Source organism: Kribbibacterium absianum (genome assembly GCF_030067705.1).
Classification (GTDB): domain Bacteria; phylum Actinomycetota; class Coriobacteriia; order Coriobacteriales; family Atopobiaceae; genus Kribbibacterium; species Kribbibacterium absianum.
Genome location: NZ_JASJEX010000002.1, coordinates 344072 through 401423, shown reverse-complemented (window position 1 = coordinate 401423; position 57352 = coordinate 344072). Strand labels below are relative to the sequence as shown.

Below are 57352 nucleotides of genomic sequence, written 5' to 3'. Positions count from 1 at the left end.
CCTGGTGCACCTGCGGGTCCTGCTCGCCCAGCACGTGCCAGTCGATGACCACGTACATGCCCAGGTGCTGCGCGTAGGCCACGCCGTTTTTGACCAGCTGTTTGAGCTGGCCTTGATCGCCGCCGGTGCAGTAGCCGCCCTCCTCGTCGGGATAGAGGGAGAGACGCACGCAGTTGGCTGACCAGTCGTCGCGCAGGGTCCGGAAGCCGGCCTCGGACACGAACTGCGGAAACCACGAGAGCCCGTGCGTGGAGACGCCCCGCAGCTGGAACGCCGCACCGAACGCGTCCACCAGCTGGCCGTCACGCACGGAAAGCGCGCCGTGCTGCTCCACAGGGGTCGACTCCCCGCCGACCGTCTCCAGTGCCGTCGCGTTATCCGACGTCACGGCCTCGGCGCTTTGGTCGGAGTCGTCAGCGATGCCCTCGTCGCCCTGGGCCGCGGTGTCGGCGCTCGCGCAACCGCCCAGCGTGAAAAAGAGGGCCGCCCCGAGCGACCCCTGCATGAACGACCGCCTGTTCATCGCGCCCCCTTTCCGTGCGTGTAGGAAAGAGCTTAGTGGTCTCTGAGCCACACAGCCAAAAGGCACGGGACTGTGGCCGACTCACCCCACGAGACGATAACGCGTCGACGGCCCTGCTCCGAGACGCTCCACCACGCCGGCCGCAATCGCGTCGTTGAGCTTGCGCACCGTCTGGGTGCGGCTCAAGCCGAGCGCTTCTTGCACCTGATCGCGCGACGCGTCAGGAACCGTGTCCAAGTAGCCCAGTATGTCGTCGGGCCGCTCAGCCGATGCAGCTCCGGCAAACGGCAATGTGATTCTGAGAGAGGACTCGCCCACCTCAAAGGACGGCTGGGCTCGACGACCGGCGTAGGCTTCCTTGATGCGACGGATTCCCGTGCCATAGAGTTCAATCCACCCCAAGCGAGCGAAAACGCCAGCAATCAAAGGATTGCGCTGGATTGACACGAAGCCGTTCAGGTACGAGTCCACGGAAAGCTCCGGAGGAAGACCGCCCGGCGACACCATCTCGACGCGATCCGGGAAAAACGCGACGGAAAGGGGCGCCGGCACGTCCCACTCGCGGTGCACGAGGCCGTTGGCCACGGCCTCGCGGAATGCCAGCTCCGGCACGTCCTCTACCAGCACACGGTCGCTGCCCCGCAGCTCTTCGTGCTGCCCGTAGCGCCGATAGAAGCCCAGAGCCCGCTCATAGGTCTCAACAGCCGAGACTCCGGCCACGCGCTCCGTGTCGAGAATCTGGTTGAGCTCGCCCCCGAATCGCAGGAGATTGGCGCCTGGCAGAGAGCTTTCGTCCGCCAGGACGGCCGCCGCATTGTTGTAGCACCCGTCCCGGTAAAGCCCAAGCGTCTTGAGCGTGTCCATATCAAAGCGGTTCACCTGGGTACGGCCAAGAAAGCGCTCCCCCAGCTGAGTGAACCTGAGGTCCTGGTTGGCCGCTGGCAGCTCTTCGTAGGCTCGATGCTGCCCGGCCAAGAGCAGTCGACGCAGTTCAAAGTCCGTCACCGGCACCGTTGCCGCGTCCGCGCGCTTGTATGCCTTGGAGTGATAGAGATAGGGCTTCTCGGTTCCAGCCCGCACGGTCAGCCACACGACTGGAACCCCTTGGAGTTCTTTGGTCTCCAGCGAATACTCGGGGCGTGGGCTCAGCGAGTCGTTGATCGCGTTCTCAATATCCAAACGCAGCTGAACCGGGTCCTCGAGACCTACCGGCACGCCGTCGTCAGTCACGCCGAACAACACCCGGCCGCCCTCTTGATTGGCGAAAGCGCTCACGGTCTTGAGGAACGACCGGCTGTACGACTGCTTGCACTCCAAGTCGCGGGATTCTGGCATGGCGCCTCCTCGGTTCTCGAGGCGTTATTGGTACGATAGGAATATCGTACCAAATCGGTTATTCGTTCGTACCACATCGATTGGTACGATTCGCTTTCTTTGAACGTGACCCGCATACCGCCGGGCTCAAAGAACTAAAAGAGCTAAAAGAACTCAATGGAGCAAAAACTCCTCAAGGAACAGACCTGACACACGGTGCAGGCGAAAGCCACAGCGAAAGACCCGGGCGCCGCAACGTCCGGGTCAGCGTGAGACAAGTGCTCCGGAGTACGTGGGCACCGTAGAGTAAGAACGATTGCGCCCTACTCCGCCACGTAGCTCGAGGCTTTGGGCGGCGTCTTGCCCTTGAGAACGCCGTGGTAGTAGGCGTAGGTGAGGGGCTTCTCCTTGGAGAGGTGCTCGGTCTCGGTCACCTCGCCCACAAAGAGCAGGTGCGTCCCCACGTCGACGGTCTGCGCCACCGCGCAGCCGAGCATGCCGCAGGCGTGCTCCGGGGTCCACGGGTCGCCGAACTGGTCGCGCCGGCACTCGATGCCCTCGAACTTCTTGAAGTCGTTGGAGTTGCGGAACCCGAAGCGGCCGATGAAGGGCATGTCGCTGGTCTCGTCGAGCATCGTGAGCGCGAAGTGGCCGCTCTCGACGATGCGCTGGCACGTGACGTTGTCCTTGTTGAGGGCGACCATCACCTGGATGGGGCTGCTCGTCACCTGCGTCGCCGTGTTGATGATGCAGCCGGCGTCGCCGTCCTCGGATGCCGACGACACGATGTACAGGCCGTAACTGAGGGTAAAGAGGACGGTGGGATCGACCATGGGGTTCCTCGATTCCGTAAGGGCCGGCATCCGCGCCGCCGGGCCAGTTTTGCCCCGTTGCCTGCGGTATTGACGTGAGTGCCACGTTGGCAATGGGGTACCTTTAATCCCCGTTTGTACCCGGAACCGCAAGAGGAAGCAAGCACATGTCTCAGCCACAGCTCACCGGTCGACAGGTCCGTCAGCTCCGCTCGCTCGCGCATCATCTGACGGTGACGGTGCGCATTGGCAAAGAGGGCATCACGCCCAGCCTGGTGTCGCAGACGAGCGCGTGCCTCGAGGCGCACGAGCTGGTGAAGTGCTCGGTGCTGGAGAGCGCCGACCTCCAGACCCGCGACGCCGCGAACGAGCTGGCCGATCGTTGCGACGCGGCCGTGGTGCAGGTGATCGGGCACCGCTTCGCGCTCTATCGCGAGAGCCGCAAGGAGGGCATCGAGCACATCCCCCTGGATTAGCGGGGCGCGGCGCCGGATGGCGGGCACGCGTTTGGGTTGTGATCGCAATGGGAAAGCGCGGAACGGGCGCCGATTGGGTTGTGATTGCAATGCAAACGCAAGTTGGTTGCGGTTGTGATGCGTTTACCTGCGGTTTTGTCGGCGGCGTGGATGCTGCGGAAGTTTGCGTTGTGATTGCAAACCCATCCGGCCGTTTAGCTTGCGAATACAAGCCCATCGGGCAGTTGCGTTTGCAATCGCAAGCCAATCCGGCGGTTTCGCTGGCGAATACAAACGCAACTCGTATGTCGACCCATCTATAGAAATCATAGGGATCTCGACATCGTCGCCGAGCCTGCTTTTCGCCCCGCTAGCTGCGGGGTCAGGTTTCTCCTCGCCGAGTCTTGCCCGCGTTTGGTCAGATTAGTGTCAGCTTTGGGCCAGGGGCCCTTGGTAGCCTGCGCGCACGTTTCCCAACGGGCGGCTCCACGTCGCCCTGTGCGCTGGAGGTGCTCATGCTGATTCTCGCGGGCGTTTCTCGGTACCTGGTCGAGGCTTCGCACGTCCCGCTCCGCCGCGTGACGGACAGCGCCGAATGCCAGGCGGTGCTGCGCGCCTCGGCCATGGGCGACAAGGCCGCACGACAGGTGCTGGCCTGTGAGGCGCTCGCCGCCGCCGTGCCGCACGCCAAGGAACTCGCCGCCGGCAACGAGCCGTGCGCCGTGACCTTTGTGGTGGACTGCCCCCGAAAGGTGCATCGGAGCGCAGGATGCTCGGTCTCCGTGTGGTCCGCCCCGCTGCCCGCCGACCATCTCTGGGAGGTGGTGCTGGACCGGACAGAGCCGCTGCACGGCCAACTCTTTGTGGTGGGGGCGGGCCCGGAGGCGGTGCTTCGGGCGCGACACCTGGGCGTGGGTCAAGCGGCCGCGCTGCTCACGTCGCTCTACGGCACCTATCGATGGGACCCCACAGACGAGAAGCGCGGCGTTCGCTACGACCAATCCCCCGCGTTGACGCCCGACCGGCTCGCCGAGCTGCTCGACGCGCTGCCGCCACGTACGCGCGGCGTGCGCTGTCTGCGTCGCGCCATGCCGCTCGCGTTCGAGAACAGCGCGTCCCCAGCCGAGACCAAGCTGACCGTTCTCCTGTCCACGCCGATGGGGCTGGGCGGCTTTGGTCACAAGCGCCCGACAGTGAACGACCCGATGGAACTGAGCGACGACGCACTCACGTTGGTTCACGGACGCAGGGCTCTGCGATGGGACGACCGCTACGCCGGGGACCGGCTGTCGCTTGAATACCAAGGAGTCGCGGACCACGACAACGAGGCCGCACTGCTCGCGGATGCGGACAAGCAGCTGGCGTCGGCTGCGATGGACATCGAGACGTGGCCTGTCACCAAGCGCACGGTTCAGGACTTTGCGAGTGTGGAGGCATTCTCCCGCACGCTGGCGAAGCGCTTGGGCGAACGGCTCCCGAACGCCACGGCCGAGGAGCGCGCCCGCCAGCAGGAGCTGTACCGGTGGCTGTATCGGCGCCCTTGGGTGTGGTGAGGGGCGCTTCTCGGCGCGTTTCGATCACGGTCGCCACGCAAACGCGCTGGGCTTAGGCCCAGCCGCGGGCGCGGTTGTTGCGCTCCTTGAGTTCCTTCGCCAGGGCTCGGTCCGAGTCGCGCTTGGCTATGTCCTGGCGCTTGTCGTAGGCCTTTTTGCCGTGGGCGAGCGCGATGCAGAGCTTCGCGCGGTTGTGCTCGTCAAAGTAGAGCTCGAGCGGCACGATGGCCGCGCCCTTGTCCTTGACCTTGGACCCGAGGTACTCGATCTGGCGCTTGTGCAGGAGCAGGCGCCGCTTGCGGTCGGGGTCCGAGTTCCAGCGGTTGCCGTGGCTGTAGGGCGGGATGTGCATGCCGTGCAGCCAGGCCTGGCCGTCGCGAATCAACACGAAGGCGTCGGTGATCTGCGCCGCGCGCTCGCGGAGGCTGCGCACCTCGGTGCCCTTGAGCTCGATGCCCGCCTCGAACGTCTCGTCGATGAAGTACTCGTGGCGCGCCGAGCGGTTCTTGGAGATGGTCTTCTTCTCGCGGTGCATCACTGGCCGTCCTTCTCGGGGGCGCCCGGGGCGTCGCCGTCAGCCTCGCGAATCAGAGCAATGAGCGCCTTGCACGCCGCCTCGCCCACGAGGTCACGAGCCTGCAGCGTGAGCGCCGTGGCCAGTTTGCGCTCGCCAGCGGCCGCCGCGTCCGTCGCGCACATGAGCAGGCACACGGCGATCTCGGCGTTGGCGCCCTCGGGGATGCCCTCCCCTTCCACCAACTGGCCGGCCTCCTCGTAGGTGAGGGCGTCGGGGTCCGACTCCGTGCCCTTGGCCGCGCCCACCTCCTGCTCGAGCAGCGCGTCGGCCACCTCCAGGCGCTGCGCGCACTTGAGGCACGCCGCCGCGAGCTTGGGCTGCCCCGACTGGCCGAAGTACCGGGCGAAGTTCACATAGGCGCGCACGAGGTGCGCGGGGTCGCTCGCGCGCTGGAACACCGAGTACGAGAGGCCGAGCCACTCCTGCAAGTTGCCGTCCACGCGATAGAGCTCGGCCAGGTCCAGGCGGTGCGCGCAGTCCATGGGGTTCCAGCGGACGGCCTGCTTCATGGCCTCGCGGGCGCGGTCGTAGTCGCCGGTGTGGACGTAGGCGTACGCGAGGTCGCCGTAGAGCCGGTCGAGGGGCTCGCCCACGTCCTCGAGACGGCGCGGGTCGCGCTCGACACGGCGGTAGGCCAGCCGGTCGTAGATGGTGGGGAAGCTGAAGTACTGGACCTCCTCGGTGGTGGGGCAGTTGCGGTCCACGTACTCCTCGGCATCGGCGGCCAGCGCCGCAAGGGACTCGGCGGCCTTCTCGGCCTCGCCGGTAGCGAGCAGGGCCTCGGCGGCCGCGAGGTCGCTCGTCATCTGATCAAGGTCCATGGAACTCCTTAGTTTGCTTGGACTCACAGCCTACCGCAGCGCGCGGACGCTTGCGTCAAAGCCGATCGTCCACGGTTGGACGCTTCGCTCAGAGCCAACTGTCCAACCGTGGACAAATGGCTCTCTCTCAAGCGTCCAGGCGTGGACAAATGGCTCTCTCCGAAGCGTCCAGGGTCGGGGTCAGAGGGTGAAGTCGATGTGCCCCTTCGGGATGTCCACACCGTGCACCCTCACCGTGAGCGGGTCGCCGAGACGGTACACGTCGTGCGACTCCTCGCTCGTGAGGGTCAGGCGCTTCTCGTCGTACTCGAACCACTCGTCGCCGAGCGCGCGCACCGGCACAAGCCCCTCGGCGCCGGTGTCCGCGAGCCGCACGAACAGCCCGAAGCGCTCACAACCAATGACGACGCCCTCGGCCTCTTCCCCGATCTTGCCGGCGTACAGCTCCGCCATCTTGACGGCCTGCGCGTCCCACTCGGCGCCGGACGCGCGACGCTCGCCCTCGCTGCACTGGCTGCACAGCACGGACAGGGTGCGGTCCAGCTCTTTCTGCTCCTTGGAGTGCAATCGGTTGCGCAAGCACGCCTTGAGCGTGCGGTGCACGAGCACGTCCGGATACCGGCGAATGGGGCTCGTGAAGTGGCAGTAGGCCTTGGCGCCGAGCGCGTAGTGGCCCTCGTTGTCGGGCAGGTACACGGCCTTTTGCATCGCGCGCACGAGCAGCGTCGAGACGAGCAGCTCGTAGCGGGTGCCCTCCGCCCGCTGCAGCACGGCCTCGATGGCATGCGGGTCGCCCGCCACCACCTGGTCCGCCTGCGCCGGCGTGACCAGGTCGAACTCCTTGAGCACCGGCACCACAGCGGCCAGGTCCTCGGCGCTCGGCTGCGGGTGCACACGATAGGCCGTCTTGATGTCGCGGCTCGCGAGCAGCCCCGCCACGCACTCGTTGGCGAGCAGCATTGCCTCCTCCACGAGCCCCGTTGCCCGCGTGCGTGTGCGGACGGTCACGCCCACCGGCGCGCCCTTCTCGTCCAGCTCGACCTTGCTCTCCTCGGAGTCGAAGTCGATGGCCCCGCGACGCTCGCGTACGCGGCGGCGCAGCTCGGCCAGCTCGTCGGCGGCCTCGAGCGACTGTCCCAGGGTCACGGCCAGCGCACCCGTGGGCGCCTCGGCCGCGCCCACGTGGGCGGCGAGCCCCTCCGCCAGCACGGCGGCCTTCTCGGAGGTCGGCGCCTCAAGGAAGCGGTCCACGGCGTCGTAGTCCATGCGGGCCCGGGAGCGGATCGCGGCGACGCACGGCTCGGCGTCCTTGACCACGCCCTTGGAGTCCACTGCGATCCTGACCACCATGGCCAGCCGATCCTCGTTGGGGTTGAGCGAGCACACGCCGCAGGAGAGCTCCTCCGGCAGCATGGGGATCACGCGGTCCGGCAAGTAGCAGCTGCAGGTGCGTTGTTTGGCCTCGTTGTCGAGGGCGCTGTCCTGCGGCACGTAGTGGGTGACGTCGGCGATGGCCACCGTGAGCTCGTAGCCCGCGTCGGTGCGCTGGACGCAGATGGCGTCGTCGAAGTCGCGAGCGGTGGCCGGGTCCACCGTCATCAACGGCAGGTCGCGGAGGTCGCGGCGCCAGGGCTCGGACGCGAGCGTCTCCGCAACGTCGAGCCGCACCGCCCGTGCCTCTTCTTGGGCACGTTCCGGGAAGCTGACGGGCAGGTCGTGGTTGGCGATGACCCGCTCGATGGCGACGTCCACGTCCTCGGGAGAGCCCACGCGCTCCGTGAGCGTCACGACGCCGGCCTCGCCGCGCGCCGGATAGGTGAGGATCTTCGCGACCACGACGTCGCCGCTCCTCACGTCGAGGCGCTGGGCGCTCGTGTCGTCCGGCAGCACAAAGAAGTCGTGGCGGATGCGCTCGTCGAGCGGCCGAACGGCGCCAAGGGGCTCGATGAGCTCGTACACGCCGAGGAAGCTCGTGACGGCACGCTCGATCACGTGCTGCACGCGGGCCAGACGCTCGCCGCGGTGCGGGCGCCCGAGCGTGACGCCCACCTTGTCGCCGTTCATGGCCTCGCGGAGGCCGCCGCGCGCCACAGGGAACGTGCCCTCGGCCGTGACCACCTCGGCCACACCCGGCCGCGCGACCTTGACGGCCCCGATCAGCGCGCCATGCTCACGGGGTCGCGTCTTGGGCGGGCGACGACGGCGGGCGCTGGGGCGCTTCTTGGCTGCGGACATAGGGTTCCCTTCTCACGGCGTTCCGCAGGATTCTTCCCAATGAACGCGAGAGCCCGCTCTCCAGCTGCCCCGCATCGCAGGTTTCGCGCGAGCGGGGCGATAAGGGGTAAACCGTTGCGCATCTTGCCCCGCTTCGTGCCTTTCTTGGCATTCTGGAGCTGTGGATGCCGAGAACTGCGTGATAGGGGGTAAACCGTTGCCCTACTTGCCCCGGAGAGCGCTCCGCGCGCGAACCGCCCGATTCGGGGCGCCCTTCCCTACAAAAAAGCGGGGCAGAGCGTCGGTTCGCGACGCTCTGCCCCACAAAACGCGGTTCTCGGAGAGGTCGTTAGACCTTGAGGTACCGGCGCATGGCGATGGCGGAGCCAAGCAGGCCGATGAGCACGCCCACCACCAGCAGGAGGCCGTAGGTCGCGGCCACCACCGTCGGGTCGAGGCTGACGGCCAGGAACTGCAGGCTCTCCTCGATCTTCGGCAGCAGGAACGAGATGCCCAGCTGCAGCGCGCCGATGGCGAGCAGCGCGCCGATCAGCGCCTCGAGCGCGCCCTCCATCACGAAGGGCCCGCGGATGAAGCCGTTGCTCGCGCCCACCAGGCGCATGATCGCGATCTCGCGACGGCGCGCGGAGATGGCGAGGCGGATCGTGTTGTTGATGAACACGAAGGCCACGAAGGTGAGCAGGATCACGAGCACGATGGCGATGATGCGCACGTAATTGGTGACCGAGAACAGCCGCTCGACGGTCTCCTGGCCGTACTGCACCGAGGCGGCGGGGTTGTCCGGGTCGTCGCAGACGGCCTTGAAGTCGGCGTCGGCGATGAGCTTGTCGGCCACGGTCGAGACCTGCTGCGGGTCGGTGAGCTTGATCACGAGCGACGCCGGCACCGGGTTCTGGCCGTCGAGGGCGTCGACGGCGGCCGCGGCGTTCTTGTTGCTCATCGTGTTGCGGTACTCGTCCAAGGCCTCGTCCTTGGACTTGTAGGTGACCGACTCAACGTCGCCCCAGCCCTGGATCGCCTTTTGAAGGGCGTCGACGTTCTCCTGGTTGGCGTCGTCGGAGAGGAAGGCCTGGATCGTGACCTTGTCCTCGACGGAGCCCACCATGTTGGTGAGGACCGAGCTGCCAAGCATGAACAGGCCGATGATGAACAGCGACAGGAAGATGGTGACCACGGCACCGAGGGCCGTGGACCAGTTGCGGCGGAAGTGATGCCCCGCCTCGCGGAGCGAATAGCCAAAGTTAGAGGGCGCCATAGTAGCCGTAGCCTCCCTTCTCTTGGTCGCGGACCACGTGGCCGGCCTCGAGCGCGATCACGCGCTTGCGCATGGAGTCGACCATCTCGCGGTCGTGGGTGGCCATGAGCACTGTGGTGCCGGAGCGGTTGATGCGCTCGAGCAGTTTCATGATGCCGAAGGAGATGGCCGGGTCCAGGTTGCCGGTGGGCTCGTCGCAGATGAGCAGCGGCGGGCGGTTCACCATGGCGCGGGCCACGCTCACGCGCTGCTGCTCGCCGCCGGAGAGCTGGTCGGGGTACATGTCCATCTTCTCCTGCAGGCCGACCAGGCGGAGCACCTCGGGCACCTGCGCCTTGATCACCGAGCGCGGCTTGCCGATGCACTCGAGGGTGAAGGCGACGTTCTCGTAGGTGGTCTTGTCCGGCAGCAGCTTGAAGTCCTGGAACACGCAGCCGATCTGGCGGCGGAGGTACGGGACCTTGTAGTTGCGCATCGTCGAGAGGTCCTGGCCGGCCACCATCACGGTGCCGCTCGTCGCCTTGAGCTCGCGGGTCAGCAGCTTGAGGAACGTGGACTTGCCCGAGCCGGAATGGCCGACGAGGAACACGAACTCGCCGGGGTAGACCTCGAGCGACACGTCCTCGAGGGCCGGCTTGTTGGGCTGGGCCGGATAGATCTTCGTGACGTTCTTCATCGCGATCGTGGGCTTGCCCTGGCGGTTGACCGCAGGGGCGCTCTCGTCGCGCAGCGGGGCGAACACGCTCGTGTAGCCCTGTTGGGTGGAGGGGTCGAAATCGTCCGCCGAGACAGGCGTCGTCTCGCGAATCGTGGCCGTCTGGACCTTGACGGGCTCCAGCTCGGGCTGGTCGTCGGGGTCCTGCGGCGTTGCCTGCGCCTGCGGCGTGGTCGCCGGGGCGTTCGGCTCCTCCGCGGCGCCCGCGTCACGCGGGCTGCGGAAATGGTTGGCCACTCATGCTCCTTTTGTCGTGCGTTTGGGTCCGTCTGCGCGCAGAGCCTCTACGGACAGACCGATACAGCTTAGCAAAGGGGTGTTTGGGGCCCCTAGGCGTTCACCGTAAGGGCACGAAGGGCAAAAGCAGGCCCACAGCCCCAGCGTGGACGCTTCGGTCAAAGCCGTTTGTCCACGGTTGGACGCTTCGGTCAAAGCCATTTGTCCACGCTGTCGCCGGCCGGAGCGTGGACAAATGGCTCTCTCCCAAGCGTCCACCAGGCGTCCACTTTGGGGATGGGGCGTTATCGTCGGGGGCCAGAGGCCGCCGCCCAACGGGCATAGGATGGAAAGCCCATCAGGAAGGATCCCATGTACCTCGAAGCCATCACCGGACCAGAGGACCTCAAGCGGCTCGACCGAGACGAGCTGCCGCTCTTGGCCGCCGAGGTGCGCGCGGCGCTGCTCCAAAAGCTCTCCCGGACCGGCGGCCACACGGGCCCCAACCTCGGCGTGGTGGAGGCGACCATCGCGCTCCACTACGTGTTCGACTCGCCGCAGGACCGCATCGTGTTCGACGTCTCGCACCAGACCTACACCCACAAGATGCTGACCGGACGCGCCGAGGCCTTCCTCGACCCGGCCCACTACGGCGACGTCACGGGCTTCTCCTCCCCCTACGAGTCCGAGCACGACGTCGCGACCACGGGGCACACCTCCACCTCGGTGAGCTGGGCCTGCGGCCTGGCCACGGCGCGCGACCTGACCGGCGGCGACTGGAACGTGGTGGCGTTCATCGGCGACGGGTCCCTGTCCGGCGGAGAGGCCTTCGAGGGGCTCGACCTGGCCGGCTCCATGAAGAACAACCTCATCGTGGTGGTGAACGACAACGACGCCTCGATCGCGCCCAACGTGGGCGGCCTCTACGGCAACCTGGCCGAGCTGCGAGCCACGGGCGGGCGCGCCGGGCGCAACTTCTTCCGCGACCTGGGGCTCGACTACCGCTTTGTGCCCGACGGCAACGACCTCGACGCGCTGGTGGACGCATTTGCCGAGGTCAAGGGCATAGACCACCCGATCGTCGTGCACATTGTGACGCGAAAGGGCAACGGCTACGGCCCGGCCGAACGGAGCCCGGAGGCCTGGCACTCCACCGGCCCCTTCGACCTCGCGACCGGCGAGGGCGGCCCGAAGGCGCCCCCGGAGCTGGCGACGATCACGGCGAGGCACCTGGTGGCGCGCATGGCCTCCGAGCCGGACCTCGTTGCCGTGACAGCGGGCACGCCGGGCATGTTCGGCTTCACGCCCGAGCTGCGCGCGCAGGCCGGGCGCCAGTTCTTGGACGTCGGCATTGCCGAGCAGAGCGCGGTCTCCGTGACCGCCGGCCTCGTGCGCGGCGGCGCAAAGGCCGTGTACGGCGTGATGTCCACGTTCTTGCAGCGAGCCTACGACCAGGTAGCCCAAGACCTCTGCCTCGACTGCGTGCCGGCGTGCCTGGCGGTGTTCGGCGGGACGCTCTTCGCCCCCCACGACGCCACGCACCACGGGTTCCAGGACGTCCCGATGCTCGGCAACGTCCCCAACCTCGTGTACCTGGCGCCCACCACCGTCGAGCAGTACCTCTCGGCGCTGGACTGGGGCATCGACCAGACGGACTACCCGGTCGCCATCAAAGTGCCCGGGGGCCCCGTGCGCCACGGAGCCCCGTGCGAGAAGGACTGGGGGCGCCTCAACAGCTTCGAGCTGGTGCAGGACGGGCGCGGCATCGCCCTCGTCGGGCTCGGCTCGATGTTCCCGGTGGCCGAGCGGGCGGCGGCGATCATCGAGAAGCGCACGGGCGTGACCCCGGCCCTCGTGAACCCGCTCTATGCGAGCGGCGTGGACGGAGCACTGCTCGGCGAGCTGGCCGGGCGGTGCTCCGTCGTGGTGACGCTGGAGGACGGCATCGTGTCCGGCGGCTTCGGCGACAAGGTGGCACGGTTCTACGGGCCAGACCGACGCGTGGCCGTGCTATGTCGCGGGCTGGCGAAGCAGGTCCGGGAGCGCTACGACGTGGACGAGCTGCTCCGGTCGGTCCGCATGACGCCGGAGCAGGTGGCAGACGACGCCATCGCCGCGGTGACTTCGTGAGACGTGCATTTAGGGACTGTCCCCTTTTGCACATGGCGAGACGTGCATTTGGGGACTGTCCCCAAATGCACGTCTCGCGGCTGCTACGCGAGGCCCTGGACCTTTTTCCAGTCCGCCTCGAAGGCGGCGAGGCCGCGGTCCGTCAGCGGGTGCCGCATGCACTTCTCGAGCGCCGCGAAGGGCACCGTGGCGATGTCGGATCCGAGCAGCGCCGCCTGTGCCACATGGCGCGGGGTGCGGAGCGACGCGGCGATGACCTCGGTGTGGTCCGGCCCGTAGTAGTTCTTGACGGCCTGGATGATATCGGCCAGCTGCCCGACGCCGTCCTCGGCGATGTCGTCGAAGCGGCCCACGAACGGGCTCACATAGCGGGCGCCGGCCGAGCAGGCCATGAGCGCCTGGGTCACCGAGAAGATGAGCGTCATGTTGACCTTGATGCCCTCCTGCGCCAGCTGGTGCGTGGCGGCGAGGCCCTCGGCGCAGATGGGCAGCTTGACGACAATGTTGGGGGCGAGGGCGGCCAGACGGCGCCCCTCCTCGATCATGCCCTCGGTGGTCGTGGCGGTGGACTCGGCCGAGACCGGCAGCCCCTCGCAGAGCTCGGCGATCCTGAGCATGTGCCCCTCGAAGTCGGCAAGCTTGCCGCCGGTCTTGGCGTAGAGGGACGGGTTGGTGGTGACGCCGGCCAGACAGCCCCAGCTCTTGGCCGTCTTGATCTCCTCGAGGTTGGCAGTGTCAATAAAGAACTTCATGTATATCGCTCCTTGTCTATGAGTCAGTGCCCACGGGCGGTGACTCATCGGGGTCGCTAGTAGCCGCCCTCGACCGTGCGCCCCTCCGCAATGGCAACGCCGCTCGACGTGCCCAGACGGCTGGCACCGGCCGCGACGAGGGACTCGGCCTCCTGCGCGGTATGGATGCCGCCCGAGGCCTTGACCTGGGCGCGCCCGGCCACGGCCTTGGCCATGAGCGCCACGTCGTGGACCGTTGCCCCGCCGTGACCGAAGCCGGTGCTCGTCTTCACAAAGGCGGCGCCGGCCTCCACGGCCAGCTCGCACGCCTGCACGATCTGCTCGTCCGTGAGCAGGCCCGTCTCAAGGATCACCTTGACGATGCGCCCGTTGGCCGCGTCCACCACGGCCGCGATGTCGGCGCGCACGGCGTCGTCCATGCCGCTCTTGAGCCAGCCTCCGTTGAGGACCATGTCCACCTCGTCCGCCCCGGCGGCCACTGCCCAGGCGGTCTCGGCGGCTTTGGGCTCGGTGGCCATCGCGCCGAGCGGGAAGCCCACCACGCAACAGACGGCCACCGGGCTCTCGGCCAGACGCTCGGCGCACAGCGGCACCCAGCAGGTGTTCACGCACACGGAGGCGAACCCGTGGGCGACGGCCTCGTCGCACAGGCGCTCGATCTCCTCGCGCGCGGCGTCGGGCCTCAACAGCGTGTGGTCGATCAGGGCGTTAACGTCCATCGGACACTGGCTCCTCGTGCCCATGGCCGTGATCGGCGAACAGGCCTTCGATGGTGGCCACCAGGTCCTTGGCGGTGAGACGGTACTCCTGTTGCAGGAAGTCCGCCGGGCCTACCTGGCCGAAGCGCTCGCTCACGCCATGGCGCCGGAAGGACACGCACACGCCCGCCTCGCACAGCGTGGCCGCCACGGCCTCGCCCAGACCACCGATCACGTTGTGGTTCTCGAAGGTGACCACGGCCTTCTTGCCGACGGCCTCCTTGCACACCAGCTCGGTGTCCAGCGGCTTGATGCAGAACATGTCCACCACTTCGACGGACACGCCCTTCTCGGCTAGCTCTTCCGCAGCGTCGAGCGCATCAGACACCAGCTGCCCGGCCGCGATCACGAGCACGTCGGTGCCGGGGCGCACCACGTTGCCGCGCCCCAGCTCGAAGGTGGAACCCTCGGCGTAGACGGGACGCACGTTCTTGCGGTTGCCGCGCACATAGTGCACGCCGGTGCCAAGGCCCAGGAACTCGTTGACGATCCAGGCCATCTGCACCGCATCGGCCGCGTCGCAGACCACGACCCCGGGGATCGTGCGCATCAGGGCCACGTCCTCATAGGTGGTGTGGGTCCCGCCGTTGGCGGCCACGGTGAAGCCGGGGTCCGACCCGTAGATGTTCACCGTGTTGCCCGCATAGGCGCCCGACAGGTAGATCTGGTCGAACGCGCGGCGCGTGGCGAACGGCCCGAAGGTGTGGCAGAAGGGCACGAAGCCCTCGGAGGACATGCCAGCGGCGATCCCCATCATGTCGGCCTCGGCGATACCGCACTGCACGAACTGGTTCGGGTGGCTCTTCGCGATCTTGGTGAAACCGCTGGCGCCGCCTAGGTCGGCCTCCAGTGCCACCACCTGTTTATTGGTCTCCATGGCCGCCTGCAGCGTCTGGACCACGGCGGCCCTGAGCTCTCCGCCCTTCTGGGAGCGGTCGTCTACGAGCTGGAACATCTAGGCCCTCCCTTCGAGCTTGGCGTTGATGTGGTCGATGGCCTCCCGGGCGGCCTCGGTCGCCTTGGCGTCGAACTTCACCGAGTGGTTGTCCATCAGTTGCTCAAAGTACGGCACGCCCGCGCCCTTGACCGTGTCCATGACGATGGCGCTCGGCTTGCCCGAGGCCTTCGCCGCCTGGATGGCGTTGTCCAGGGCCACGACGTCCTGGCCGTTCACCTTCTGGGTCTCGAAGCCGAAGGCGCTCATCTTGGCCGCGATGTCGAAGGGGTTCATGACGTCCGCCGTATAGCCGTCCAGCTGCTTCTTGTTGTCGTCCACCAGCACGATGAGCCGGTTCAGCCCGCGCGCGGCGATGAACTCGAAGGCCTCCCAGCACTGCCCCTCGTTGAGCTCGCCGTCGCCCACGATCAGGTAGGTCCAGGCGTCGTTGCCCTTGAGCTTGAGCGCCATGGCGATGCCGGCGGCCGTGGAGCAGCCCTGGCCCAGCGAGCCGGTGGTCATGTCGACGCCCGGGGTCTTGAGCCGGTCGGGATGGCTCGGCAGGTGGGTGTGCGGCTGGTTGAGCGTGAAGAGGTCCTGGCGCGGGAAGAAGCCGCTCTCCGCCAGCGCAGCGTACCAGGCAGGCCCGGCGTGCCCCTTGGAGAGCACCACGCGGTCGCGGCCGTCCCAAGTGGGGTCGTCGGCCTTGTAGGCGAGCTCCTTGCCATAGAGGAGCGCCATGAGGTCCGCGATGGAGAAGGAGCCGCCCAGATGTCCGGCCCCGAGCGGCAGGAGCATCTCCAGCACGTCGCGGCGGATCTTGAGCGCCAGCGTCTGCACGCGGTCCAGCTCGTCTTGCGTCATCGTCCTTCCTTTCTGAGGATCCGTGAAGCGCCCGCGAACAGGCGCACGGACGCCGCCTTCCGGCAGAGAAGGGCGGGTCGGCCGTCTCGTTGCGACCGGCCCGCCCAAGGTCGCACTGCCGAAGCGATCCTACTGAGCGTCGAACTTCTCCTTGAGCTTGCCGCGCAGCTCGTCCTTGTCGACGATGTTCACGAGCACGACCTTCTGCTCGTCGGGGATGCCGTTGACGAACGCCTCCAGGTCGCGGCCGATCACAAAGAGGTCCGCGGCGCCCGGCTGCACGTCGCTGATCGTGGAGTGCTCCACCTGCACGCCGGAGACGCCCAGCTCGGTCAGTACGTCGTCGATGTTCATCTGCACCATGAGGCTGGAGCCGAGGCCGGACCCACAGGCGCACATGATCTTGTTGATGGCCATTGCACTTGTCCTTTCCGCGCTCAGCGGCGCTGTCACTGATGGACCGGCCTCAAGCGTAGCGCCCGAAGCCTACCGGGCCGCCCTCGATTGGGCGAGGGCGGCCAATGGAACCTCTAGTTGGCCGTCTCGCCGCCGGCCGGCTTCTTGGGCGCGACGAGGGCGTAGACGATGGGCGCCAGGAAGCACGCGACCGTCACGACCAGGATGGGCCAGCCGGGGATGATGTTGGCGAGGTTGCCGAAGCAGATGCCGAGAATCGAGAAGTCGAAGTCGGAGAACGTGGCGCTCGTGAAGCCGAGCTGAGTGAAGACCGGCATGCAGATGGCCGGCAGGAAGGTGATCAGCAGGCCGTGCACGAAGGCGCCCAGCATGCAGCCCTTGAGGCCGCCCTCCGCGTTGCCGAAGACACCGGCGGTGGCGCCGCAGAAGAAGTGGGGCACCACGCCCGGGAGGATCAGGGCGACCGGCACGATCGCGGCGTTGATCACGCCGAGGATCGCGAGGCCCACGATGCCGCCCACGAAGGACACCAGGAAGCCGATGATCACGGCGTTGGGGGCGTACGGGAAGGCCACCGGGCAGTCGATGGCGGGGATGGCGCCCGGCACCAGCTTGGTGGCGATACCCTTGAAGGCCGGGACGATCTCGCCCACGACGAGGCGCACACCGGAGAGGATGATGTACACGCCGCCGGCGAAGGACATGCCGGAGGTGAGGGCCCAGACCAGCCAGTTGGTGTGGGTCTCGGTGCCGACGTTCAGCAGCTCGTTCAGGTTGGAGAACTGCGAGGGGTCGGCGCTCAGGATGCCGCGGCCCACGGCCACGCCGGTGACGATGACGAAGAAGATCATCATCGTGATGGAGATCGAGACCACGGTGTCACGCAGGAAGACCAGGCGCTTGGGGAAGTTGATGTCCTCGGTGGATTTGGACCCCTTGAAAGGCTTGCCGCAGAGGCCGGCGATGAAGTAGCCGATGCCGCCAAAGTGGCCGAGCGCGATGGAGTCCGTCTTGGTGACCTTCTTGAAGGTGAACTGGCAGAGCGCGGGGCTCACGGCCATGATCAGGCCGAGCACGCAGGCGCCGGCGATGTACAGGGGCCAGCCGGTGAGGCCGCCGATGGAGAAGACCACGGCGAGCATGCAGGCCATGTACAGCGTGTGGTGGCCGGTGAGGAAGATATAGGGGAGCCGGCTGAAGCGCGCCAGCACGATGTTCAGGACCATGCCCAGGCACATGATGACGGCCGAGGCCTGCCCGAAGTCGGAGAGCGCCATCGAGACGACGGCCTCGTTGTTGGGCACGACGCCCTGCATGTTGAACGCGTAGTTGAAGACCTCGCCGAAGGCCAGGAGCGAGCCGCTCTGGAGGAAGGCGGCGCCGGCGGAGAGCACGAGGAAGCCGACGATGGTCTTGATGGTGCCGGATACGACGTCCTCGACCGGCTTCTTCTGAAGCACAAGGCCGAGCAGCGAGAGAAGACCGACGAGAATGGCCGGCGTGGACAGGATGTTGACGATAAAGTCGAGCACTGCGTCCATTGGTTCCCTCTCCTTTCATTGGTAGTGCTGGGGTTTGTCCGTTATTCATCCGGCCCGCGGCCGGTCAATCCAGAAGCGCCGCCGGGACGTCCGCGCCCACGGCGGCCTTGTCCGGTGGGGACACTAGGCCTGGGCGTCGTCGACGAAGAGGTGGTAGACCTCGTCGGCCGTCGCGGCCGTGGCGATGGCCTCGATTTTGGCGGGGTCGCCGAACATCGTGGCCAGCTGGCGCATGACCTCGATGTGCGAGTTGGAGTCAGTAGCGGAGAGGGTCACGAGCACGCGCACGCCGGGCCCCTCGGGCTTGAAGAACACGGGCTCGCGCATCACGCAGACGCCGAGGGCCGTCTTGATCGCCCCCTGCTCGGGACGCGCGTGGAGCAGCGCCAGGTCCGGGCAGATCACGAAATACGGCCCGTACTGGGCGGCGTTGTCGATGATGCCCTGGATGTAGCAGTCCTCCACGTCCCCATGGTCGACGAGCGGGGTCACAGCGACGCGCACGGCCTCCTCCCAGGAGTCCGCCCCCTCCCAGATCATCACGTTGTCGCGGTTGAGCATCGATGCGATTGCGTTTGCCATCTCCGGTCCCTCTTCTCGCTTCAGCAGGTGGCTTGGTTGCTGGAACCGAGCATGACAGAATGGCCCGCTATTTCCTGTTTCTTCCTGTTTCTTACCGAGAACGGTAGAATTCGTGAGATGAACGGCAGATTCACATCCAATTCGGGTGAAAAGTTCGGGCAACCTTGGTGAGAACCGGGAAGTGTACGCATACTAGAGGGACGGTCGAGGAAGAATCAGCCTTCCGGCCGTCAGCCCCGAAGACCGCCCGGCCCGTCCGCTGGAGTGCCCATGTTCCCGAAGGAGCGCCGCAAACAGATTGCGATGATTGTCGATGCCGACGGCTTTGCCAAGGTGGAGGACCTCGCAGCACGGTTCGGCGTGTCCGTGGACTCCATCCGCAAGGACCTGAAGGCACTGGCGGACCAAGGGCTCGTGCGCCGGGAGTACGGCGGGGCCGTGCGCGTGGAGCGGCCGCACGACCCGTTGGCCGCGCTGCTCGCCGAGGAGCCGCAACCCACCGACCCGCCTTCAGCGACCGGGCTGCGCGACGCGCGCGGCGACGCGATGGAGGCCAGCCGCCGGATCGTCGCGGCGCGGGCCTTCATGGAGATAGCGGACCGGGACGCGATCTTTCTGGACGTCTCCAAGACCTGCTTCTACATCGCGGAGCTGCTGGCTGCCAGCGACAAGCGGGTAATCGTGACCACCAACATGATGGACATCCCGCCGGTGCTGGCCAAGAACCCCAACGTGACGGTGCTCATGACCGGCGGCTACCTTTCTCCGGACCTGCGCGGGTTCACCGGGCCGAGCGCCGTGAGCCTCTTGGAGCCGCTCATGTTCGAGAAGGTGTTCGTGTCGGCGTCGGCGGTCAACCTACAGAACAAGGCCGTGATGACCGACGTCATGGACGACGGCCTTGTGAAGCAGCGGGTGATCCAGAACGCGACGTACAAGTTCCTGCTGGCCGAGAAGACCAAGTTCGCCAAGAGGAGCGGCTACCGCTTTGCCTCCCTCGGCGACTTCACCGGCGTCGTGACGGACGTCGCGGACACCGACACGCTGCGCCAGATCTCGTCTCTGGGGGTGGCCACGCTCTGCTGAGGGTGGCGCGGCGTCGGGCGGCCGCAGGTCAGCGCAGGCCGTCGGACAGCTCTCGGAAACCCTCGCCGAAGGCCTCCTCTGCGTCCGTGATCACCATGAGCGCGCGAGGGTCCACCGCCGCCACGATCTCGCGCAGGAGGCCCACCTCCCGGCGGCTGAGCACCACGAGGAACATCGGGCGCCGCTTGCCGGAATACGCGCCGCGCGCCTCGACCGTGGTGCAGCCCCGGCCGAGCGTCGCCAGAATCTCGGTGCGCATCTCGGTCTCTTTCTTGGTGATGATCCAGGCCATGCGGTCGTTCTTGGGGCCGTCGATCACCACGTCGATGACCACGCCGGAGAGGAACATGAAGATCACGGCGTAGAGCGCGTTCTTGAGCGAGAACACCGGGATGGACGCCGTGACGATGATCAAGTCCATGATGATGGACAGGGCACCGACGCCCACGCCCGTCTTGCGCTGGACCAGCTGCGCGATGATGTCGACGCCACCGGTGTTGCCGCCGCTGCGGAACACGATGCCGAGGCCGATGCCGCAGAGCGCACCGCCCCAGATGGCGGCGAGCAGCAGGTCGCCGCCGGCCAGGTTGGGCGTCACGGGCGCGAGCAGGTCGAGGAACACCGAGCTGGCCACGATGCCCCCGATGGTTCGCGCGGCATAGCGAAGCCCTCCGGATTTGACCACCGGGATCATCAGGAACACGTTCATGACGAGCGTCTGCGTGCCGACCGGGATGTACAGGCCGAACTTCTCGCCGATGGCGTAGATGATCGTCGCGAGGCCCGTGACGCCGCCAGCCGCGAGGCCTTCCCGCACGGCGAAGGCGTCGAAGCCGAACGCGAAGATGAACGACCCCACGCAAATGAGGAGCACGTCGTGCAGGGCACGCTTGTGCAGGATATTGCTGGCAGCGGATGCAATTCGTGGCGACACAGGCGCTCCCGTTCACGAGAAAAGAGCAGGTCTCCCTCATCGTACCTGCGGTACGTGCAGGGCACAGGTCCAGGATCCGGCTCCTGGCGCGATGCGGCGCTAGGCCCGTTCAGCCGAGCGCTGCCCCGTCGCCCATCGATGGAACCCGATAATGAACGGGTCCAGGTCCCCGTCCTCCAACACCGAGTCCACGTTGCCGGTCTCGATGCCGGTACGCGTGTCCTTCACCAGCTGGAAGGGATAGAGCACGTAGTTGCGGATCTGGTTTCCGAAGGAGATCTCATGCTTGGGGCCGCGCAGCTCGTCGAGCTCGGCCTCGCGCTTGGCCTTCTCCTGCTCGTAGAGGCGCGATGCGAGGATCTTCATCGCGCTCGCCTTGTTCTGGATCTGGCTGCGCTCGTTCTGACAGGTGACCACGAGCCCCGTGGGCAGGTGCGTGATGCGCACCGCAGAGTCTGTGGTGTTGACGCCCTGGCCGCCGGGGCCGGACGCATGGTACACGTCGATCCGCAGGTCGGAGGGGTCAATCTGCACCTCGATGTCGTCGGGCAGCACGGGGAGCACCTCGACGCCGGCAAAGGTGGTCTGGCGCCGCTTCTTGGCGTCGGTCGGGCTGATGCGCACGAGGCGGTGCACGCCCTGGTCCGCCTTGAGCATGCCGTAGGCGTTCTTGCCGGAGACGGTGAACGTGGCGCGGTCGAGACCGATGGCCTCGCCGGGCGTCGCGTCGTTGACGGTGACCTTCCAGCCGCGGCGGTCCGCGTACTTGAGATACATCTTGAAGAGCATCTCGGTCCAGTCCTGGGCCTCAAGACCGCCCTGACCAGGGGTGATGGTGACGATGGCGTCGCCCAGGTCCAGCTCGTCGGTGAACCAGCTGGAGAGTTCCAGCTCGGTGAGCGCGCCCTCCAGCCGCGCCGCGAGGTCCTCGGACTCCGCGAGGCTCTCCTCGTCCTCGAGCTCCTCGCCCAGCTCGCGGGCGGCACGCGCGTCACCGAGCAGCGCCCGGGCCTCCTCGAAGGCCTGCACGTCCTCCTTGGCACGGGCGAGCCGCTCCATCGTGGCGCGGGCGCCGTCGGCATCGTCCCAAAAGCCCGGCTCGGCGCTCTCCTCCTCAAGGGTCGCGATCGTGGCGCGCGTGGCGTCGAGGCCCAGATAGCCCTCCACCTCACCGAGACGAGCCTCGAGGGCGTCCAAGTCGTGCGTGATCTCCTGGGCCATCGGGCGTCCTTTCTCGGGCCGGTGTTGGTGCGGGACTCATGGTAGCGCGTACCCGCGTGCGACGAGAAAGAGGCCGAGACGGGGTGCGCGAAGCTTGCGGAGAAGCGTTTCCCCGCAAACTACGAGCCCTCCTTGCGGAGAAACGTTTCCCCGCAATCCCTTTCGCGAGCAAAACCGCAGGTGGCGCCTGTGTAGGGCGGGCAATGAGCCCTATTTCCCCGCAACTGCTTTCATCTGTTTGTGGGCAATCGTTTCCCCGCAAACACGCTCGCGAACAAGAGCGCCGGCGTTTAGAAGAAAGCCCCTCCCGACCACGTCGAGAGGGGCTCACCGTCGCGCCCGTCCGCTACCGCTGCCGGCCGCGAGGGCCCGAGCGTCGCACCCGCCGCATCGGGGCGCCGCGCCGCCGGGTGCTCCGCGAGAACCGTCGCGCCCGCCCGCTACCGCTGCCGGCCGTGGCAGTTCTTGAACTTCTTCCCGCTGCCGCAGGGACAGGGGTCGTTGCGGCCCACGTTCGCGTAGGGGTCGCTCTCGTCCTTTCGGTACGGCGTGTGCTTGTGCGCCTTCTCCTCCTCGCCGTCGCGGGCCACATTCGACGTGGTGGCGATTCGGGTCGAGCGACGCTGGCCCTGATCACCGTCCACCTCCGTCGGGCCGGAGTAGGTGGCCCCGGCAAGGCGGTCGGGCTCTTCCTGCTTGGCGGCCTGGGTGCGGGCGCTCGCCACCTGGATGCGGAGGATCGTGCGCAGGAAGTCCTCGTACAGCGCCTGGACCAGCAGCGTGAACGCGCGGAACGCCTCCTGCTTGTACTCGACGAGCGGGTCGCGCTGGCCGAAGCCGCGGAGGCCGATGCCCAACTTGAGGTAGTCCATCTCCTGCAGGTAGCTCATCCAGCGGGTGTCGATCACGCGGAGCATGATCTGCTGGCAGAGGTTGGACATCGCGTCGGCGCCCAGCTCCTCGGCGCGCTCGTCGTAGAGCTTGCCGACGAACTCGCGCACCGTCGCCTGGATCTTCTCGCGACCCATGTCGGCCGTGAGCTCCGGCAGCTCCTTGACGCCGGTGAGGTCCTCGAGCCACTCCTTCAGGCCGTCCAGATCCCAGTCCTCGGGCTTGAGGTCCGTGCTCACGCACTGGTCGCAGATGTCTGTGACGCAGGAGTCCATCACGTCGTTCATGAGGCCCACGAGGTCCTCGCCGTCGAGCACCCGGTTGCGCTCCTGGTAGATGACCTGGCGCTGCTGGTTCATCACGTCGTCGTAGTCGAGGACGTTCTTGCGCATGCCGAAGTTGATCTCCTCGATCTTGCGCTGGGCGCTCTCCACCGCCTTGGAGACCATCTTGGCCTGGAGCGGCATATCGGGGGGCATGTCGTAGCGCTGCATCATCGCGCCGATGCGGTCCATGCGGTCGCCGCCGAAGAGGCGCATGAGGTCGTCCTCGAGGGACAGGTAGAACTGCGTCTCGCCCGGGTCGCCCTGACGGCCCGAGCGGCCGCGGAGCTGGTTGTCGATGCGGCGGGACTCATGGCGCTCGGTGCCGATCACGCAGAGACCGCCGGCCTCAACCACGTGCTCGCGCTCCACCTCGCAGGTCTTCTTAGCGGCGGCGATGGCCTCCGCGCGCTGCTCGTCGGTGGCCTCGGCCAGGTCCACGCCCTGCTCGATGAGCGTCTCCTCGGCGAGCACTTGCGGGTTGCCGCCGAGCAGGATGTCGGTGCCGCGGCCGGCCATGTTGGTGGCGATGGTCACGGCACCCTCGCGGCCGGCCTGCGCCACGATGGCGGCCTCGCGCTCGTGGAACTTGGCGTTGAGCACCTCGTGCTTGATGCCGCGCTTGTTGAGCAGGCGCGAGAGGCGCTCGGAGTTCTCGATGGTGACGGTGCCCACGAGGACCGGCTGGCCCTTCTTGTGGCGCTCCTCGATGTCGTTCGCGACGGCCTGGAACTTGTACTCCACCGAGCGGTAGATCTGGTCGTCGTGGTCGACGCGCTGCACCGGGCGGTTGGGCGGGATCTCCTGGACCGGCAGGTGGTAGATCTCGCGGAACTCGCCGTCCTCGGTCATGGCGGTGCCCGTCATGCCGGAGAGCTTGTCGTAGAGGCGGAAGTAGTTCTGCAGCGTGATCGTGGCGAGGGTCTGGTTCTCCTCGAGCACCTGCACGTTCTCCTTGGCCTCGATGGCCTGGTGCAGGCCGTCGGAGTAGCGGCGCCCCTCCATGATGCGGCCGGTGAACTCGTCGACGATCTTGACCTCGCCGCCGGTGACCACGTACTGCTGGTCGCGATGGAAGAGGTACTCGGCCTTGAGCGCCTGCTGCAGGTGGTTCACCAGCTGGCCGGCCATGTCGCCGTAGATGTTGTCGATGCCGAGGCGCTTCTCGATCTTCTTGAGGCCGTCGTCGGTGGCCATGATCGTGTGCTTGGCCTCGTCCATCTCGAAGTCCACGTCCGGTGTCAGGCCGCGGACGGCCTTGGCGAAGTCGCGGTAGGTGGTGGCGGACTTGGTGCCGGCGCCGGAGATGATGAGCGGCGTGCGGGCCTCGTCGATGAGGATCGAGTCCACCTCGTCCACGATCGCGTAGTGGTGGCCGCGCTGCACGCGCTGGGCGGCGCGGGTGACCATGTTGTCGCGCAGGTAGTCGAAACCGAACTCGCTGTTGGTGCCGTAGGTGACGTCCGCGGCGTACGCCGGCTGCTTCGCGGGCAGCGGCATGCCGTTCTGGAGCAGGCCCACGGACATGCCCATCGCGTGGTAAAGCTGGCCCATCCACTCGGAGTCGCGGCGCGCCAGGTAGTCGTTCACCGTGACGATGTGCACGCCCTTGCCCTCGAGCGCGTTGAGGTAGCCGGCGAGCGTCGAGACGAGCGTCTTGCCCTCGCCGGTCTTCATCTCGGCGATCATGCCCTTGTGGAGCGCGACGGCGCCGATCACCTGCACGTCGAAGTGGCGCATGCCGATGGTGCGGTCGGACATCTCGCGGACCGCGGCGAACGCCTCGGGCATCAGGTGGTCGAGGTCCTCGCCCGCGGCCACCCGCTCCTTGAACTTCGCGGTGAGCCCCGCAAGCTCGTCGGTGGTCATCTTGGCGTAGCCGGGGCCGAGCTCGTTCACGCGGTCCGCGACCTTCTGGAACTCCTTGAGCTCCTTGTCCGAGCCCAGGGAGAGGATCTTTGAGAACAGGCCGGCCATGGCGTCCTTTCGGTCGTTCACCATCGAACAGGACGGCGGGCGTCCCACAAAATCGATGAGTTTAGATGCACTTTTGAGCCCCTTCACTATAGGCTCAAACCGGGCGGCTGAGAACCTGCAAGGCACCTTGCACCACATTCCCAGACTGGGGTCGCGTCCCACGAACCGCAGGTCACGTCTCCGTCGCAGGTCACGCGACGAGCCCGACGGGGGCTGCGAGCTCCTCCGCCAACCCCTCGCGCAGCGCAACGAGGCCCTCCGGCACCGGCAGCCCCGCCTCGTTCGCCGCGCGGACGAAAGCGTTGAACGCACCCTGCGCCTCCAGAGGGCGCCCCTCGCGCACGAGAGCCTCCATGAGCAGCCGTGCCGCTTCCTCGAGCAAGGGCGCGCGCTCCGCCGCCTCTCGTGCAAAGCCCCGCGCCACGTGCGGGCGCCGCAGGCGCAGGGCGCTCCTCGCACCGGTGAGCAGGCATTCCACGTAGCGGGACTCGAGCCAATCGTGATAGTTGTGCAAGGCCCGTGGCTCTGCGCCTTCCGGCAGGTAGCTGCCCCCACGGTACCGGGACGAGGCGCGCTCCGCCAAGGCCACGCGCTCGGCGTCGGTGGCGTCCGCAGCCCGTGCGCGCTCCAGCAGGGCTTCGAAGCCGTCGAGGTCCACGACCGTGGTGTCGGCGTTGAACGCGATAAGGTCCCGGGTGCTCAGCAGGTAGCAAGGGCCGTACTCGCGCTCCCCGAGGCCCCGTCGAGCACAGGACACGATGGAGTAGAGGTTCCGGCGCCCGCGCTCGGGCGGGAGCTCCGGCCACAGCTCGGCCGCCAGCTCCGCCCGCGTGATCTGGTGGCCGGAACGCACGGCCAGGATCGCGAGCAGGTGGCGCGACCCCGTGCGCCGGAACTTCGCCGGGTCCACGACGCGCCCGTCCAGACGTACGGACAGGCCGCCGAGCAGGTCGACCTCCAAGAGGGGCGCGTCCGCAGAGACGCCCACCGGCAACGGCAACTGGACGCCCACCGCGACAGGCTCCGTCGTTCGCGCCCCGTGGGCCTCGCGCCAGCTTCCCGGAAGGGCCGCCCACAGGCGGTCCTGGGCGCGGCCGGGCCGCGACAGCGCGCCCCGCAGCAGAGCGAGCGACATCCCGCGCGGGGTTGCGTCGCGATGCGCAGGTAGGCGCGCCGACGCGGGACCCTCCTCGACGGGCACGGCGCACTCCGCCAGAAGACAGAGGTCCGGCGAGACGAGCGGCGCCTCCACGTGCGGCTCCAGACCCAAGGAGAGCTCCGCCATCAAGCTCAACGCAGCCCCGCCCTCTCGAAGGGGCGCGCACGCGCACCCCTCCCCCAAGCGCGCCGCCTCGCAGCCACGGGAACGCGCCGCCGAGAAGTCCCCGGCCTCAAACGAACGCAGGCCCTGACCGATGAGCGCGCACCCGCGCCCGAGCAGGTCCCCGTGGCTGACAGCGACCCCGAGGGCCTGGGAGAAAACGTCGGCGCTCACCGGGCGCCCAACGACGAGGTCCGCGACCGCATGACGAGCCGCCTCCCGAGGGCCGAGAGGACCGCCTCGGTCACAGAGCAGGCGCAGCCCGTCCTCCGCGCGCGACCGGCTGCCCCGGGTATCGTGACCGAGGCCGGCCTCCGCAAGGTAGCGGTCCTGGGCGAGCAAGGCGCCCACGACAGACTCGTCGCCCACGGAGCCGAGCCCACGGGACGTGACGCCGAGCGCCCCGGCCAGATCCCCGGCGGCGAGCGCGCGGCGGGACTCCCAGAGGTCCCAGAGGCCGGCCACACACGCGGACGTGGTCAGGGCATCGTCGGGAGGCGCCCCGCAGAACCGCAGGGCACGCACGCCGTCACCGCGAGACAGACCGGTCGCGCCCCCGAGCGCCCCCACCTCGCGCAGCGCCCGAACCGGCTCCCAGCACGGCGAACGGTCCGGCGGCTCGGCCTTGGCGTCCCCCGACAGCACCGCGAGGGCCGCCGCAGCGAGGCCCTGCGGGCTTCGGGCGGCGAGCTCCTCCATCAGAGAGCGACCGCCGGCGTCCCACAGCTCCACCCAACGCCCAGAGAGGACCTTCTCAAGCTCCGGAGCGTCGACGCACCCAGCGGCCACAGCGATGGCCTGGGCCAGCCGCCCTTCCTCCATATGCAGGGAGACCACCTCGCAGGCCAGGTCCGGCCACAGGCGACCGCATAGCTCGGCCACCGGCTCGGGGCACAGCGCACCGCCCACAATCGAGAAGCGGCCGCCCGACCGCTCGACTCCAAGCGCGGGGGCCTCGGCGCAGGTGGACGAGACCAACTCGTGCGAACACGCGAGCCCGAGGCCGCGCAGCTGGCCGAACGTCCCCGTGCCGAGCAGCGCCATCGCTCCCCGCAGGCGCCGCTCCTCGCCGATCAGCGCGCCCTCCACGGCGACGCAGAGCATACGCGCCCGCTGCTCCTGGTAGCGAGGGCCACCGACCCCGCGCCCCTCCCGCATGTCGGCTCGCAACGCCTCGGCCAAGGACACGACCCCGCCGGTCAGCTCTTGAAAGCCCCGCGTCGAGAGGTCGCCGACGCGCCAGTGCTCCACCTCGTCGTAGCGGACGCCCAGCTCGCTGGTGTCCCATGCGGGGTGCTCGCCGAGCGCCTCCACGAGCAGCTCGCCGTCCGGCCCCGTCGCGCACACAGTGGGCACGAGCCGGGCAAGGAGCTCCAGCTCGCAGGCCGCGTCGCGCGCCGTGAACTCCTCGAGCCCCGGCATGTCGTCCACCAGAAGCAGCGTGGGCGCGACGACGCCGGCGAGGCACTCCCTCGCCCGACGCAGGAGCGCGGGCACATCGGCCGCCGGAGCGCCACGCAGCGAGACAAACCGCACCTCGCCGCCCTCCTCGCGCCAAAGCGCGGCCGCGTCCCTCAGCAGGGATGTGGCGCCGGCGCCACGGCAGGCGCAGAGCGTGACCGGGGCACCCGAACGAGCGGCCGAGACGAGCCGAGACGCCAGCCTCCGCCGGCGCACCCGCGGAGGCTCCGCCTGGTAGAGCGCCGAGACCTGCGTCCCCACAAGAGCCGCCCCGTCCTGCCAACCCGCCGCCACGCCCATCTCCGCTCCTTTCTGAAAACGTCCAGAAAGACTGTAGCGCGGATCATTTGGCTTGATCGTTACAACCTTTTCAGCTCTGAGGCTTGCCAGATCTGACCCGTCGTGTTCTCTTTTGTTTCATCAACTAACATAGTATCTATGGCTACATTACTGCCAGTTATCCCGAGTGCATAAACCGACAGCGCCAGATACACCGATGCCACCAGAAGGTGGTTCGGCGAACGGTACCTCCCACACCGTGAGAGCATGGACACAAGTATTTCTGCAATTCTAACCGCTCTGACCGGTGGTTAGAGAACCGTTGCGACTGCCTAGAGGGCCACGGTCTCCCCGAAGGGCGTCCTGAGGTGCCAGGGCACGCCGTCCACCCAGCGGCACGTGTCCGTTCCCTCCACGAGCGGCCGCGCGTACCGCTCGAACTCCGCCGTGACGCCCATGCCGTCATTCGCGATCCACGACCCGGGAAGCTGGCGCACCTCGTTGGCGACCGCGGAGACGTCCGTGACGCCGAGGCGCACCTCGTAGGGAAGGTCGCTCACGCGAGCGAGGCACGACATCCCGCGGCTCCGGCCTTCGAGACCGACGCGCACCGCCAGCGCTCCGAGCGCCTCCGCCTCCTCGCGATCGCGCCCGCTGACCACATGGGCGGCACAGCGCTGGAGCGTGGACAGCTCCACCCCGCGCGCCTTGCAACCGAGCCGCTCGGACACGAGACGCGCCAGAAAGCCGCCGACGCCGGCCTGGGACGCCGCGTGGCCGAACGCGTCCTCCCTCGCGCCCTCCTCCGCATAAAGGGGCTGCCCGTCGAGGCCGCGGGCCCCCTCGCTCACCGCCACCATCACAAAGTCCTGCACGGCCAAGAGGTTCGACACCTTGTCAAGGAACGCATCGAGCGAGACGGGCGCCTCGGGCACGAGCACAATGTCCGGGCCTCGAGACCCCGCCGTCCATGCCAACGAAGATGCCGCGCCGAGCCAGCCCACGTCGCGCCCCATGGTCTCCACCACGAGCACGCTCTTGACCGGGTACACCGAGGCGTCGCACGCGAGCTCGGAGACGCAGGTGGCCACGAACTTGGCCGCGCTGCCGTAGCCGGGCGTGTGGTCCTGGGCCACCAGGTCGTTGTCGATGGTCTTCGGCACGCCCATGAAGCGGATGGCGCTGCCCGCCGCCTCCCCGTAGCGGCCGAGCTTGTCGATGGTGTCCATCGAGTCGTTGCCGCCGATGTACGCCACGACGCCGACGCCCAGGCGGTCGAGAGTGCCGAGCAACGCGTCGTAGACGGCCGGCGCCTCCTCAGGGCTTGGGAGCTTGTACCGACACGACCCGAGGTAGCTGCCGGGCGTGGAGCGGAGCACGTCGAGGCTCCGGTCGTCCGGCACGGCAACGTCCAAGTCCACGACCTCGTCATGGAGCAGACCCTCGATGCCATGGGCCATTCCGAGAACGGGGGCGCCCAGCGCACGAGCGGACCGAACGGCCCCGGCCAGGCTTGCGTTGATGACGGCCGTGGGGCCGCCCGACTGGCCAATCAGCACCTTCTCGATCCGCGCCATCGCGCCTCCTTCGTCTCCCGTCACACGCTCACAAAGCTGCGGCTCCCGTGTCCGGCAGCCGCATCAAAAAAAGGGGTGCCCGAAAGCACCCCTCGAGTCTCGGCTATCGTGCGGCCGGCTGCCAGTCCTTCGTCTTGAGGAAGCCCTCGAGCGCGGCCTTGATCTCCTCCTTGTCGAGGATGTTCTCGACCGTGGCCACGTACACGCCCGCCGGGGCCTCCACCTTGCCGGCCATGTCCGTCTGCGTGAGGATCAGGTCGCCGTGGAAGTCCGGCACCGCGTCGAGCGAGCCGTGCTGGGTGGTGATGGGGAACTCGTTCTCCTTGATCACCTGGTCGGCCTTGACCTTGAGCATCATCGACGAGCCCAGACCCGCCTTGCATGCGACGAGCGCCTTGTACATGAACGGCCTCTTTCTTTGGAAAAAGAACGGACAACTCAAAAGTATAGGAGCGCGCAGCATCGAGGCGCGCGCCCAGCGAGCAAGTCTGCAACAAGTGGTACCGGCTCTGCGGAACTGCAGACAAACTGCAGAGGCGATTGCACCGATGAGGCGTCGGGCGTTTGCATTCGCAAACCTGTGGGGTCGCTTTGGTTTGTGATCGCAACACAAAGACTCGGCGCATGGTTCAGCAGGAGCAAAACCCCAGTTGAACCATTCAATGGCGCAACGGCTTTTGCTTTGCGTTGCGATCGCAACGCAAAGGGAGCGCGCCCGGCACTCCGCGTCGACGCCTCCGCCCCGCGCGGCCCCACCCCCAGCCCAGCGGTCGTTATGTTTTGGCAAGCGGTACGAAACCGAGTGCCACACAAGAAAACATCGGCTCCCCGCCACGAGTCCCCTACCATCCCCAAATACAGCCACAGGGAATGCTTTTGCCAGCTACCGATTGGTGATACGCCCATCGGGTGCCTAATCGCGCCGCCTGCCCTTGGCCACAGACCGATCGAGAGGAGACCCCATGCATCGCCCCGCCGCCACCCCGCTCGCCCGCTTGCTGGGCCTGTTCTGCTGCGCGCTCTGCGCCGTGACCCTGATGGGCTGCAATGCCCAGAAGGCGCCGGACACCCAGGCTCCCGAGACTCAGGCCGAGCAGACAGGCGACTTCAAGTCCTCGGTGATGTTCTGCGGGTCCACCTCGCTCTATCCCATCATCTCGTCGCTGGCCGGCTCCTTCACCGACGAGTACGTGACCTGGGACAAGGCCAACGCCGAGCTGCCCGACAAGGACATCTCCATCTATGTGGCGCCCGGCGGCTCGGGCGTGGGCGTCTCGGCCCTGGAGGACGGCACCTGCGACTTTGGCATGCTGGCCCGGGACCTCAAGGACGAGGAGAAGCAAGCCCTGGGCGACTACAAGGTCTACGAGGTGGCCAAGGACGCGCTCACCGTCTCCGTCAACGCACAGAACCCCATCACGCTGGACGACCTCTCCACCGACACCATCGCCCAGATCTTCTCCGGCGAGCTGTCCACTTGGAACCAGGTGGACCCGAGCCTGCCCGCCGAGCCCATCCAGGTGTTCATCCGCGACCTGTCCGGCGGTGCCTACGAGGTGTTCCAAAAGACCGTGATGGGCGACAAGACCGTGACCGACACCGCCACGCAGTCCGCCTCCATGACCGAACTGGCCACCAACATCGCCAACAACCCCTGGGCCATCGGCTACGCGGGCTTTGGCGCCTACAACAAGGCCAACGCGGACGGCCAGGTGCTGCGCGCGCTCAAGGTGGACGGCGTGGAGCCCACCGAGCAGACCATCGTCTCCGGCGAGTACAAGATCCAGCGCCCGGTGATGTTTGTGGGAAAGGGCGACCCCACGCCGGCCCAACAGGCCTTCATCGACTACGTCTTCTCCCAAACCGGCAAAGAGGTCGTGGAGCAGAACGGCTACATCCCGTCCTTCACGCCGGCCGAGTAGCTCGTGGCCTTGACTGCCGACAAGGTTCCCACCCGGGCCCGGCGCTGCCTTGACTCTGTGCGGGGAGCGCCGGGCCGGCTCGCGTCGCGGGCTGGCGGCTCGCCCGCCGGTCGGCTTCGCGACCGGCTCGCCACTTGGCTGCTGGCATGCCTGGCCCTCTGCGCCTGCCTGCTGTTGGGCTCCGTGGGCCTCACGGTGGCTTGGGAGAGCTGGCCGGTGGTCACAGAAATCGGCTTGGCGCCGTTCTTGCTCGGCACCACCTGGATGCCCGTGGACTTTGGCACGGGAACGTCCTTCGGGATCCTCAACTTTGTGCTGGCCACAATGGCCGTCTCCGCCCTGGGGCTGGCGCTCTCCTTCTGTGTGGCGGCCGGCTGCGCGCTCTTTCTCTCCTGCGGGGCGCGGCCGAGCGTGCGCACGACGCTCACCAGCCTTATCGACCTGCTCGCGGGCGTGCCCTCGGTGGTGTTTGGGTTCGTGGGCCTCGTGGTGGTGGTCAAGGCCTTCATCACGCTGGGCCATCCTTCGGGCCAGTGCGTGCTGGCAGCGGCCGCGGTGTTGGCCGTCATGCTGCTGCCCTACACCACCTCTGCGCTCGCCGAGACCATGGACGCCGTGGGCGCCCAATGCCTGCGCGCCTCCGCCACGCTGGGCGTGGGGCGCTGGCACGCCGCCTACGCCATCGTGCTGCCCTGCGCGCTCCGCCGCATGGGGCCCAGCCTGATGATGGCGTTTGGGCGGGCCATGGGCGAGACCATGGCCGTGATGATGGTGGTCGGCAACGCCAACCTCGCACCGCGCCTGCTGGGCAAAGCCGAGACAATCGCATCGTTGATCACCCTGGAAATGGGCACCGCCCAGGCCGGGAGCCTCCACATGAGCGCGCTCTTTGGAGCCGGGTTCACGCTGATGGCCATCGTGTTCGTGGTGGACGCGTTGGCGCTGGCCGTGGAGCGGCGCGCGGCGCGCCGGACGGCCGCCTCGGACTCCCTGTGGCTGTGGGGGCGCGCGGGCGCGGGGCTGGTCAGAGCCTGGGCGGCGGTGGCGGCCGCGCTGGCCGCCGGCTGCGTGCTGTTCCTCTTTGGATACGTGTTCGTGCAAGGAGCGCCGGTCATGAGCTGGGACTTTGTGACCCAGGCACCGGCCGGGACGGTTCTCGGCACGGAGGGCGGCATCGCACCGGCCATCTGGGGCAGCCTCTGGTTCGTGGGCACTGCGCTCGTGATCGCCGCCCCGCTGGCGCTGGCCTGTGCGCTCGTGACGGTGTTTTGGCTGGACGGCACCCGCGCCGGCCGCGCGGTGGGCCACCTCATGGCCGTGGCCGCCGGCGCGCCCTCCATCGTGTGCGGCCTCTTCGCCTACGCCGCGATCGTGCGCGGGATGGGCCTGGGCCGCTCGGTTCTGGCGGGCGGTGCGGCCTTGGCCATCATGATCTTGCCCTTCATCGAGGTGCGCGCCGAGAAAGCCCTGCGCGACGTCCCTCGAGACCTGCTGCAATCCGGCCTTGCCCTGGGCTGCTCGCGCGTCCACGTGCTGCGCACGCTGGTGGTGCCGGCCTGCACGGGGGAGGTGGTCTCGGCGGTGGCGTTGGGAGGCCTCTACGCACTGGGGGCCACGGCCCCGCTGGTGTTCTGCGGCGGCGTGGCGTTTGCGCCAGCGCCGGCAGGCGTTCTCCAGCCAGCCATGGCATTGCCACTGCACCTGTATCTGATGCTCGCCCAGGGAACCACGGTGCCCCAGGTCTACGCCACGGCGTTCGTGTTGATGGCGCTGGTGTTGGTATGCAACCTGGCCGTCTCGGGCTTTGCCGCAGGAAGGAGGAGGCGATGGTTGCGTCGCTGAGCGTGCAGGGGCTCTGTGCCTGGTACGGTGACCGCCAAACCCTGCGCGACGTTGCGTTTGCCACCCGGCCTGGCCGCGTGCTCGCAGTGCTCGGCCCCTCGGGCTGTGGCAAATCCACGCTACTCGCCTGCATCGACCGCACGTTGGAGCTCACAACCGGCACGCGCTGGACCGGTTCGGTGCGCCTCGGAGAGCAGGACCTCGGCACGCTGGCGGCAGACGACGCGCGAGCGCTCGTGGGCCTTGTGACCCAGCAGCCGTGCCCCTTCCCACTTTCCGTGCTCAGGAACCTGGCCTATGTGCCCCGGTACCGTGGCGTGCGCGGGCGCGCCGGGCTCACTCGCATCGCCGTGGAGGCGCTCCGTCAGGTAGGCCTTTACGACGAGCTGGGCGGGGACCTCAAGCGCAGCGCGCTGACGCTCTCCGGCGGCCAGCAGCAGCGTTTGTGCATCGCGCGGGCGCTCACGGCAGAGCCCCAGGCGCTCCTGCTGGACGAGCCCTGCTCCAGCCTGGACGTGGCGAGCACGGCGAGCGTGGAGGAGACGATCATCGGGCTCAAGGACCGCTGCGCCATCGTGCTGGTGACGCACAACCTGGGTCAGGCCCGGCGCGTGGCCGACGACGTGCTCTGCCTCTCGGCCGGCCGCGTGGCGTGGCAAGGACCCGCCGAGGAGCTGTTCGCCGAGACAGGCCCGGGGGCCGCGGTGCTGGAGGAGCTCTACTCGTGACAGGAGCGGCAGCCCCCTTCTCGCACTCGCCCAGGCTTTGATGCACCCAAGGAGGATCATGATCGCCATCAACATCCCCGGCGGCCAACAGCTGCACCTGGAGCACCTGGTGCTGGACCTCAACGGGACCATCGCCCTCGACGGGCGCCTCCTGCCCGAGGCACGTGAGCGCATGGCCCGTCTCGCCGAGTCCTTGCAGGTCCACGTGCTCACGGCCGACACCCACGGCACCGCCCGGGCCCAGTGCGCGGGCACCGGCGCCCAGGTGCGCACGTTCCCGAGAGGGGCGGCCGAGTCCGAGAAGCTTGCCATTGTCCGCAACTTGGGCGCCGAGTCCTGCTGCTGCATCGGCAACGGGAGGAACGACCGCGCGATGTGCCAAGCGGCGGCCCTATCGGTGGCCGTGGTCGGCCGAGAGGGCGTGTGCGCGGCGTTGCTCCCGTGCGTGGATGTGGGCGTGACCTCCATCACGGACGCGCTGGACCTGCTGCTGGAGCCCCAGCGGCTGGTGGCCACCCTGCGCTGGTGACAGAGCCCGGACCCTTGCCGGCCGATGACAGTCCCATGCCGCAACGCAGCTTCTACTCGCTGCGCAGCGCCTCCACCGGGTCCTTCCTCGCGGCCAAACGAGCCGGTATGAAGCCGGCAACGAACGTGAGCACCACACTGATGCCGATCAGCATCAGCGCGTAGTACCACGGCAGCGTCGCGATGTTCTCCGCCCCGTAGCTGTCGTAGATGATCTGGCTGATCGGCACGTCGAGGGCCACCGTCACCGCCACGCCCAGCACGCCGGAGAGGAGCCCCTCGATGAACGTCTCGGCGTTGAAGATGCGCGTGACGTCCCCCTTGGACGCGCCGATGGCGCGCAGGATGCCGATCTCTTTGGTGCGCTCGAGCACGCTGATCCAGGTGATGATCGCGATCATGATGGAGCTCACCACGAGCGAGATGGACACGAAGGCCACGAGCACCGCCGTGATGATGTCGATGATCTGGGAGACGGACCGCGTCATGATGCCCACGAAGTCCGTGTAGGTGACCCGCTCGTCCTCGGGCGCCTGCGCGTTGTATTCGTCAATGAAGTCCTGGACCTCCTGCTTGCCCTCGAAGTCCACCGGATAGAACGTGATCGCGCTCGGCTGGTCCGGCGTCGCGTAGCCCAGCTCCTCCATCACGGCGTCGTAGGTGTTGGCGCCGCTCTGGGCCCTGCTCATCGAGCTCATCAGCTCTTGTAGCTCGCTGCCGTCGATGCCGGAGCCGATGAGCGCGAGAAGCTCCTCCTGGGAAAGGCCGCTTAGATAGTCCTGCATCAGGGCGGCCGGATCGATGGCGCCGCTCGCCAGCAGCTGCTGCATCAGGGCGCTCATATCGCCGGAGCCCATCATCTGCGCGAGCAGCGCGCTCGTGTCCATCGAGCCCAGGTACTGTTTGAGCAGCTCGTCCGTGTCCAGCGAGCCGAGGTACCGCTTGACCAGCTCGTCAGTGTCCATCGAGCCGAGGAGCTGCTCCATGATCTGGGCCTGGTGCTCCTTGATGTAGCGCTGCACGTAGCTCTCGAGCTGCTCCTGCACGGCGCCGGTCACGGCGTCCACCTGCTCCTGGGTCAGCAGCCCGGACTCGACGATGTCGTCCACCGTGACGTCCTCGCCCGCGGCCACCTTGGCCATGAGGCCGAGCAGCGCCTGCTGCTGCTCGGGCGTCAGTTTGTTCACCGCATCGAGGATGGCCTTCTGCAGCTCCGAGAGGGAGGGGTCGGGAGTGTCGGTGCCGCCCGGCGTGTCCCCACCGCCCGGCGTGTCGGTGCCACCGCCCGGCGTGTCGGTGCCGCCGCCCGGCGTGTCCGTGCCGCCCGGCGTGTCGGTGCCACCGGTGCCAGCGTCCCCGGTGCCTGTTCCTCCGGTGTCAGTTCCCCCGGCGCCGGAGCCCGCACCGCCGGCGTCGCTCGCGCCCGCGCCCGTCTCGTCGTCCACCTGTCGGGCGCCGAACGTGGAGCCCCACGCCAGGTCGGCGGTGAGCCGCGCCGCCCCGTCGCGGGCCACGCCGAGCTGCCTCATCTCCCCGACCTCGCCGGCGCTCGAGAACATGGAGGCCATGTTGCCCATCATGTAGGAGTCGATCGCGGCCAAGTTGCCCGTGTCCGCGGTGAACTCCTTGCCGGTCAGCACGTTGACGTTCGGGCTCCCCAGCTGCGCTTTCACCACGTCCTGCTCGGCGGCGACCTCCATGAGGCGCTCGGTGAGCTTGCCGGTGTACACCACGCCGCCGGTGTAGGAGGCGGCGTCGGTGGCGCGGAGCACGCCCACGATCCTCACCTTCTGGCCGTCCCCCGAGGCCATCTTCTCGTTCATGAAACTCTGGTCGTCGGCCATGTCCACGTAGACGTCGCCGTTCTTCTGGTACAGCTGCGACGGCGAGAAGACCGTGTACTCCTTGCCGAGCATCTCCTCGTAGCCAAAGCTGTGGGTCTCGTCGTCGGTGACCTGCTCGTTGTTCTCGGCCTTCTCCACCATGTCGTTCATCGCGTCGATGTCGAGGTAGCCGAGCACGTAGAGCAGGTAGTCGCTGATCTGGCCGTCCTCGTCCACGACGAGCGCCACCTCGTCCGCCTCCTGGGGCCAGTCGCCGGCCTCAAGGGTGTAGTGGTTCTCGCGGATGGTCTGGCTGTCCGTGAGCTGCCTCCACTGGCAGTTGAGCCCGCCCATGAGCGACATGCCCGTCGAGGCGTAGCCGCCCGACGAGGACGAGAACAGCGACGCCGGCGACACGAGCAGCGCCTCGCCGTCGTTGTCGCGATAGGCCTGCGCATCCACCGTGTAGGAGTAGGTCACGGCCGTCACGTAGGGGTCGATCTTGGCGGAGTGGCTCTCGATGTAGCGCTTGAAGGCGCCGAGGTCGTTTTTGACCATCGCGTCGTCGAGCATGTCGTAGGTGCGGGCCACGAGGTTGTCGGAGGTCACCTTTCCGGGGTCGGGGGCGTCCTCGGGTTTTGCCGCCTCTTCCAGCAGGTCGTCCGAGGAGCCGGAGCCCGAGGACCCGAGCACGTCCGACGCGTACTCGGCGCGCTCCCCAGCGGTGCTCATGTTCACGGTGGTCTGGTCGATCTCGATGGGGTAGTCGCCCATCACGTCGGTCTCGAGCTTCTGGATGTAGTCGTTCATGCCGCTCGACAGAGACAGGATCAACGCGATGCCGATGATGCCGATGGCGCCCGCGAAGGCCGTCAGGAACGCGCGCCCCTTCTTGGTGCGCAGGTTGTTGGCCGAGAGGCCCAGTGCCGCGACGAACGGCAGGTGCGTGTGACGGGGCCGCGGCTCCGGCACGATCTGCGCCAGTTCTGCCTCGGTGAGCGGGTTCGAGTCGCTCACCACCTGGCCGTCGGACAGCTTGACGATGCGCGTCGCGTACCGCTCGGCCAGCTCTGGGTTGTGCGTGACCATGATCACGAGGCGGTCGGACGCGATCTCCTGGAGCAGGTCCATGATCTGCACGGAGGTCTTGGAGTCGAGGGCGCCGGTGGGCTCGTCGGCCAGGATGATGGACGGGTTGTTCACGATGGCGCGGGCGATGGCGACGCGCTGCATCTGGCCGCCGCTCATCATCGTGGGGCGCTTGTTCAGCTGGTCGCCGAGGCCCACCTTCTCGAGGGCCTCCGTCGCGCGGGCCCTGCGCTCGGACGCCGGCACGCCGGACAACGTGAGCGCCATCTCGACGTTCGCGAGCACCGACTGGTGCGGGATCAGGTTGTAGCTCTGGAACACGAAGCCGATCTCGTGGTTGCGGTAGGCGTCCCAGTCCGCGTCCGAGTAGTCCTTGGTGGACTGGCCGTTCACCTTGAGGTCGCCCGAGGTGTAGCGGTCGAGGCCGTCCACGATGTTGAGCAGCGTGGTCTTGCCGCAGCCCGACTGGCCGAGGATCGCGACGAACTCGCTGTCGCGGAACGTAAGCGACACCCCGTTGAGAGCGGTGACCGTGCCACCGCCGACCGGATACTCCTTGACGATATCCGTGAGCTGCAGCATGAGGGGGCCTCCTTTAAGGTCCGTTGGCGCGAGCCGGTGGCACAGGATACCATGGATTCAGTTTGTCCATCGTCGAGCGCGGCTCAAGCTGAAACGAGGGTACCCCGCACCGACGCCTCCACCCTCTCGCCACAAAAACGGGGGACTCTCGTCCCCCGCTCACCGGACCGGTCTTCGATCGCTGCCGCCGCGCCACTCCTCCGAGAGGAGCTCGGCCGCCCGTGGCTGCTCGTGGCGGAAGTCGGCGATCTCGTCGGCCGCGACCGCTGCGCCCATGTGGATGACCGTGGCCTCGGGCTGCTCGACGTCGGGCACCTCCAGGTCCGGCACGCCGCCGCGGGCCGGACGGCGAGACTTGACGGAGCGCGGCGAGCGCAGGCCGTTGAGGAAGCGCTCCAGACGGTCCACCGTCTCGACGTTGATGGAGTAGTGGGTCCACTTGCCCCTGCGCTTCACATTGACGAGACCGGCCGACACAAGCACCTTCATATGGTGGGACAGAGTGGATTGCGCGATGTCCAGGCGGTCGAGCAGGGCGCTCGCCGTCACCCCTGGATGCCGAGCGATGAACCGAACGATGTCGACCCTGTTCTCGTCTGCCAGGGCCTTGAAGATGGCGGCGCAGCCGATGCTCTTCATGGAGACCTCACCCGCCTATTTTGACAACTGCCCCTATGTTATGCACTTTGGGCTGATTTGTGAAGGGTCGGTCTTCAAGAAAGTCCCAATCATCTTAAAGTGCGCCTTTTGTCACTTTGACCTGCAAAACGCTTCGGGATGCCCCGCGAACGCTTTCGTTTAAGCGCGAAGGGATAAACGTTCCCGGAATGGTCGCATCCTGCTCGCCCGGGCGACGGGGAGCCGACTTCGACACACCGACGGGCGCCACCCGCCCCAGCGGGTCAAAGACAGAGGCTGACCTGCGGTTTAGCTTCGATTGCCGTCGATGAATAGGTGAAAACCGTTCACAGGACGAGATAGTTTTTTCCCGGTTTGGCGCCGAACGGTCCCCGCAACCGGTTGCACAAACGCCCAGATGATCCACGACAGTACGGCGAACGTCGGTATGTTCAGTATCCGTTCAAGATTCGCCGACCGTGATTTGTGATTTGAAGTGCTTCGATTCCTATGAATCTGCACCGGAGGAGCGAATCGGCATCAGGATTCCTTCAAGACGCTCAACCTATTGCCCATTCTTCAGGATGCTTGATGCATTCTAACCTATTTTTTATGCACCCAGTAGCACAATGAGGACAGCCTAGGAGGCATTGGAGAGGATGTCCTGCGCCGAGTAGGTCGCGATGACACCGCCGGCCGGGTCCTTGAAGGTGACCGTGCAGTCGAGGTCGCTCACACCGGCGATGGTCTGGTGGAGGCAGCAGACGTAGATCGCCGTGTTGGCGGCATTGTCGCCCGCGTCACCGAGGCTGCCGCCCGAGGAGCAGGTGAACGTGACCTCGGTGAGGTCCTCGTTGTAGCTCACGTGGGTGATGCGCGAGTAGCCCTTGGCGCCGGGGATCGCATCGAGGACCTGCTCGGTGGCGGAGAGGTCGTCGGCCACAAACCGCTCGTAGCCGGCGTCGGTCATGGAGACCGTGTAGGAGCCGTCAGCGTTGCGCTCGATGTCCTGGGCGCCGTAGTTCTCGAGCACCTCCTCGCAGGCGGAGGCGGCCTTGTTGCCAAAGAACGCAGCGGGAACGGTGAAGCGGCGCCCGGTGGTGGTCTCGCCGGAGGTCGTTGCCGCGCCCGAACCACCGGCCGTGGCGTCGCAGCCCACGAGCACAGAGGCCGGGGCACAGACGAGCAGGGCGGTCAGGGCGAAGGTCACGGCGCGGCGGGCCATAGCGGGCTCCTTGGGAAAGCTAGTTGCAAAACAGCATGCAGCATGGTACCGGACATACCGACCTTCTACGGGTAGGAAGCACCCGTGGCACACGCACGGCCCATAGCAGCAGGGAACGGGAGCGACGACCGTCCCGGCGCCCAGTGAGGAAGAGACCCATGGCCAACATGCTCGACTACTTGGATTGGTTCGGCGACGTGCCCCTGGATCAGGTGCCCTTCAACGAGGTGGACAACGCGATCCTCGCCCAGCTGTCCTACGTGGCCTTCGAGGGCGTCGTGCCCTGGGCCACCGAGGACACCTGGGTCACGATGGCCGAGGCAGCCGAGGAGTTCCGCAAGCTCCACGGCAAGGGCACCATCTACGGGCATGCCGGCGTCATCTCGCCGCTCACGTCGCTGCTGCCCCAGAAGCTGGCCGAAGGACGGCGCTTCTCGGGCGCGCTCGTGGGGCGCCTCCACTCCCGCACGGACGTGGCGGAGTCCGAGCAGCTCGCCGTGTTCCAGGTGCGGCTCTCGGACGGCTCCACGTACGTGACGTTCCGCGGCACGGACGACACGATCGTGGGCTGGCGCGAGGACTTCGAGATGACCTACGGCACCGTGACCTCCCAGCGGGACGCCGTCACGTACCTGAACGTGACCTGCGCAGACATCCCGGCCCCCATCATGGTGGGCGGCCACTCCAAGGGCGGCAACCTGGCCGTGTACGCGGCGGCCCTCTGCGACCAGGCCGTGCGCGACAAGATCTCCGTGGTCTGGAACGACGACGGCCCCGGCTTCGACGAGGGCGTGCTGCCGGCGAGCGCGCTCGACCGCATCCGCGACCGCGTGCGCACCTATGTGCCGGCGTTCGACGTGGTGGGACAGCTGCTCGACGTGCTGGAGCCCACGAAGATCGTCCTCTCGAGCGACCAGGGCGTGATGCAGCACAGCGCGATGGGCTGGCAGGTGCGGGGCACCGAGTTCGTCGGCGTGGAGCCGCAGGAGCTCCTGCCGAGCGCCCGGAAGGTCAACGCGGCCTTCGACCAGTGGCTGGGCTCGGCGAACCAGGAGAAGCGGCGCGAGTTGTTCGGCGAGTTCTTCGACTGCCTGGAGGCGGCCGGGGTGCGGACGCTCTCCGACCTCTTGTCCGGTGACCCCTCGGTGGTCACGAGCGTCGTGAGCCAGATGGCCGATGCCGACCCGGCCATGCGGGACTACGTGATCGGCCTGCTCATGGAGCTGGCGAGCATCACGTTGCAGGACTCGGCCGCGCAACTGGCCGAGACAGCGGGCGCCGCGGTTCAGGACTTCGTGGCGCCGGCGCCGGCCCTTGACCCCGAAACGCCGCTGTCCGCCGAGGAGATGGCACGGTACCGCAGGACCGAGACGCGCCGGAGGCGCTTCTCGTCGCTGGCGCGCCTGCTCGGCCTGACGACCCAAGGGCTGCAGGCGGTGCTCGCCGTGGCGGGCGGGGCGACCCTCATCGGGGTGCTGGCGCTGTGGTTCTCAGACAGAAGCGAGGACTGACCGTGGGCAAGAAAGCCAAGAAGGCCAAGAAGCGCGAGAAACGCGCGCGGAAGAAGCTTCTCAAGAAGCTCCGCGCCGAGCTGGGGAAGAAGCGCGAGAAGAAGCTCCGGAAGGCCTGGAAGAAGACGAGGAAGCACGCGATGGACCACCTGACCTCCGAACAGGAGAAGCTGCTCAAGGGCCTGACGTGCGACGGGTGCGGCCATCACTGCCCGCTCACGTCGCCCCGCTGCAAGAACGGCCGGCGCCGGGCCGCCGAGGTGCTGGCCGGCGCTCCGGCGGTCCGCGAGCGCGTGGTGTACGACACCTTCGAGGAGTACCTCGCGGCGCAAGCGACCAAGAAGCACTAGCGCCGGGCCGCAAGCCCTCCGGCGCGCCAGCCTGAAGGGACGCTTTTCGGGGAGGTCGCTGTTTGCGGGTATGAAGGGGACATTCGACCCGCGAAGACCCTGGAGACCCCATGGCTGACGAACCCACGACAGGCGCCACCGACCCCCAGCAGGGCGCGGCCCCCACCGCAGAGGAGCAGCGCGCCGCGCTGGACAAGCGAATCGAGCAGGTGCACGCCGAGGAGCAGCGGCTCCTGGCCGAGCGCCGCGCCCTCAACAAGCAGCTCCGCGCCCAAGGGCACGACGAGATCGCCGACCTCATCTCAGGCCCCGTGGTGCCCGATGAGCCCACCCCCGCACCGGCTCCCGAACCGGCGCCGAAGCACGCGGCACCCCTCATCGCCACGGCCACGCCCAGCGCCCAGCAGGTGGCCAAGGCCGGCAAGGGCATCCTCCGCAAGAACGGCGAGCACATCTCCCCGAACTTCGTGTCGCTCCTCGGCCACACCGTGACCCGCACGACGGCCACCTATGCGGTGCTCTGCGCCGTGGCCGGCGCGTTCATGGTGCCGCTGTTCATCTCGCTCGCCGTGCAGGCGGGGACGGACATCTCCGATGGCGGCAACACGGGCAACCTCTTTGTGACCCTCGTGGTCTTCGCGGTGGAGTGCCTCTTGCTCTTCGGCCTCTGCGCCGGGTTCCCGATCCTTGCGCTCCGCATGGTGCGCGGGGAGGACAAGGGGCGCCTGCACCTGGTCGAGGTCATGGTCGTGGAGGTCTCCGGCGTCATCCTCTGCCACCTGATGGTCTTCGGCATGACGAGCACGCTGGTGATCTACGGGCTCGTCTCCGCGCTCCTCATCGCGCTCCACAGCTACTGGGACCCGGAGCTGGCCCTCGAGCGCGCCAACCGCAAGACGGACACCGAGTCGCTCCGGGACATGATCCGCAGCACGTCCGACGAGCGCACCGTGGTCCCGGGCAAGCGCTCGGGCAAGGGCTACATCACGCTCAACTTCTTCAACATCTTTTGGATCTTCACCATCGCGTCGGTGCTCGGCCTCATCGTGGAGACCGTCACGCACCTCGTGATCTTCCACGCCTACCAGGACCGCGCCGGCATGCTGTGGGGGCCCCTGTCGCCCATCTACGGCTTCGGCGCCCTGTTGATGACCATCGCGCTCAACCGGTTCCACGACAAGCCGTGGTGGTTCATCTTCCTTGTGAGTGCGGTGATCGGCGGGGCGTTCGAGTTCTTCACCAGCTGGTTCTTGCAGACGGCCTTCGGCATCACGGCCTGGGACTACTCGGGCACGTTCCTCAACATCGACGGCCGCACGAACTTCATGTACATGTGCTGCTGGGGCGCGCTCGGCCTCGTGTGGGTCAAGCTCTTCCTGCCGGTCATGCTGTGGTTCGTCAAGAAGATCCCGTGGGGCTGGCGCTACACGCTGACCACCATCTGCGCGATCCTCATGATCTTTGACGGCGCGGCCACGCTCGTCGCCATCGACTGCTGGTACCTGCGCGAGGCGGGCGTGCCCGAGACCACGCCCATCGAGAAGTTCTGCGCGGTCCACTACGACAACTCGTACATGGAGGACCGCTTCCAGACGATGTCGATGGACGTGAAGAGCACCGCCCGCACGAAGTAGGCGCGGGCATGACGAGGCTGTAAGGCGGCGGTAAGGGGTCCGTCGCCCTTCCCGGGCCCCCGGAGCCCATCCTATTGGCATCGGCAGCCAAGAGGATCGGAGCGCCCATGAGCCACATCCAGACCCCCGTCTACGTTTCCTACGAGAAGGTCTCCCGCGCCGGCATCGCCCGGGCGTGCTCCAACGAGTTCCCGTCGCCGAGGCCGTGGGAGGCGCCGCCGCGGCGCCGGTGGCCGTTCGTGGTGCTCGCGCTCGTGGTCGTCGCGGCGGTGCTTTTCACCTGGGGGCTCGCGCACGCGAGCTCGGCCGTCGCGGCCCCCTACCTGAGCGACTCCCCCTCCACGTGGCGCGCGGGTCACGTGCCGGCGCTCTACCAGACGGACCCCCAGTGGGCCGACGAGCCCTACGCCGGCGCGACCATCGGGTCCTCCGGCTGCGGGCCCACCTGCCTCGCGGCGGTCGCGATCGCGCTGACGGGCAACGAGTCGCTGACGCCCCCGGTGGTCGCGGCCTACAGCGAGGGCAACGGCCACGTGGACGACGGCCTCACGGCCTGGACGCTGATGACGGACGGGGCGCGGGGGCTGGGACTGGACGGCCGTGAAGAGCCGGCCACCGTCGAGGCGGTCACGGGAGCGCTCGAGGCCGGCCGGCCGGTCATCGCGTCCATGGGCCCAGGGGACTTCACGAGCACGGGGCACTTCATCGTGCTCACGTCTCTGGGCACCGACGGCACCGTGCACGTGATGGACCCGAACTCGCAGCCGCGCACGCGGCAGGGCTGGGACCTCGCACAGGTGCTCGGCCAGGCGCGGGGGCTGTGGTCCTTCTCGGCGGCGTAGGGCTACGCGTCGGCGAGCTCCGTGGGCCAGACGCAGCCCTCGGGTATCGTCGCGTTGCCCGACGCGATGTCGCTCGGGATCGAGGGGTCGCTCGCCAGCAGCTCGTCGATGGTCACGAGCTGGTAGCCGTCCGCCTGCAGGGCCTCGATGATCTGGGGCAGCGCCTGGACGTCCTGGTCGCGGTTGCCGCCGCCGTCGTGCATCAGGATGATGGGCCCGGAGCTGAGGTTGGCGAGGGAGTTCTTCACGATGGTGTCGACGCCCGGCAGCTTCCAGTCGAGGCTGTCCTGGGTCCAGAGGATCGAGGCGCTCAGCTTGCCGCCGGAGTTGAGCCAGGCCCGCTCGTTGAACTCGCCGTAGGGCGGGCGGATCACGGTGGTCGAGACGCCCGTTGCGTCCTTGATCTTCGTGAAGGTGCCCGTGAGCTCCGACTGGAGGTCCTCGGCCGTCAGCTTGGGCAGCTCCGAGTGGGTCTCGGTGTGGCTCGCGATCTGGCACCCGGCGTCGACGATGGCCTTGGCCTGCTCCGGGTAGTTGCTGATGTTCTCACCAAGGCAGAAGAACGTGGCCTTGGCGCCGTGCTGGGCCAGGATGTCCAGGTACTTCTGGGTGTAGGCGGAGGGGCCGTCGTCAAAGGTGAGGGCCGCGAGCTTCTTGCCGTCCGCAGGGGTGGGGTTGGCCAGGGTGATGACGCAGTCCTGCACCTCCTGCGTCATCGTGCCGGCGTCCGTCTCGCCGGAGATGGTACCGGTCTTGAACTCCTGAACCCCCGGCTTGCCCCACTGGCTCACGTAGGCCACCGCGCCCCAGGCGCCCTCCATCAGCAGCTTGGGCTGAACCTCCTTCGTCTCGGAGGTGTAGGGCTCCGTCAGGTCCGTGCCGTCGCCGATGGTGAGGTTCTCGCCGCCCTCCACCTTGAGCGCGGCCGCCTGGTCCTGTGTGAGGTCGGCGTCCCCGTTCTTCACCGAGTAGGGGTTGCCCTTCCCCTCTTCGAGCAGCGTCCCCGTCACGCTCACGAGGTTGCCCGGCTTGGGGGCGATGCCCTTGGCCTCGATGATCTGCTCGATGGTGCTACCCACCTTGACGGAGGCCTCCCCGCCGTTGAGCGTGATCGTCACGCTGCGGTTGAACCACGCGAAGGCCCAGATGCCGGCGATGACGAGCACGACGGCGAGCAGGATGAGCAGCGCCTTGCGGGTGGTGCCCCGCTTGCGGCGGCGCTCCTCGTCTTTGTCCCAGACGGGCCTCGGGCCCTGAGTCACGCGGCCGAGGCTCGCGCCGGTCTCGAGGTATGGGTTCTTGACGGGGGCGCGATAGCCGGCCTGCACGGTGCTGGCCGGATGCTCCTTCCCGTGGGACGTCCGCGCCTCCGCCGGCGCTTCGCTCGCGGGCGCGGGGCCCGGGTTCTCAGAGACGGCCTCAGGGTCCGGCAGGTCGAGGTGCCGCACGCGACCCTGATGGGGCGTCGTTCCGGCCCCCCGCTGACCCGACATCAGGGGGTTGATCCCCGCCGGCGCGGATCCCGGGGCGCCGCTCCCATGGCGCGCATGCGCCGGCGGCGCGTCATGGCGCCGGGACGCATGCCGTGAGACGTGGCCCGTGGCTCGCTTGTCTGAACCGCTCCTCATGAAAACCCCCGTCAGGCCCCGAAGGGCCGGTCGTGCGTTTGAGCTATTTGCTCGCCTCTTTGAATTCTTTCATGAACGCGCCGAACATCCCCTTGGTCTTGCCCAATTGGCGGCCGACGGCCTTGGTGGCCGCGTCCACGGTGGACTCCTTGGGCTTGGCAGGCTCCTGCGGCTCGCCGGCCTTCTTCTCGATGTCGCTCTCGTAGGAGCCGCTCGGCACGTAGAGGGGCGGCTCCGTGTCCTGGCCGTCCGGCTCAGGCTTGTGCGCGTCGCCTTCCGGGACGGGCATCTCGCAGGGGTCGTCGTCGGCCATGGCCTCCTGGACCGCGTTCCGGGCGTGGCCGATCGCACGGCCGAGCGCGAAGCTGCCCTTGTCGACGGCCTCCCCCACCACCTTGCCGGTCTTCTCGCCGGCCTCCTTGGCCTTGACCTGGGCCTTGCCCACCGCCGTGCCCGCCGCGCCCATGATGCCGCCGGTGAGTTGGAGGTCCTTGGCCTCGTTCTTCACGACCATGGCGCCCGCGCGGTACCCCAGCACGAGGTCGCCCGGGATGGGGACCGAGCCCACGAGCGACTGGCTCATGCCGCTGTCCACGGAGTTCACCTGGCGCAGCTCGCCGGTGGTGCCGTCGAACTCGATGTCCACCACGTAGCCGAGCGGGTCGCCCTTCTCGGTGACGACGTCCATGCCGTCCCAGATGAGACACCGGTCCAGGTCGATGCCGAGGCGCTTGGCGGCCGCGCCGTCGAACGCGTCGTCGCCCTGGACGATCACGCCGTTCTCGTACTCGAAGATGCGGTCGAGCGCGACGAACTGGTCCTCGCGCTTGACCATGCCGGCCACATCGGGCCGCTTGACCATCGCCCCGACCACGCGACGGCCGTCGGGCGAGAAGACCAAGTGGTGCAGGCGGCCGAGCCGCTTGGGCTTGGGCTCCTCGGTGGCATCGGCCTTTCTATGGCGCGGCACGTACGTGCGGGCGTTGCCGAGCTGCTCCCACGTGGCCATGACGGCCCCTCCTCCTCGAATGCGGTCACTCGCGCCATGCTAACCCAAACCCATCGATGCGCGAGTGGCCGCGAGCGACCCCCAGCATGCGCTGAAGGCCGCTCACAACACCATCACAACTTTAAGAAAGTCCCGCAACCCGCGGGGACCGTCCGTCGGGCCGCTAGGCCTCGGTCGGAGCCTCCACGTGCACGTCCGTCGCCGGCTTCTCGGCAGGGGCGGCCTTCTCGGCAGCCTCGGGAGCGACGGAGTCCAGCGTCTCCTGCACGGCGCCGGCGGCCTGGTTCACGGAGTCGGACAGCGTGGAGCGGAGCTGGTCCATGCGCTCGCGGGCCAGGTCCACCTTGGCGCGGAGCTCGTCGGTCTTGGCGTTGACGACGGGCGACACGTCGTTGAGCTTCGCGGAGACCTGGCTGGCGCCCTTCTCGTAGGCGTCGACGGCCTTGTCCCACGCGTCGTTCACGGAGTCGGCGGCCATCGCACGGGTCTCCTCGCCGCTGCGCGGCGCCATCAGAATGCCGGCCACGGCGCCGATGCCCGCGCCGATCACAGCGCCGAACAGGAAGCCCAGTCCGCTTATGCCCTTGCTCATCAGATCCTCCTCGGTAACGGCGGCGCGCCTGCGTCGCAACTGCGCCGGAGCGCTTTTCGAAGTCGCATGTGCTTCCGCGACTGTATACCCACTCTTCAGTATCGATGTGAGCCGCTACATGCGGCGGGTGGGAGGCACAAACGCCATCGAATCGTCCAGAGACGGGCCCTCGTCGACGACCACCTCGGCCTCCTGCGCGTCCACGGGCGGCTCGGGTGCGGCCTCGGGCTCGTCCACCTCGACCTCGTCGGCCTCGACCGGCTGCTCGGCCTCGACGGCCGCCTCTTGCCACTCGGCCTCGCTCGGGAGGCCCGGCTCTGCGGCGGGCACGGCCTCGTCGCCCTCCATGCCGAAGCTCGCGGACGTGAGCTGCGCGATGCCCTCGACGATGGCGTCAACGTTGGGCGCCAGCTCGGGGTCGGCGCCGGAGAAGGCCCATTCGACGATGAACACGGCCGAGGAGAGCGCGGCGGCCACGAGGACGTCGTCCGGGCACGCGAACTCCACCTCGAAGGTGCGCTCCGAGACGTGCCGCGTGCGGCCACAAGTGATGTCGCCCGCCATGCCGGTGCGCGCGAGCAGCTCCACCGCGACGTGCTCCATCAGGTGCGGGAGCTCGGTGTCGCCCATGACGTCCTGGAACTTCTCGGAGGCGTCGCCGAGGCAGACCTGCTCGGCGATGGACGGCATGAGCCAGTAGATGCGGGCGGTGGCCTCGACGTTCTCGCTCGTCATGAGCGGGGCGCCCTCCACCACGTCCACCGTGGCGGTGAAGCTGGTGGGTCCGACGGTGACCTTCTTGATGTCGAGCACCTGAGCCATGGGGCGTCTCCTCGCTCGCGTTTGTTCGTCTTGTGTGATGCTACCAAAGGGCGCCGAGGCACCCGGATGCCGCCCCTCGTTTCCACGGGACCTGCTGCAGCCAACCGCAGGACGGTTTGGGACAGTTTAAAGAGACAGGATCGTCTCACGCAGCGGCGGTGAGACAGTTTGAAGAGACGAGATCGTCTCACTGCGACCATGAGACAGTCTTGTCTCTTTAGAGTGTCTCACGGGCATGAAAAAGCGCCCGACACGGGTGCCGGGCGCTCGCAGGGGCACGCGCCCCCGTATAGACAATGGATCACAGGTACTTGGCCAGCTCCTGCGCGAGCTTCGCGCGCGGCTGGGCGCCCACCATCGTGTGGGCCGGCTTGCCGCCCTTGAAGAGGATCAGCGTGGGGATGCTCATGACCTGGTAGCGGATGGCCAGGTCCTGGTTCTCCTCGACGTTGCACTTGCAGACCTCGAGCACGTCGGCCATCTCGCCGGCAAGCTCGTCGACGATCGGCGACATCAAGCGGCAGGGGCCGCACCAGCTGGCCCAGAAGTCCACGAGGACGGGCTTGTCGGCGTTGTTGATGGTCTCATCAAAGTTAGATGCGTTAAGTTCCTTCACCGCCATGGAATACCTCCACTGTGCGGGGCGACGCTCGTGGCCGCCCGGTTCTGTCGTTGGATCAGGTATACCCGTAGAATGGATTTCATGGCGCTGGGCGGCATTCTGAAAGAATTCTTCCGGCGCCCCACATATTCCGAGCACGGGACTCCCTTCCGTGCCGTAGAGAGGGGGAGCCGTGCCAGGACGCGAGGAAGAGAAGCGCACCGCCTATGTGGCCAAGGCGACGGCCGAGATGAACGCGCTCGCAGCGGCCGGCGCGCGCATGGCCGGGAACGCCTTCGCGACGGTGCTCTTCCTCAAGGGCGAGCCCAACGAGGCCGAACGGAACGGCGCCGCTCCCCTGTCCGGGCGTGACGGAGACGGACTGCGGGCGTCGCTGGAGCAGCTGGGCTACGCACCCGAGGACTGGTGCGCGCTGCTGACGGTGGACGTCCACGGCGCCCCGTTGTCGCCGGACGTGCTGAGGCGCGCGGTGTCGTCGCTGGCGCCGAGCACGCTGATCCCCGTCGATGCGGCCGCGACCCGCGCGCTGCAAGAGGCCTACGCGCCGGAACTGGTTGCCTTTGAGGACCTGGACGCAGCGCTGTTGGAGCCGGGGCGGCTCGTGGAGCTGCTCGGCATGAGGACGTGCAGCCTGGGCGGCTTCGAGGCGGCGCTGGATGACCCGGCCGAGAAACGCGTGATGTGGGAGCGGCTGAAGAAGCTGAGGCCACTGAGCGCTCCGTACTAGCCGCGCATGTGCGTGCATTCGGGGACTGCCCCCGAATGCACGCGGTGCCCCGGACGCTTCGGAGAGAGCCGTTTGTCCACGCGGCCTGGCGCCGGGCATGGACAAACGGCTCTCGCAAATGTCCGCCGCCGGGGCTAGGCCTGTGGCAGCCCCTCTCGCGTCGGAGTGCAGGTGCCCTTAGGCTGGAACGCGGCCGCGTGCGAGACAACCTCGATCGCACAGGCCACCAGCGCCATCACGGCAGCGACGAGGAACATCGGGGTGTAGAGGCTCGTGCCGGTGACCTCCTGCAAGAAGGAGACAAAGTAGCTGGCCACGGCGTAGCCCAGGCACATGACGGCGGTCATCACGGCGATGCCAAAGTCCACACGGTCGGACGAGCAGTGCTCCGGCACGATGCCGTAGCTGTAGGACGCGCAGACGCCCATGCCCACACCCAGCAGGAAGTAGCCCACGTAGGCAACAGCCGCGCCCGGCGCCACGGCAAGCAGCAGGAACACGACGGCGCACAGGCCATAGGCGGCCACGGCGACCCAGCGGTGCATCCTCTCGTAGACCTTGCCATAGCCCAGGCAGAAAACGAACGAGCCGACGGTGCCCACAGAGCCCAGGTAGCCGGCCATGGTCTCGTTGCCGATGCCGTTCTCGATCACGTAGGAGGACACGTAGTAGGAAGCGATGGCGTAGCCCACGGAGAACACGATCACAGCGATGGCAGCGAGCCAGAAGGCGCCGGAGACCATGCCGGTCGGGCCGGATACGCCCTCCTCCGCCATTTCCTCGTCCCGCAGCGTGGGAACGAACACCGCAAACATGACCGTCATGGCCGCTGCGGCGATGAAGATCCAGAACACGTGTGACCAGCCCAGCAGGGCCAAGTTGCCGGCCAGGGCGGAGATACCGGCGCCAATCAAGGCCTGCCCAGCGTTGTACCAGCCCATGACCTTGTTGTACTCGCCCTCGTCGGTGAACGCCTGGGCCAGCACGGAGACGCCAGCCACGTTGACGAGCGCGATGCCCACGCCAAACAGGAAGCGCATGAACGTCATGAACTCGATGGCGGGGACAATGGCGCCGAACAGGCCACCCACCGTGAAGCACACGCCACCGAGCAGCAGCACGCCCTTGGTGGACATGCGCGTCAGCAACGCGGCCGCAGCAAACGAGAAGACGACCTGCACCCACTGGGGCATGGCCACCCAGGTGTCCACCCAGCCAGTCTGATCACCAAAGAGCGAGTAGAGGCCGTCGACGATGGGATACACGGCGTAGTCGCCCATGACGGCTACGTTGGAGATGATGATTGCGGCGATGAGCAGCGTCTTTTGCATCTTGGAGAGCTGCATTGCGAGACCTCCTTCGGGAGGGATGGGATGGGACGTGTCGGGGGCCAACACGTCCGTAGCTGAACGATTCGTGGGATCGCGCTCCTATGCGACGACGTAGCTCAGGAACTGCTTGGGCGCCCCGTGTGGGCTCGTGTTGACGCGACCCGACTCGTCGCCGCACTCGACGTAGTACTCGACCGTGGTGCCCGCCGGCTGCGCAGGAATGTCGGCCGCATACTGGTCATGGGCGCTCCCCGGCTTGAGCGGCACAGCCTGAAACTCGCCACCGGACACACGCCAGCAGAGGTTGGTCTTCTCGGCCACGAGCGGACGAGCGCTGTAGGCATGGATGTTCGCGACGACCGTGACGGGGCCCTCGGCACCGGGCGTGCCAACGGGCCCGGGCACGTCCACATGCAGCATCTGGGGATCCCAAATGGCGCGAGTGCGACAGTGGAGCACATCGCCCGGGTCCCAGCCCACCTCGCCGTACAGGCCGTCCGGGTTATAGGCAAACGGCTCGTCGGCCACCTCGAACGTGAAGCCTTGCACGTCATAGCCGGGCATCGCATCGCGCCACTGCTGCAGCGCCCGCTCGTCCTCCGGGATGCCGTACATCGGCACGTAGACGCAATCGTTGAGGATCAGGGAGTTGACGTACGCGGCGATGCCCTCCCCCGAGCGAACGACGCCCGAATCAACCGGAACCACTTCCCAGGGATCGCCGTACGAGTTGGTGCAGCGAGGGATCTCGTTCTCGACGATGTCCTGGTAGACGGGGTAAAGCTCATGGTCCTTGGGGGGACGCACCACCAGGAGCCTGCGCTCGTCGAGCGGCTTCAGGAAGCAGTCCACATGGTTGAGCGAGAAGTGCTCGTAATCCGAGAGCACGATGTAGTTGGTCATGCCGGTGGCCTTGGCCACGTTGGTGAAGTAGGCCTCGGGCGACTGGCCCTGGAAGCGGTTCTCGGCTATGAGGACCTCGGTGGAGAGAATGGTGTTAACGCCGTCGTTGAGCACGTTGCCACCGGTGAAAGCGAAGGGCGCCTTGATATAGCCCAGACGGAGCTGGCGCGCGATGGCCTCGGCGGCGAGGTCGTCGGAAGTGTCGCCCTCGAACTGGCTGAGCGGGGTCCTCTCCTCGCCCCAAGGAGCGCAGAAGAGCTCGGGCTCGTGCTCTGTGCCACAGAACGGCGTGGACAGCACGTAGCGCGGGCCGATGACGTAGTAGTTCCCGTCCTCGTCGAAGAGGGGCTGCGGGCCCCAATCGCGCGGCCACGTGGAATCGTCGCCCTTGGGCACGATGAGGTAGCTCACGTTTTCGAGGTTGGCGCCCATCTGGGAGAGCGTCTCGGCGGCCTCGGCGGTCGCGTCCTCATCGGCGCACAGGAAGTGGACGTTGGTGTCATTGGTGAGCTTGACGAGCAGGGCCTGGGGCAGCGACGCGGGCCATGCGACAAGAACGCCGACGGCGGGCTCCCACTCAGCGGCCATGCGCTTCTTCATGGTTTCCTCCTTCATGTGCATTTAGGGACTGTCCCTAAATGCACGTTGTGAGATTGATGGGCTAGTAGGCCAGGGTCTCCGCCAGGGCGGCCTCGACGCGGCCGGTGTGGTACGCGACCAGCGGCGCGGGCGGCTCGCCGTCGTACATCACGCAGGCGCAGATGCCCTTCTGGGCGTGGAGGCGGTTCTCGGCCTCCTCGAAGAGCAGGGAGTGCGGACCATCCCAGACCTCGGTGGTGATCTCCTCGTCGCGATTGCCGGGCATGCAGTGCATGACGCCCACCGTGGGCTTGGCCTTGGCCACCAGCTCGGCGTTGATCTGGTACTTGGGGTACAGCACGTCCCAGCGCACGGCCCGGAGCTCTTCGTCCGAAAGGCCCGTGTGCTCGGCCATGCCCTTGAAGGTGAAGACCTCTCCCACCAGGAAGTCCGCCTCGGCGATGTGCTCGTCCGGGTCGTCCGTCACGACCAACTGAGCGCCGGAACCGTTGAGCTCCGCCAGACGCTCGAACGTCGCGACGTCCTCGGCCGTCGGCTGCAGCGACTCCGGCGAGCAGGCAATGTAGCGCATGCCGAGAATCGCGCAGATGTTCATCAGCGAGCGCTGAACCGGCACGCAGGCGAACTGCGAGTCGTTGTTGTTGTCGCCCATGAACATCACGGTCATGTCCTCAAAGGGCACACCCGGCAGGTGCTCCTGCATCGTGAAGACGTCCGCGATGACCTGGCTCGGGTGGTAGCTCATGCCGCCGCCGTCAATCACGGGGCAATAGGAGAACTTCGCGAACTCGCGGGTCACGGCGTCGTCCTCGGCGCGGATCAGAATGGCGTCGCACATGCGGGAGAGCACCTCGGCGGTGTCGCGCATGGACTCGTTGCCATCGCCCACATGCATGGTCTTGGGCGTCAGGAACTCCGCGTGGCCGCCCAGCTGGGCCATGGCCGCTTCGAAGGACACGCGGGTGCGGAGGCTGCTCTCGAAGAACATCATGCCGAGCACCTTGCCCGAGAGGATCTGCGGGCGCACGCCCTGGCGGTGGGCCTCCTTGAGCAGGCGCGTCACCTCGAGGACGCGCAGCACCTCCTCGCGGGTGTGGTCCTTCCAGTCAAGGTAGTGGTCGTGGTCGGTGAGCTGGGGGTTAACGCGCAGGGCGCAGGTCTCGGCGCGCTTGGTCTGGGCAGGGTTCATGGGATGGATCTCCTTCCTGAGGGTTACTGCTCTTCCGAGTGGTCCAGGTGGTAGACGGAGGACGGCACGTCGCGCTCGGCACCGTGCAGGAAGCCCTCGACCTTGCCCATGTGGTAGGTGGTGAGCTCGGGCGGCGTCGGATCTGCGTACATGAACCAGACGAGGATCGCCTTCTGGGCGTGGAGGCGGTTCTCGGCCTCCTCAAAGGCCAGGGAGTTGGGGCCGTCGAGCACCTCGGACGTGACCTCGCAGTCACGCTCGCAGGGCAGGCAGTGGAGAACCCCGAGGCTCGGCTTGCCAGCATCCACCAGGGCCTGGTTCACCTGATAAGGCATCAGGGCCGCGCGACGGGCGTCGTACGCCGGGCCTTCCGGCATGCCGTAGACAAAGGAATCGGAGACCGTGAAGTCGACGTCCGCGATGTGCTCGAACGGGTCCTCAGTGCAAATGAGACGAGCGCCCGAGTGGTTCTCCTCGGCAAAGCGCTCGAACTGAGCGGTGTCGGCCTCGTTGGGCCACATGGCACGGGGCCCGCAGGCGATATAGGTCATGCCGAGCTTCGCGCACATCCACATCATCTCGCGCTGGATCGGCACCAGCTTGTCGGCGTTGTCGTTGTTGTCGCCCATGTACATGACGGTCACGTCTTGCAACGGCACGCCCGGCAGGTGCTCCATCATCGTGAACACGTCTGCGAGCACCTGGGTGGGGTGGCCGTCCATCGTCATGCCGTTGAACACCGGCACGTAGGAGTACCTGGCGAACTCCTCGAGGTAGGCATGGTCGTTGCATCGCATGATCACTCCGTCGCACATGCGGCTGATGACCTCGGCGGTGTCGCGCATAGATTCATGGCCGTCGCCGATCTGCAGGTTGCTCATCGCGAGAAACTCGGCGTGGCCACCCAGGTACGTCATCGCGTTCTCGAACGAGCAGCGGGTGCGCGTGGAGCTGATCTCGAAGATCATCGCGAGCACCTTGTCCTTGAGGAGCGGCAGCTGCACGCCCTGGACATGGGCGTCCTTGAGCAGCTTCATCAGATGCAGGATGTCACGCAGCTCTTTGGCGGACAGATCCGCTGTGCTAACCAGGTGGTTGTTCCGGCGTAGCTTGGGTGGGACTCTCATCGGCGTGCCCTTTCTCATGTTGTCTGTGACCAAATTTATTCGTGGTCAATTCGATGGCATGAGAATAGGGGGACTCCGCAATTTATGTCAAGTCAATTTTTGTCGCGACCAATATCTGAGGGTCAGCGGAAGGTTTGGCCGGCCGAACGGGCGAATCCCATGGGGTTCGGCGCGACTTCGCTCTGAGAATCCATCACGAGACCATGGGGGTCGCACCGACCGTATGACCTCGTGGCCGCCCGTCGCCTACGACGCGACAACCGACACCGAGAAATCCGGCCCGCAGGCCAGCGTCAGGCCTTCGCACAGGTCGAGCGAGCGATCGAAGACCTCCTCCACTGCGGCTGTGTCCGCGCCGAGAAGGAAGTAGCAGCACAGAACGTCCCGGCGCACGAAATCCTCGACCGACTCGTGCAGCTGGGCCGATTGAAGCGCGTGCACCAGCTCGGACTCGGTGCCGTTCACCATCGCGACGATGGTCTGGAGCGCGGCGTCGGACACCGCGATGCCGGAGCCCATCGCTATCTGGCCCATCGTCTCCCGCTGCAATGCGAGGCACGCGTCGTGACAGTCGGGATCGCCCATCACGTCGCTGTAGAACCGCAACACCTGCGGATCGCGCCCGAGCAACCGAAACATCAGAAGCTCGTAGATCATGTGGAACTCGGGGTCCGTGAGGCCGTCCTCGCCCCAGTGACCCCAAATGGCGTCGTCAATGCCGCCCAGGAACTCCCGGTCCACCTGCATCGCCAGCTTGGGCTTCGTCTTGAAGTAGTAGGGGATGAGGCCCTTGTTGACCTCCGCCTCGCGGCTGATCTGGGCATAGCTCGTGGCCTTGACCCCCTGCTCGTAGAAGAGACGCTTGGCCACGTCGTAGATCTTGCTGCGGGTGGCGATGCCCACCGAGTACTCCCCCATGGCCGCTCCTTTATGGTCAACTGTGCTAGGCGCATAACTTTATCTAGGGACAATATTAGCCGCAGGGGCACCGAATCCCCTTCACAGTTTCTACAGGTACCGTCAGAAGCCTGTTGACGGTTTAACAGGTGCCTGTCATAGTCTCCAGACAAGTTATTACCGGTACCTGTTGAATCGAGGTAACCATGGAGACCCAGGAGACCATCGCCCAGAAGCTCATGACCGTGCAGCGCCTGATGGGCGGCGTCCGCCGCGGGAAGCGCCGGCGCCGAGACGCCCACCGCGGCCAGGGCCGCATCCTCACGTTCCTCAAGCTCAAGGACGGCGTCAGCACGCGCGACCTGGCCGAGGTGCTCGGCATCCGCGTGTCATCGCTCAACGAGGTGCTCGGCCGCATGGAGCGCGACGGACTCATCGAGCGCCGCCAGTCCCCCGACGACGGCCGTGTGATGCTCGTGTACCTGACCGACAGGGGCCGCGCCCAGGAGGCGCCCAGGCCCTTTGACGAGGCGCTGTTCGCGGGCTTCTCGGACGAGGAGCTGCAGACGCTCGGCGCCCTGCTCGACCGGCTGATCCTCAACCTGGAGGCACAGCTCACCGACGAGGAGCGCGAAGCGCTGAAGGAGCGCGCCGAGGCCCGTGAGCGCCTGTTTGGCCCGGACGATGACTTCGGGCCGGAGGGGTCGCGCCCGCCGCACTGCCGCCACGGGCATGGCCTGATGCCCGAGCCGCCCGTCCCGCCCTGCGGCCATCACCACCACAGCCCCGCCGCCCGCGCCGCGCGCCGCGCCGAAGTGGTCGACGCCGTGCGCGAGGCCAGCGCCTGCGGCCTGCGCTACGCGGAGTTCGTCGAGGAGGACATCGTCGAGGACGACGAGTAAGCGAACGCCCGATTCGAGGGCCCAAGCACGCCCCCGATCTGCGACCCCGCAGGTCGGGGCGCTTATTTCATGTCGCCGTCCGGCGCGCAGTATGTGCCACGGCACCGGGAAAGCCTAGGACTCCTCCTCCAGAGCCTCCCGAAGCCCGGGCAGGGCGAAGCGGACGCGTCCGCGACCCACGGTGGTAATGACGCCGGCACGCAGAAGGCGCTTTTTGTAGGTGCTTACATGCCCGGAGCTGCGCCCCAGGCGTTGCCCTAGGTCTATTAGGGTGGACTTCTCCTGGTCGGGAAGCATGGCCGCCAAGAAAGACAGGTCGCCGTCGGACAGGTCCGCCAGCGTTGCATCAATCACCGTCTCGCGCATTTCATCTCGCGCGGACTCAATCCCCGGCCCTGCGTGCTGTGCCGTCACAACCCCGGCTCCCTGCGCATAGCGCCAGGTGTAATAGCCCACCAGCTGGAAGAGATAGGGATAACCAGCAATCGCGGTGATCATGGAATCGAGCGCTCGAGGCTCAATCGTCTGCCCGGAGTCAGCAAACGACAGGGTCATCGCCTCGCGCACGTCTCCGGACGGAATGGCTCCCAGCTGTTGCATGCGGGCTCGGCGCAAGAACGAGGCAATCTTGTCCTTCTTGACGTCGCGCACGTTGTCCGGAAGGCCGGCCATAAACAACGCGACCTTTTTGCCCTCGGATGCCGAGAGCTGCTGGTAGTCCGCCACAAGAGACACGAGCGCGGGATCTTGGGCAAGGACTTCGTCAACGCAGATGAGAAGCC

The 57352-nt window shown here is 67.3% G+C and carries 49 protein-coding genes (2 of these 49 cut by a window edge); 14 read left to right on the top strand and 35 right to left on the bottom strand.

Annotation, left to right across the window (positions count from 1 at the left end):
* The 3 genes from QJ043_RS04800 to QJ043_RS04790 all read right to left on the bottom strand — a co-directional run.
* Positions 1-523, bottom strand: the 5' portion of a protein-coding gene (locus QJ043_RS04800; protein WP_283722747.1) for a glycoside hydrolase family 5 protein. The gene continues 578 nt to the left of window position 1, outside the view; only the first 523 of its 1101 coding nucleotides appear in the window; it begins with the start codon at positions 521-523; its stop codon lies beyond the left edge, outside the window.
* Positions 524-604: 81 nt separating this feature from the next.
* Complete coding sequence (locus tag QJ043_RS04795; protein WP_283713528.1) at positions 605-1858, bottom strand: RNA-binding domain-containing protein; 1254 nt, start codon at positions 1856-1858, stop codon at positions 605-607.
* Positions 1859-2160: 302 nt separating this feature from the next.
* Positions 2161-2670 carry a flavin reductase family protein gene (locus QJ043_RS04790; RefSeq protein WP_283713529.1) on the bottom strand — a complete coding sequence of 170 codons (510 nt, stop codon included), beginning with the start codon at positions 2668-2670 and terminating at the stop codon, positions 2161-2163.
* Between the two features lie 146 nt (positions 2671-2816).
* Here QJ043_RS04790 and QJ043_RS04785 point away from each other — a divergent pair, with 146 nt between their 5' ends.
* Positions 2817-3125 (top strand): YhbY family RNA-binding protein, encoded by a 309-nt coding sequence (locus tag QJ043_RS04785; protein WP_283713530.1) that lies wholly within the window; start codon positions 2817-2819, stop codon positions 3123-3125.
* Positions 3126-3619: 494 nt separating this feature from the next.
* The gene (locus QJ043_RS04780) at positions 3620-4657 is read left to right on the top strand and encodes a hypothetical protein (RefSeq protein WP_283713531.1); all 1038 of its coding nucleotides are present in this window, start codon (positions 3620-3622) and stop codon (positions 4655-4657) included.
* 52 nt (positions 4658-4709) lie between these two features.
* Here the strand turns inward: QJ043_RS04780 and smpB are convergent, their stop codons facing one another.
* The 5 genes from smpB to ftsE all read right to left on the bottom strand — a co-directional run bounded on the left by smpB (position 4710) and on the right by ftsE (position 10497).
* Complete coding sequence (gene smpB, locus QJ043_RS04775) at positions 4710-5192, bottom strand: SsrA-binding protein SmpB (RefSeq protein ID WP_283713532.1); 483 nt, start codon at positions 5190-5192, stop codon at positions 4710-4712.
* Entirely contained in the window at positions 5192-6055 is an 864-nt protein-coding gene (locus tag QJ043_RS04770; protein WP_283713533.1) for a tetratricopeptide repeat protein, read from the bottom strand. Before QJ043_RS04770 ends, smpB begins: the two co-directional genes overlap by 1 nt.
* A gap of 180 nt (positions 6056-6235) precedes the next feature.
* Complete coding sequence (gene rnr / locus QJ043_RS04765; protein ID WP_283713534.1) at positions 6236-8290, bottom strand: ribonuclease R; 2055 nt, start codon at positions 8288-8290, stop codon at positions 6236-6238.
* A gap of 328 nt (positions 8291-8618) precedes the next feature.
* Positions 8619-9545: a permease-like cell division protein FtsX gene (ftsX, locus tag QJ043_RS04760; RefSeq protein WP_283713535.1), complete on the bottom strand. Its 927-nt coding sequence runs from the start codon at positions 9543-9545 to the stop codon at positions 8619-8621.
* The gene (gene ftsE / locus QJ043_RS04755) at positions 9532-10497 is read right to left on the bottom strand and encodes a cell division ATP-binding protein FtsE (protein ID WP_283713536.1); all 966 of its coding nucleotides are present in this window, start codon (positions 10495-10497) and stop codon (positions 9532-9534) included. The genes ftsX and ftsE overlap by 14 nt, the downstream gene beginning before the upstream one ends.
* A 351-nt stretch (positions 10498-10848) precedes the next feature.
* Here ftsE and QJ043_RS04750 point away from each other — a divergent pair, with 351 nt between their 5' ends.
* On the top strand, positions 10849-12606 hold the full coding sequence (locus tag QJ043_RS04750) for a 1-deoxy-D-xylulose-5-phosphate synthase (RefSeq protein WP_283713537.1): 1758 nt from the start codon (positions 10849-10851) through the stop codon (positions 12604-12606).
* Between the two features lie 83 nt (positions 12607-12689).
* Here QJ043_RS04750 and fsa read toward each other — a convergent pair whose 3' ends face one another.
* The 7 genes from fsa to QJ043_RS04715 all read right to left on the bottom strand — a co-directional run bounded on the left by fsa (position 12690) and on the right by QJ043_RS04715 (position 18457).
* Complete coding sequence (gene fsa / locus QJ043_RS04745; RefSeq protein WP_283713538.1) at positions 12690-13358, bottom strand: fructose-6-phosphate aldolase; 669 nt, start codon at positions 13356-13358, stop codon at positions 12690-12692.
* Between the two features lie 56 nt (positions 13359-13414).
* Positions 13415-14077, bottom strand: a complete 663-nt coding sequence (gene deoC / locus QJ043_RS04740) for a deoxyribose-phosphate aldolase (protein ID WP_283713539.1) — start codon at positions 14075-14077, stop codon at positions 13415-13417.
* A complete protein-coding gene (locus QJ043_RS04735; RefSeq protein ID WP_283713540.1) occupies positions 14067-15071 on the bottom strand; it encodes a transketolase family protein in 1005 nt (334 codons plus the stop codon). Before QJ043_RS04735 ends, deoC begins: the two co-directional genes overlap by 11 nt.
* Entirely contained in the window at positions 15072-15917 is an 846-nt protein-coding gene (locus QJ043_RS04730; RefSeq protein ID WP_283713541.1) for a transketolase, read from the bottom strand.
* Between the two features lie 129 nt (positions 15918-16046).
* Positions 16047-16334 carry a PTS sugar transporter subunit IIB gene (locus QJ043_RS04725; protein ID WP_283713542.1) on the bottom strand — a complete coding sequence of 96 codons (288 nt, stop codon included), beginning with the start codon at positions 16332-16334 and terminating at the stop codon, positions 16047-16049.
* Between the two features lie 113 nt (positions 16335-16447).
* Complete coding sequence (gene ulaA, locus QJ043_RS04720) at positions 16448-17875, bottom strand: PTS ascorbate transporter subunit IIC (protein WP_283713543.1); 1428 nt, start codon at positions 17873-17875, stop codon at positions 16448-16450.
* Positions 17876-17998: 123 nt separating this feature from the next.
* Positions 17999-18457 (bottom strand): PTS sugar transporter subunit IIA, encoded by a 459-nt coding sequence (locus QJ043_RS04715; RefSeq protein ID WP_283713544.1) that lies wholly within the window; start codon positions 18455-18457, stop codon positions 17999-18001.
* A 270-nt stretch (positions 18458-18727) separates the two neighbouring features.
* Between QJ043_RS04715 and QJ043_RS04710 the strand changes: the two genes are divergently transcribed.
* Complete coding sequence (locus tag QJ043_RS04710) at positions 18728-19543, top strand: DeoR/GlpR family DNA-binding transcription regulator (RefSeq protein ID WP_283713545.1); 816 nt, start codon at positions 18728-18730, stop codon at positions 19541-19543.
* 28 nt (positions 19544-19571) lie between these two features.
* Here the strand turns inward: QJ043_RS04710 and QJ043_RS04705 are convergent, their stop codons facing one another.
* The 6 genes from QJ043_RS04705 to QJ043_RS04680 form a co-directional block, all read right to left on the bottom strand.
* Complete coding sequence (locus tag QJ043_RS04705) at positions 19572-20417, bottom strand: YitT family protein (protein ID WP_283722746.1); 846 nt, start codon at positions 20415-20417, stop codon at positions 19572-19574.
* A gap of 159 nt (positions 20418-20576) precedes the next feature.
* Positions 20577-21698: a peptide chain release factor 2 gene (prfB, locus tag QJ043_RS04700; RefSeq protein ID WP_283713547.1), complete on the bottom strand. Its 1122-nt coding sequence runs from the start codon at positions 21696-21698 to the stop codon at positions 20577-20579.
* A gap of 440 nt (positions 21699-22138) precedes the next feature.
* The gene (gene secA, locus QJ043_RS04695) at positions 22139-24889 is read right to left on the bottom strand and encodes a preprotein translocase subunit SecA (RefSeq protein WP_283713548.1); all 2751 of its coding nucleotides are present in this window, start codon (positions 24887-24889) and stop codon (positions 22139-22141) included.
* Positions 24890-25079: 190 nt separating this feature from the next.
* The gene (locus tag QJ043_RS04690) at positions 25080-27971 is read right to left on the bottom strand and encodes an AfsR/SARP family transcriptional regulator (RefSeq protein WP_283713549.1); all 2892 of its coding nucleotides are present in this window, start codon (positions 27969-27971) and stop codon (positions 25080-25082) included.
* Positions 27972-28282: 311 nt separating this feature from the next.
* The gene (locus QJ043_RS04685) at positions 28283-29527 is read right to left on the bottom strand and encodes a diphosphate--fructose-6-phosphate 1-phosphotransferase (protein ID WP_283713550.1); all 1245 of its coding nucleotides are present in this window, start codon (positions 29525-29527) and stop codon (positions 28283-28285) included.
* Positions 29528-29630: 103 nt separating this feature from the next.
* Positions 29631-29930, bottom strand: a complete 300-nt coding sequence (locus QJ043_RS04680; RefSeq protein WP_283713551.1) for a PTS sugar transporter subunit IIB — start codon at positions 29928-29930, stop codon at positions 29631-29633.
* Between the two features lie 559 nt (positions 29931-30489).
* Between QJ043_RS04680 and QJ043_RS04675 the strand changes: the two genes are divergently transcribed.
* Genes QJ043_RS04675 through QJ043_RS04660 form a run of 4 tightly spaced genes read left to right on the top strand, consistent with a single transcriptional unit; the run spans position 30490 to position 34548 of the window.
* The gene (locus QJ043_RS04675) at positions 30490-31449 is read left to right on the top strand and encodes a phosphate ABC transporter substrate-binding protein (protein ID WP_283713552.1); all 960 of its coding nucleotides are present in this window, start codon (positions 30490-30492) and stop codon (positions 31447-31449) included.
* A gap of 3 nt (positions 31450-31452) precedes the next feature.
* Complete coding sequence (locus tag QJ043_RS04670) at positions 31453-33291, top strand: phosphate ABC transporter permease (RefSeq protein WP_283713553.1); 1839 nt, start codon at positions 31453-31455, stop codon at positions 33289-33291.
* On the top strand, positions 33276-34019 hold the full coding sequence (locus QJ043_RS04665; RefSeq protein WP_283713554.1) for a phosphate ABC transporter ATP-binding protein: 744 nt from the start codon (positions 33276-33278) through the stop codon (positions 34017-34019). The genes QJ043_RS04670 and QJ043_RS04665 overlap by 16 nt, the downstream gene beginning before the upstream one ends.
* A gap of 58 nt (positions 34020-34077) precedes the next feature.
* Entirely contained in the window at positions 34078-34548 is a 471-nt protein-coding gene (locus QJ043_RS04660) for an HAD family hydrolase (RefSeq protein WP_283713555.1), read from the top strand.
* 52 nt (positions 34549-34600) lie between these two features.
* Here the strand turns inward: QJ043_RS04660 and QJ043_RS04655 are convergent, their stop codons facing one another.
* From QJ043_RS04655 to QJ043_RS04645, 3 genes are all read right to left on the bottom strand, one after another.
* On the bottom strand, positions 34601-38041 hold the full coding sequence (locus QJ043_RS04655; protein ID WP_283713556.1) for an ABC transporter ATP-binding protein/permease: 3441 nt from the start codon (positions 38039-38041) through the stop codon (positions 34601-34603).
* Between the two features lie 159 nt (positions 38042-38200).
* Positions 38201-38680 (bottom strand): ArsR/SmtB family transcription factor, encoded by a 480-nt coding sequence (locus tag QJ043_RS04650; RefSeq protein ID WP_283722744.1) that lies wholly within the window; start codon positions 38678-38680, stop codon positions 38201-38203.
* A 619-nt stretch (positions 38681-39299) separates the two neighbouring features.
* Entirely contained in the window at positions 39300-39884 is a 585-nt protein-coding gene (locus QJ043_RS04645; protein WP_283713558.1) for a hypothetical protein, read from the bottom strand.
* Positions 39885-40042: 158 nt separating this feature from the next.
* Here QJ043_RS04645 and QJ043_RS04640 point away from each other — a divergent pair, with 158 nt between their 5' ends.
* The 4 genes from QJ043_RS04640 (at position 40043) to QJ043_RS04625 (ending at position 44221) form a co-directional block, all read left to right on the top strand.
* Complete coding sequence (locus QJ043_RS04640) at positions 40043-41395, top strand: Mbeg1-like protein (RefSeq protein ID WP_283713559.1); 1353 nt, start codon at positions 40043-40045, stop codon at positions 41393-41395.
* A gap of 2 nt (positions 41396-41397) precedes the next feature.
* Positions 41398-41745 carry a hypothetical protein gene (locus QJ043_RS04635; RefSeq protein WP_283713560.1) on the top strand — a complete coding sequence of 116 codons (348 nt, stop codon included), beginning with the start codon at positions 41398-41400 and terminating at the stop codon, positions 41743-41745.
* Positions 41746-41855: 110 nt separating this feature from the next.
* A complete protein-coding gene (locus QJ043_RS04630) occupies positions 41856-43379 on the top strand; it encodes a putative ABC transporter permease (RefSeq protein ID WP_283713561.1) in 1524 nt (507 codons plus the stop codon).
* A gap of 107 nt (positions 43380-43486) precedes the next feature.
* Entirely contained in the window at positions 43487-44221 is a 735-nt protein-coding gene (locus tag QJ043_RS04625; RefSeq protein ID WP_283713562.1) for a C39 family peptidase, read from the top strand.
* 2 nt (positions 44222-44223) lie between these two features.
* Here QJ043_RS04625 and QJ043_RS04620 read toward each other — a convergent pair whose 3' ends face one another.
* The 5 genes from QJ043_RS04620 to trxA form a co-directional block, all read right to left on the bottom strand.
* Entirely contained in the window at positions 44224-45714 is a 1491-nt protein-coding gene (locus QJ043_RS04620) for a polysaccharide deacetylase family protein (protein ID WP_283713563.1), read from the bottom strand.
* 178 nt (positions 45715-45892) lie between these two features.
* Positions 45893-46858 carry a PRC-barrel domain-containing protein gene (locus tag QJ043_RS04615; RefSeq protein ID WP_283713564.1) on the bottom strand — a complete coding sequence of 322 codons (966 nt, stop codon included), beginning with the start codon at positions 46856-46858 and terminating at the stop codon, positions 45893-45895.
* A gap of 163 nt (positions 46859-47021) precedes the next feature.
* On the bottom strand, positions 47022-47450 hold the full coding sequence (locus QJ043_RS04610; protein WP_283713565.1) for a YtxH domain-containing protein: 429 nt from the start codon (positions 47448-47450) through the stop codon (positions 47022-47024).
* A gap of 114 nt (positions 47451-47564) precedes the next feature.
* Complete coding sequence (locus tag QJ043_RS04605) at positions 47565-48272, bottom strand: cyanophycin synthetase family protein (protein WP_283713566.1); 708 nt, start codon at positions 48270-48272, stop codon at positions 47565-47567.
* A 301-nt stretch (positions 48273-48573) separates the two neighbouring features.
* Positions 48574-48894 (bottom strand): thioredoxin, encoded by a 321-nt coding sequence (gene trxA / locus QJ043_RS04600; protein ID WP_283713567.1) that lies wholly within the window; start codon positions 48892-48894, stop codon positions 48574-48576.
* Between the two features lie 172 nt (positions 48895-49066).
* Here trxA and QJ043_RS04595 point away from each other — a divergent pair, with 172 nt between their 5' ends.
* Positions 49067-49621, top strand: coding sequence for a hypothetical protein (locus QJ043_RS04595; RefSeq protein ID WP_283713568.1), 555 nt, complete (start codon positions 49067-49069; stop codon positions 49619-49621).
* A gap of 134 nt (positions 49622-49755) precedes the next feature.
* Here QJ043_RS04595 and QJ043_RS04590 read toward each other — a convergent pair whose 3' ends face one another.
* The 5 genes from QJ043_RS04590 to QJ043_RS04570 all read right to left on the bottom strand — a co-directional run bounded on the left by QJ043_RS04590 (position 49756) and on the right by QJ043_RS04570 (position 55689).
* A complete protein-coding gene (locus tag QJ043_RS04590; protein ID WP_283713569.1) occupies positions 49756-50967 on the bottom strand; it encodes an MFS transporter in 1212 nt (403 codons plus the stop codon).
* An 84-nt stretch (positions 50968-51051) separates the two neighbouring features.
* The gene (locus tag QJ043_RS04585; RefSeq protein ID WP_283713570.1) at positions 51052-52455 is read right to left on the bottom strand and encodes an agmatine deiminase family protein; all 1404 of its coding nucleotides are present in this window, start codon (positions 52453-52455) and stop codon (positions 51052-51054) included.
* Between the two features lie 61 nt (positions 52456-52516).
* The gene (locus QJ043_RS04580) at positions 52517-53644 is read right to left on the bottom strand and encodes an ornithine carbamoyltransferase (protein WP_283713571.1); all 1128 of its coding nucleotides are present in this window, start codon (positions 53642-53644) and stop codon (positions 52517-52519) included.
* Between the two features lie 23 nt (positions 53645-53667).
* Positions 53668-54771, bottom strand: coding sequence for an ornithine carbamoyltransferase (gene argF / locus QJ043_RS04575; protein ID WP_283713572.1), 1104 nt, complete (start codon positions 54769-54771; stop codon positions 53668-53670).
* Positions 54772-55017: 246 nt separating this feature from the next.
* A complete protein-coding gene (locus QJ043_RS04570; RefSeq protein ID WP_283713573.1) occupies positions 55018-55689 on the bottom strand; it encodes a TetR/AcrR family transcriptional regulator in 672 nt (223 codons plus the stop codon).
* Positions 55690-55874: 185 nt separating this feature from the next.
* On the opposite strand from QJ043_RS04570, the gene QJ043_RS04565 reads away from it, so the two are divergent.
* Positions 55875-56570: a MarR family winged helix-turn-helix transcriptional regulator gene (locus QJ043_RS04565; RefSeq protein ID WP_283713574.1), complete on the top strand. Its 696-nt coding sequence runs from the start codon at positions 55875-55877 to the stop codon at positions 56568-56570.
* Between the two features lie 114 nt (positions 56571-56684).
* Here QJ043_RS04565 and QJ043_RS04560 read toward each other — a convergent pair whose 3' ends face one another.
* On the bottom strand, positions 56685-57352 hold the 3' portion of the coding sequence (locus tag QJ043_RS04560) for an ATP-binding protein (RefSeq protein WP_283713575.1). It continues 412 nt past the right edge of the window; the window shows 668 of its 1080 coding nt (coding positions 413-1080); its start codon lies off the right edge, out of view; its stop codon occupies positions 56685-56687.

Coding starts and splice junctions, on each gene's coding strand:
- QJ043_RS04795 (WP_283713528.1), bottom strand. CDS start 1,858: ATGCCAGAATCCCGCGACTTGGAGTGCAAGCAGTCGTACAGCCGGTCG.
- QJ043_RS04790 (WP_283713529.1), bottom strand. CDS start 2,670: ATGGTCGATCCCACCGTCCTCTTTACCCTCAGTTACGGCCTGTACATC.
- QJ043_RS04785 (WP_283713530.1), top strand. CDS start 2,817: ATGTCTCAGCCACAGCTCACCGGTCGACAGGTCCGTCAGCTCCGCTCG.
- QJ043_RS04780 (WP_283713531.1), top strand. CDS start 3,620: ATGCTGATTCTCGCGGGCGTTTCTCGGTACCTGGTCGAGGCTTCGCAC.
- smpB (WP_283713532.1), bottom strand. CDS start 5,192: ATGCACCGCGAGAAGAAGACCATCTCCAAGAACCGCTCGGCGCGCCAC.
- QJ043_RS04770 (WP_283713533.1), bottom strand. CDS start 6,055: ATGGACCTTGATCAGATGACGAGCGACCTCGCGGCCGCCGAGGCCCTG.
- rnr (WP_283713534.1), bottom strand. CDS start 8,290: ATGTCCGCAGCCAAGAAGCGCCCCAGCGCCCGCCGTCGTCGCCCGCCC.
- ftsX (WP_283713535.1), bottom strand. CDS start 9,545: ATGGCGCCCTCTAACTTTGGCTATTCGCTCCGCGAGGCGGGGCATCAC.
- QJ043_RS04750 (WP_283713537.1), top strand. CDS start 10,849: ATGTACCTCGAAGCCATCACCGGACCAGAGGACCTCAAGCGGCTCGAC.
- fsa (WP_283713538.1), bottom strand. CDS start 13,358: ATGAAGTTCTTTATTGACACTGCCAACCTCGAGGAGATCAAGACGGCC.
- deoC (WP_283713539.1), bottom strand. CDS start 14,077: ATGGACGTTAACGCCCTGATCGACCACACGCTGTTGAGGCCCGACGCC.
- QJ043_RS04735 (WP_283713540.1), bottom strand. CDS start 15,071: ATGTTCCAGCTCGTAGACGACCGCTCCCAGAAGGGCGGAGAGCTCAGG.
- QJ043_RS04730 (WP_283713541.1), bottom strand. CDS start 15,917: ATGACGCAAGACGAGCTGGACCGCGTGCAGACGCTGGCGCTCAAGATC.
- QJ043_RS04725 (WP_283713542.1), bottom strand. CDS start 16,334: ATGGCCATCAACAAGATCATGTGCGCCTGTGGGTCCGGCCTCGGCTCC.
- ulaA (WP_283713543.1), bottom strand. CDS start 17,875: ATGGACGCAGTGCTCGACTTTATCGTCAACATCCTGTCCACGCCGGCC.
- QJ043_RS04715 (WP_283713544.1), bottom strand. CDS start 18,457: ATGGCAAACGCAATCGCATCGATGCTCAACCGCGACAACGTGATGATC.
- QJ043_RS04710 (WP_283713545.1), top strand. CDS start 18,728: ATGTTCCCGAAGGAGCGCCGCAAACAGATTGCGATGATTGTCGATGCC.
- prfB (WP_283713547.1), bottom strand. CDS start 21,698: ATGGCCCAGGAGATCACGCACGACTTGGACGCCCTCGAGGCTCGTCTC.
- secA (WP_283713548.1), bottom strand. CDS start 24,889: ATGGCCGGCCTGTTCTCAAAGATCCTCTCCCTGGGCTCGGACAAGGAG.
- QJ043_RS04690 (WP_283713549.1), bottom strand. CDS start 27,971: ATGGGCGTGGCGGCGGGTTGGCAGGACGGGGCGGCTCTTGTGGGGACG.
- QJ043_RS04685 (WP_283713550.1), bottom strand. CDS start 29,527: ATGGCGCGGATCGAGAAGGTGCTGATTGGCCAGTCGGGCGGCCCCACG.
- QJ043_RS04680 (WP_283713551.1), bottom strand. CDS start 29,930: ATGTACAAGGCGCTCGTCGCATGCAAGGCGGGTCTGGGCTCGTCGATG.
- QJ043_RS04675 (WP_283713552.1), top strand. CDS start 30,490: ATGCATCGCCCCGCCGCCACCCCGCTCGCCCGCTTGCTGGGCCTGTTC.
- QJ043_RS04665 (WP_283713554.1), top strand. CDS start 33,276: ATGGTTGCGTCGCTGAGCGTGCAGGGGCTCTGTGCCTGGTACGGTGAC.
- QJ043_RS04660 (WP_283713555.1), top strand. CDS start 34,078: ATGATCGCCATCAACATCCCCGGCGGCCAACAGCTGCACCTGGAGCAC.
- QJ043_RS04655 (WP_283713556.1), bottom strand. CDS start 38,041: ATGCTGCAGCTCACGGATATCGTCAAGGAGTATCCGGTCGGCGGTGGC.
- QJ043_RS04650 (WP_283722744.1), bottom strand. CDS start 38,680: ATGAAGAGCATCGGCTGCGCCGCCATCTTCAAGGCCCTGGCAGACGAG.
- QJ043_RS04645 (WP_283713558.1), bottom strand. CDS start 39,884: ATGGCCCGCCGCGCCGTGACCTTCGCCCTGACCGCCCTGCTCGTCTGT.
- QJ043_RS04640 (WP_283713559.1), top strand. CDS start 40,043: ATGGCCAACATGCTCGACTACTTGGATTGGTTCGGCGACGTGCCCCTG.
- QJ043_RS04630 (WP_283713561.1), top strand. CDS start 41,856: ATGGCTGACGAACCCACGACAGGCGCCACCGACCCCCAGCAGGGCGCG.
- QJ043_RS04625 (WP_283713562.1), top strand. CDS start 43,487: ATGAGCCACATCCAGACCCCCGTCTACGTTTCCTACGAGAAGGTCTCC.
- QJ043_RS04620 (WP_283713563.1), bottom strand. CDS start 45,714: ATGTCGGGTCAGCGGGGGGCCGGAACGACGCCCCATCAGGGTCGCGTG.
- QJ043_RS04615 (WP_283713564.1), bottom strand. CDS start 46,858: ATGGCCACGTGGGAGCAGCTCGGCAACGCCCGCACGTACGTGCCGCGC.
- QJ043_RS04610 (WP_283713565.1), bottom strand. CDS start 47,450: ATGAGCAAGGGCATAAGCGGACTGGGCTTCCTGTTCGGCGCTGTGATC.
- QJ043_RS04605 (WP_283713566.1), bottom strand. CDS start 48,272: ATGGCTCAGGTGCTCGACATCAAGAAGGTCACCGTCGGACCCACCAGC.
- trxA (WP_283713567.1), bottom strand. CDS start 48,894: ATGGCGGTGAAGGAACTTAACGCATCTAACTTTGATGAGACCATCAAC.
- QJ043_RS04590 (WP_283713569.1), bottom strand. CDS start 50,967: ATGCAGCTCTCCAAGATGCAAAAGACGCTGCTCATCGCCGCAATCATC.
- QJ043_RS04585 (WP_283713570.1), bottom strand. CDS start 52,455: ATGAAGAAGCGCATGGCCGCTGAGTGGGAGCCCGCCGTCGGCGTTCTT.
- QJ043_RS04580 (WP_283713571.1), bottom strand. CDS start 53,644: ATGAACCCTGCCCAGACCAAGCGCGCCGAGACCTGCGCCCTGCGCGTT.
- argF (WP_283713572.1), bottom strand. CDS start 54,771: ATGAGAGTCCCACCCAAGCTACGCCGGAACAACCACCTGGTTAGCACA.
- QJ043_RS04570 (WP_283713573.1), bottom strand. CDS start 55,689: ATGGGGGAGTACTCGGTGGGCATCGCCACCCGCAGCAAGATCTACGAC.
- QJ043_RS04565 (WP_283713574.1), top strand. CDS start 55,875: ATGGAGACCCAGGAGACCATCGCCCAGAAGCTCATGACCGTGCAGCGC.